Source organism: Avibacterium volantium, assembly GCF_049366555.1.
Taxonomy (GTDB): domain Bacteria; phylum Pseudomonadota; class Gammaproteobacteria; order Enterobacterales; family Pasteurellaceae; genus Avibacterium; species Avibacterium volantium_A.
Window position 1 is genome coordinate 1 of the sequence record NZ_JBMMGT010000012.1, and the last position, 56133, is coordinate 56133.

At 42.9% G+C, this 56133-nt stretch carries 63 protein-coding genes and 1 other RNA gene (1 of these 64 only partly in view); 43 read left to right on the forward strand and 21 right to left on the reverse strand.

The window, feature by feature from the left end:
* Positions 1–13: 13 nt before the first annotated feature.
* Positions 14–1027, reverse strand: a complete 1014-nt coding sequence (locus ACLS0A_RS05190) for a glycosyltransferase family 9 protein (RefSeq protein WP_416082749.1) — start codon at positions 1025–1027, stop codon at positions 14–16.
* A 224-nt stretch (positions 1028–1251) separates the two neighbouring features.
* Here ACLS0A_RS05190 and rpsP point away from each other — a divergent pair, with 224 nt between their 5' ends.
* The 17 genes from rpsP (at position 1252) to ACLS0A_RS05275 (ending at position 15226) form a co-directional block, all read left to right on the forward strand.
* Positions 1252–1503 (forward strand): 30S ribosomal protein S16, encoded by a 252-nt coding sequence (rpsP, locus tag ACLS0A_RS05195; RefSeq protein WP_103853872.1) that lies wholly within the window; start codon positions 1252–1254, stop codon positions 1501–1503.
* A 31-nt stretch (positions 1504–1534) separates the two neighbouring features.
* Positions 1535–2062, forward strand: a complete 528-nt coding sequence (gene rimM / locus ACLS0A_RS05200) for a ribosome maturation factor RimM (RefSeq protein WP_416082712.1) — start codon at positions 1535–1537, stop codon at positions 2060–2062.
* Positions 2063–2124: 62 nt separating this feature from the next.
* The gene (gene trmD / locus ACLS0A_RS05205; RefSeq protein WP_416082713.1) at positions 2125–2877 is read left to right on the forward strand and encodes a tRNA (guanosine(37)-N1)-methyltransferase TrmD; all 753 of its coding nucleotides are present in this window, start codon (positions 2125–2127) and stop codon (positions 2875–2877) included.
* Between the two features lie 65 nt (positions 2878–2942).
* Positions 2943–3293 carry a 50S ribosomal protein L19 gene (gene rplS, locus ACLS0A_RS05210; RefSeq protein ID WP_115250010.1) on the forward strand — a complete coding sequence of 117 codons (351 nt, stop codon included), beginning with the start codon at positions 2943–2945 and terminating at the stop codon, positions 3291–3293.
* Between the two features lie 269 nt (positions 3294–3562).
* Complete coding sequence (fmt, locus tag ACLS0A_RS05215) at positions 3563–4522, forward strand: methionyl-tRNA formyltransferase (protein WP_416082714.1); 960 nt, start codon at positions 3563–3565, stop codon at positions 4520–4522.
* On the forward strand, positions 4522–5877 hold the full coding sequence (gene rsmB, locus ACLS0A_RS05220) for a 16S rRNA (cytosine(967)-C(5))-methyltransferase RsmB (RefSeq protein ID WP_423105271.1): 1356 nt from the start codon (positions 4522–4524) through the stop codon (positions 5875–5877). Before fmt ends, rsmB begins: the two co-directional genes overlap by 1 nt.
* A 79-nt stretch (positions 5878–5956) precedes the next feature.
* Positions 5957–6436 carry a DUF6934 family protein gene (locus ACLS0A_RS05225; protein ID WP_103853864.1) on the forward strand — a complete coding sequence of 160 codons (480 nt, stop codon included), beginning with the start codon at positions 5957–5959 and terminating at the stop codon, positions 6434–6436.
* Positions 6433–6588 (forward strand): hypothetical protein, encoded by a 156-nt coding sequence (locus tag ACLS0A_RS05230; RefSeq protein ID WP_164550708.1) that lies wholly within the window; start codon positions 6433–6435, stop codon positions 6586–6588. Before ACLS0A_RS05225 ends, ACLS0A_RS05230 begins: the two co-directional genes overlap by 4 nt.
* A 492-nt stretch (positions 6589–7080) precedes the next feature.
* Positions 7081–8457 carry a Trk system potassium transporter TrkA gene (trkA, locus tag ACLS0A_RS05235; RefSeq protein WP_416082716.1) on the forward strand — a complete coding sequence of 459 codons (1377 nt, stop codon included), beginning with the start codon at positions 7081–7083 and terminating at the stop codon, positions 8455–8457.
* 88 nt (positions 8458–8545) lie between these two features.
* The gene (gene mscL / locus ACLS0A_RS05240) at positions 8546–8944 is read left to right on the forward strand and encodes a large-conductance mechanosensitive channel protein MscL (protein WP_103853861.1); all 399 of its coding nucleotides are present in this window, start codon (positions 8546–8548) and stop codon (positions 8942–8944) included.
* 114 nt (positions 8945–9058) lie between these two features.
* Positions 9059–9469: a ribonuclease E inhibitor RraB gene (gene rraB, locus ACLS0A_RS05245; RefSeq protein ID WP_416082717.1), complete on the forward strand. Its 411-nt coding sequence runs from the start codon at positions 9059–9061 to the stop codon at positions 9467–9469.
* A 148-nt stretch (positions 9470–9617) separates the two neighbouring features.
* Entirely contained in the window at positions 9618–10313 is a 696-nt protein-coding gene (locus ACLS0A_RS05250; RefSeq protein ID WP_416082718.1) for an SIMPL domain-containing protein, read from the forward strand.
* A 60-nt stretch (positions 10314–10373) separates the two neighbouring features.
* Positions 10374–10985, forward strand: coding sequence for a peptidylprolyl isomerase (slyD, locus tag ACLS0A_RS05255; RefSeq protein ID WP_416082719.1), 612 nt, complete (start codon positions 10374–10376; stop codon positions 10983–10985).
* A gap of 207 nt (positions 10986–11192) precedes the next feature.
* Positions 11193–11912, forward strand: a complete 720-nt coding sequence (pepE, locus tag ACLS0A_RS05260) for a dipeptidase PepE (protein ID WP_416082720.1) — start codon at positions 11193–11195, stop codon at positions 11910–11912.
* Between the two features lie 11 nt (positions 11913–11923).
* Positions 11924–13216 (forward strand): C4-dicarboxylate transporter DcuC, encoded by a 1293-nt coding sequence (gene dcuC, locus ACLS0A_RS05265; RefSeq protein ID WP_416082721.1) that lies wholly within the window; start codon positions 11924–11926, stop codon positions 13214–13216.
* 208 nt (positions 13217–13424) lie between these two features.
* The gene (gene rimO / locus ACLS0A_RS05270; protein ID WP_194751541.1) at positions 13425–14756 is read left to right on the forward strand and encodes a 30S ribosomal protein S12 methylthiotransferase RimO; all 1332 of its coding nucleotides are present in this window, start codon (positions 13425–13427) and stop codon (positions 14754–14756) included.
* A complete protein-coding gene (locus ACLS0A_RS05275; RefSeq protein WP_416082722.1) occupies positions 14756–15226 on the forward strand; it encodes a low molecular weight protein-tyrosine-phosphatase in 471 nt (156 codons plus the stop codon). The genes rimO and ACLS0A_RS05275 overlap by 1 nt, the downstream gene beginning before the upstream one ends.
* Before the next feature lie 3 nt (positions 15227–15229).
* Here ACLS0A_RS05275 and ACLS0A_RS05280 read toward each other — a convergent pair whose 3' ends face one another.
* From ACLS0A_RS05280 to ACLS0A_RS05290, 3 genes are all read right to left on the reverse strand, one after another.
* Positions 15230–15805, reverse strand: coding sequence for a 5-formyltetrahydrofolate cyclo-ligase (locus ACLS0A_RS05280; protein WP_416082723.1), 576 nt, complete (start codon positions 15803–15805; stop codon positions 15230–15232).
* A 9-nt stretch (positions 15806–15814) separates the two neighbouring features.
* Positions 15815–16011, reverse strand: a non-coding RNA gene (ssrS, locus tag ACLS0A_RS05285) — 6S RNA.
* A gap of 85 nt (positions 16012–16096) precedes the next feature.
* Positions 16097–16399, reverse strand: a complete 303-nt coding sequence (locus tag ACLS0A_RS05290) for a cell division protein ZapA (RefSeq protein WP_103853699.1) — start codon at positions 16397–16399, stop codon at positions 16097–16099.
* A gap of 145 nt (positions 16400–16544) precedes the next feature.
* Between ACLS0A_RS05290 and ACLS0A_RS05295 the strand changes: the two genes are divergently transcribed.
* The 7 genes from ACLS0A_RS05295 to ACLS0A_RS05325 all read left to right on the forward strand — a co-directional run bounded on the left by ACLS0A_RS05295 (position 16545) and on the right by ACLS0A_RS05325 (position 26639).
* Entirely contained in the window at positions 16545–17090 is a 546-nt protein-coding gene (locus ACLS0A_RS05295; RefSeq protein WP_416082750.1) for a YecA family protein, read from the forward strand.
* 11 nt (positions 17091–17101) lie between these two features.
* Positions 17102–18415, forward strand: a complete 1314-nt coding sequence (gene pepP, locus ACLS0A_RS05300) for a Xaa-Pro aminopeptidase (RefSeq protein ID WP_416082724.1) — start codon at positions 17102–17104, stop codon at positions 18413–18415.
* A gap of 26 nt (positions 18416–18441) precedes the next feature.
* Complete coding sequence (gene ubiH / locus ACLS0A_RS05305) at positions 18442–19650, forward strand: 2-octaprenyl-6-methoxyphenyl hydroxylase (RefSeq protein ID WP_416082725.1); 1209 nt, start codon at positions 18442–18444, stop codon at positions 19648–19650.
* Positions 19650–20819 carry an FAD-dependent monooxygenase gene (locus tag ACLS0A_RS05310; protein WP_416082726.1) on the forward strand — a complete coding sequence of 390 codons (1170 nt, stop codon included), beginning with the start codon at positions 19650–19652 and terminating at the stop codon, positions 20817–20819. The genes ubiH and ACLS0A_RS05310 overlap by 1 nt, the downstream gene beginning before the upstream one ends.
* Before the next feature lie 314 nt (positions 20820–21133).
* On the forward strand, positions 21134–25027 hold the full coding sequence (purL, locus tag ACLS0A_RS05315; RefSeq protein WP_416082727.1) for a phosphoribosylformylglycinamidine synthase: 3894 nt from the start codon (positions 21134–21136) through the stop codon (positions 25025–25027).
* Positions 25028–25174: 147 nt separating this feature from the next.
* The gene (locus tag ACLS0A_RS05320) at positions 25175–25711 is read left to right on the forward strand and encodes an NADPH-dependent FMN reductase (RefSeq protein WP_416082728.1); all 537 of its coding nucleotides are present in this window, start codon (positions 25175–25177) and stop codon (positions 25709–25711) included.
* Positions 25712–25739: 28 nt separating this feature from the next.
* Positions 25740–26639 (forward strand): pirin family protein, encoded by a 900-nt coding sequence (locus tag ACLS0A_RS05325; protein WP_416082729.1) that lies wholly within the window; start codon positions 25740–25742, stop codon positions 26637–26639.
* 81 nt (positions 26640–26720) lie between these two features.
* On the opposite strand, the gene dusA is transcribed toward ACLS0A_RS05325, so the two are convergent.
* The 5 genes from dusA to ACLS0A_RS05350 all read right to left on the reverse strand — a co-directional run bounded on the left by dusA (position 26721) and on the right by ACLS0A_RS05350 (position 32746).
* Positions 26721–27719: a tRNA dihydrouridine(20/20a) synthase DusA gene (gene dusA, locus ACLS0A_RS05330; RefSeq protein WP_423105270.1), complete on the reverse strand. Its 999-nt coding sequence runs from the start codon at positions 27717–27719 to the stop codon at positions 26721–26723.
* On the reverse strand, positions 27719–29143 hold the full coding sequence (locus ACLS0A_RS05335) for a chloride channel protein (protein ID WP_423105269.1): 1425 nt from the start codon (positions 29141–29143) through the stop codon (positions 27719–27721). The genes dusA and ACLS0A_RS05335 overlap by 1 nt, the downstream gene beginning before the upstream one ends.
* Positions 29144–29296: 153 nt before the next feature.
* The gene (deoD, locus tag ACLS0A_RS05340) at positions 29297–30013 is read right to left on the reverse strand and encodes a purine-nucleoside phosphorylase (protein WP_423105268.1); all 717 of its coding nucleotides are present in this window, start codon (positions 30011–30013) and stop codon (positions 29297–29299) included.
* Positions 30014–30030: 17 nt separating this feature from the next.
* On the reverse strand, positions 30031–31269 hold the full coding sequence (gene deoB, locus ACLS0A_RS05345; RefSeq protein ID WP_103855375.1) for a phosphopentomutase: 1239 nt from the start codon (positions 31267–31269) through the stop codon (positions 30031–30033).
* 214 nt (positions 31270–31483) lie between these two features.
* Complete coding sequence (locus ACLS0A_RS05350) at positions 31484–32746, reverse strand: NupC/NupG family nucleoside CNT transporter (RefSeq protein WP_416082733.1); 1263 nt, start codon at positions 32744–32746, stop codon at positions 31484–31486.
* Positions 32747–32987: 241 nt separating this feature from the next.
* Between ACLS0A_RS05350 and ACLS0A_RS05355 the strand changes: the two genes are divergently transcribed.
* Together ACLS0A_RS05355 and ACLS0A_RS05360 are read left to right on the forward strand one after the other, a co-directional pair.
* Positions 32988–33638 (forward strand): YczE/YyaS/YitT family protein, encoded by a 651-nt coding sequence (locus ACLS0A_RS05355; protein WP_103855377.1) that lies wholly within the window; start codon positions 32988–32990, stop codon positions 33636–33638.
* 85 nt (positions 33639–33723) lie between these two features.
* Positions 33724–34485, forward strand: coding sequence for a glycosyltransferase family 2 protein (locus tag ACLS0A_RS05360; RefSeq protein WP_416082734.1), 762 nt, complete (start codon positions 33724–33726; stop codon positions 34483–34485).
* On the opposite strand, the gene ACLS0A_RS05365 is transcribed toward ACLS0A_RS05360, so the two are convergent.
* The 9 genes from ACLS0A_RS05365 to ACLS0A_RS05405 all read right to left on the reverse strand — a co-directional run bounded on the left by ACLS0A_RS05365 (position 34459) and on the right by ACLS0A_RS05405 (position 43070).
* Positions 34459–34917 (reverse strand): DUF488 domain-containing protein, encoded by a 459-nt coding sequence (locus ACLS0A_RS05365; protein ID WP_416082735.1) that lies wholly within the window; start codon positions 34915–34917, stop codon positions 34459–34461. The genes ACLS0A_RS05360 and ACLS0A_RS05365 overlap by 27 nt on opposite strands.
* Before the next feature lie 55 nt (positions 34918–34972).
* On the reverse strand, positions 34973–35257 hold the full coding sequence (locus ACLS0A_RS05370; RefSeq protein WP_416082736.1) for a YfcZ/YiiS family protein: 285 nt from the start codon (positions 35255–35257) through the stop codon (positions 34973–34975).
* Between the two features lie 104 nt (positions 35258–35361).
* A complete protein-coding gene (gene gnd / locus ACLS0A_RS05375; RefSeq protein ID WP_416082737.1) occupies positions 35362–36816 on the reverse strand; it encodes a decarboxylating NADP(+)-dependent phosphogluconate dehydrogenase in 1455 nt (484 codons plus the stop codon).
* A gap of 49 nt (positions 36817–36865) precedes the next feature.
* Complete coding sequence (locus ACLS0A_RS05380; protein WP_416082738.1) at positions 36866–37177, reverse strand: nucleotidyltransferase family protein; 312 nt, start codon at positions 37175–37177, stop codon at positions 36866–36868.
* The gene (locus tag ACLS0A_RS05385; protein ID WP_416082739.1) at positions 37170–37604 is read right to left on the reverse strand and encodes a nucleotidyltransferase substrate binding protein; all 435 of its coding nucleotides are present in this window, start codon (positions 37602–37604) and stop codon (positions 37170–37172) included. The genes ACLS0A_RS05380 and ACLS0A_RS05385 overlap by 8 nt, the downstream gene beginning before the upstream one ends.
* Positions 37605–37653: 49 nt before the next feature.
* Complete coding sequence (gene pgl, locus ACLS0A_RS05390; protein WP_416082740.1) at positions 37654–38352, reverse strand: 6-phosphogluconolactonase; 699 nt, start codon at positions 38350–38352, stop codon at positions 37654–37656.
* Positions 38353–38400: 48 nt separating this feature from the next.
* Positions 38401–39894, reverse strand: a complete 1494-nt coding sequence (gene zwf, locus ACLS0A_RS05395) for a glucose-6-phosphate dehydrogenase (protein WP_416082741.1) — start codon at positions 39892–39894, stop codon at positions 38401–38403.
* A 70-nt stretch (positions 39895–39964) separates the two neighbouring features.
* On the reverse strand, positions 39965–40771 hold the full coding sequence (gene cysQ, locus ACLS0A_RS05400; protein WP_416082742.1) for a 3'(2'),5'-bisphosphate nucleotidase CysQ: 807 nt from the start codon (positions 40769–40771) through the stop codon (positions 39965–39967).
* A 277-nt stretch (positions 40772–41048) separates the two neighbouring features.
* Complete coding sequence (locus ACLS0A_RS05405) at positions 41049–43070, reverse strand: OPT family oligopeptide transporter (protein WP_416082743.1); 2022 nt, start codon at positions 43068–43070, stop codon at positions 41049–41051.
* Positions 43071–43212: 142 nt separating this feature from the next.
* Here ACLS0A_RS05405 and hslR point away from each other — a divergent pair, with 142 nt between their 5' ends.
* The 15 genes from hslR (at position 43213) to rpsQ (ending at position 52168) form a co-directional block, all read left to right on the forward strand.
* Positions 43213–43632, forward strand: coding sequence for a ribosome-associated heat shock protein Hsp15 (gene hslR, locus ACLS0A_RS05410; protein WP_416082744.1), 420 nt, complete (start codon positions 43213–43215; stop codon positions 43630–43632).
* 146 nt (positions 43633–43778) lie between these two features.
* Positions 43779–44648: an Hsp33 family molecular chaperone HslO gene (gene hslO / locus ACLS0A_RS05415; RefSeq protein WP_416082745.1), complete on the forward strand. Its 870-nt coding sequence runs from the start codon at positions 43779–43781 to the stop codon at positions 44646–44648.
* 200 nt (positions 44649–44848) lie between these two features.
* Positions 44849–46465 (forward strand): phosphoenolpyruvate carboxykinase (ATP), encoded by a 1617-nt coding sequence (gene pckA / locus ACLS0A_RS05420; protein ID WP_416082746.1) that lies wholly within the window; start codon positions 44849–44851, stop codon positions 46463–46465.
* A 184-nt stretch (positions 46466–46649) separates the two neighbouring features.
* Positions 46650–46967, forward strand: coding sequence for a met regulon transcriptional regulator MetJ (gene metJ, locus ACLS0A_RS05425; protein WP_115248600.1), 318 nt, complete (start codon positions 46650–46652; stop codon positions 46965–46967).
* 244 nt (positions 46968–47211) lie between these two features.
* Positions 47212–47523, forward strand: coding sequence for a 30S ribosomal protein S10 (rpsJ, locus tag ACLS0A_RS05430; protein ID WP_001181005.1), 312 nt, complete (start codon positions 47212–47214; stop codon positions 47521–47523).
* Positions 47524–47539: 16 nt separating this feature from the next.
* Positions 47540–48169, forward strand: coding sequence for a 50S ribosomal protein L3 (gene rplC, locus ACLS0A_RS05435; RefSeq protein ID WP_035687403.1), 630 nt, complete (start codon positions 47540–47542; stop codon positions 48167–48169).
* Between the two features lie 15 nt (positions 48170–48184).
* Positions 48185–48787, forward strand: a complete 603-nt coding sequence (gene rplD / locus ACLS0A_RS05440) for a 50S ribosomal protein L4 (protein ID WP_103853555.1) — start codon at positions 48185–48187, stop codon at positions 48785–48787.
* Positions 48784–49086, forward strand: a complete 303-nt coding sequence (rplW, locus tag ACLS0A_RS05445; protein WP_035687397.1) for a 50S ribosomal protein L23 — start codon at positions 48784–48786, stop codon at positions 49084–49086. Before rplD ends, rplW begins: the two co-directional genes overlap by 4 nt.
* Before the next feature lie 21 nt (positions 49087–49107).
* The gene (rplB, locus tag ACLS0A_RS05450) at positions 49108–49929 is read left to right on the forward strand and encodes a 50S ribosomal protein L2 (RefSeq protein ID WP_103853556.1); all 822 of its coding nucleotides are present in this window, start codon (positions 49108–49110) and stop codon (positions 49927–49929) included.
* Positions 49930–49957: 28 nt separating this feature from the next.
* The gene (gene rpsS, locus ACLS0A_RS05455; RefSeq protein ID WP_005539416.1) at positions 49958–50233 is read left to right on the forward strand and encodes a 30S ribosomal protein S19; all 276 of its coding nucleotides are present in this window, start codon (positions 49958–49960) and stop codon (positions 50231–50233) included.
* A 10-nt stretch (positions 50234–50243) separates the two neighbouring features.
* On the forward strand, positions 50244–50576 hold the full coding sequence (gene rplV, locus ACLS0A_RS05460) for a 50S ribosomal protein L22 (RefSeq protein ID WP_017805227.1): 333 nt from the start codon (positions 50244–50246) through the stop codon (positions 50574–50576).
* Positions 50577–50594: 18 nt separating this feature from the next.
* Positions 50595–51299 carry a 30S ribosomal protein S3 gene (gene rpsC, locus ACLS0A_RS05465; protein WP_103853557.1) on the forward strand — a complete coding sequence of 235 codons (705 nt, stop codon included), beginning with the start codon at positions 50595–50597 and terminating at the stop codon, positions 51297–51299.
* 13 nt (positions 51300–51312) lie between these two features.
* Positions 51313–51723 (forward strand): 50S ribosomal protein L16, encoded by a 411-nt coding sequence (rplP, locus tag ACLS0A_RS05470; RefSeq protein ID WP_103853558.1) that lies wholly within the window; start codon positions 51313–51315, stop codon positions 51721–51723.
* Positions 51723–51914 carry a 50S ribosomal protein L29 gene (gene rpmC, locus ACLS0A_RS05475; RefSeq protein ID WP_017805230.1) on the forward strand — a complete coding sequence of 64 codons (192 nt, stop codon included), beginning with the start codon at positions 51723–51725 and terminating at the stop codon, positions 51912–51914. The genes rplP and rpmC overlap by 1 nt, the downstream gene beginning before the upstream one ends.
* Positions 51914–52168, forward strand: coding sequence for a 30S ribosomal protein S17 (rpsQ, locus tag ACLS0A_RS05480; RefSeq protein WP_103853559.1), 255 nt, complete (start codon positions 51914–51916; stop codon positions 52166–52168). The genes rpmC and rpsQ overlap by 1 nt, the downstream gene beginning before the upstream one ends.
* Positions 52169–52244: 76 nt before the next feature.
* On the opposite strand, the gene ACLS0A_RS05485 is transcribed toward rpsQ, so the two are convergent.
* On the reverse strand, positions 52245–52832 hold the full coding sequence (locus ACLS0A_RS05485; protein WP_103853560.1) for a sulfite oxidase heme-binding subunit YedZ: 588 nt from the start codon (positions 52830–52832) through the stop codon (positions 52245–52247).
* Positions 52832–53791 carry a protein-methionine-sulfoxide reductase catalytic subunit MsrP gene (gene msrP, locus ACLS0A_RS05490; protein ID WP_126370735.1) on the reverse strand — a complete coding sequence of 320 codons (960 nt, stop codon included), beginning with the start codon at positions 53789–53791 and terminating at the stop codon, positions 52832–52834. Before msrP ends, ACLS0A_RS05485 begins: the two co-directional genes overlap by 1 nt.
* Positions 53792–54049: 258 nt before the next feature.
* Here msrP and ACLS0A_RS05495 point away from each other — a divergent pair, with 258 nt between their 5' ends.
* On the forward strand, positions 54050–55012 hold the full coding sequence (locus ACLS0A_RS05495) for an asparaginase (protein WP_416082751.1): 963 nt from the start codon (positions 54050–54052) through the stop codon (positions 55010–55012).
* A 79-nt stretch (positions 55013–55091) separates the two neighbouring features.
* Entirely contained in the window at positions 55092–55415 is a 324-nt protein-coding gene (locus tag ACLS0A_RS05500) for a thioredoxin family protein (RefSeq protein WP_416082747.1), read from the forward strand.
* A 45-nt stretch (positions 55416–55460) separates the two neighbouring features.
* Here the strand turns inward: ACLS0A_RS05500 and tal are convergent, their stop codons facing one another.
* Positions 55461–56133, reverse strand: partial view of a transaldolase gene (tal, locus tag ACLS0A_RS05505; RefSeq protein WP_423105267.1) — the 3' portion only. Its footprint extends 281 nt past the window's final position; 673 of the gene's 954 nt are visible here — the last part of the coding sequence; its start codon lies beyond the right edge, outside the window; its stop codon occupies positions 55461–55463.

Here is a 56133-nt window from a genome sequence, read left to right on the forward strand (position 1 = left end):
TTATATTTTACTATTATAACTTTGCAATAAAATGTTTAATTTTAGGAAAAATTTCTTTGATATTTATTAATAAGAGTTCTTTCTCTTCATTTGGCGGACAAAAAGCCAAATGGCGTGCGGGATCATTAATTGGCTGCCAGCGCAATGGGGTTGCGGAACGATGGCTTGGAAAAAAACCAATGGTTGGCACATTTAATGCACCGCAAATGTGTAATGGCCCTGTTGAACCTGCGATAAACAAATCTGCGCAAGCCAAAGAATAAGTGAAATCCACTAGCCCTTCATTCTTATCATAAATCACCACATTGGGATTATTCACTAATTGGGCTAATTGATGCGCCTGTTCGCTTTCATTTGGCCCTGCAGTGAGAACGATATAGGCATCAAATTGTTGCAAAATATCTTGAATTAATTCGGCGTATTGCGCTAAAGAAAGGCTATTTGCCGAACCGCCCGTGCCACTATGTAGGAAAATCCATTTTTTATTTTGTACAATCCCCAACTGCTGTTGGAGCTTACTTTTTTGCGCTTGTAAAATCTCTTGTGGAACGACTAGATAAGGCGCGTGCGGTTCAGTAATCGGCAATTGCTGCGCCTGTAAAAACGTCCTTGCCAGATCCAGATTATATTCAAATTCTGGCTTAAGGGAACGTGAACGGCGTTGAGTTAAACGATGGTTATAAGCCAGTTGCGCCAATTTTGTCGCTGGTGCAAGACGATATTTAATGCCACTTAGCCACACCAATTTTGCATTATGCCAATTTGAGAAAAAGCTGATCACGCCATCAAAATGCGTCGCTTTAATGGCCTGTAAGACTTGTTTAAATTGGGTTTTATCTTTTTTATCTTGCACATCAATAATAATGTCGTCAATGTAAGGACAAAGCTCAGCCATTGGAGCGGTATATTTAGACACAAGTGCGGTGATTTTTAACTGAGAATTTGTCTTTTTTATCAGCGCTAAGGCAGGAAATATCAGCATAAAATCGCCCAGTTTGTCGTTGCGGATTACCAAAAGTTTTTGCATCATTCTAACGTTCACAGGTTATTTTTAAATAGATTGCCACATTGTAGCAAAGGAAGGCTTTTTTATTAAAGAATAATTCACTTCAACGCACTATTTACCTTGCTTTTTTCATAAAAAAGAGTACAATCCACAGGCTTTTTGTCTATATATACAGAGAAAAAAGTAAGCATTCCCACTCCTTCGATGTGGGTTTTCTTTTAGTATTAATTAATTAGAGGAAGGTTATGGTAACCATTCGTTTATCTCGTGGCGGTTCTAAAAAACGCCCATTTTACCAAATTGTAGTAGCTGACAGCCGTTGCCCACGCGATGGTCGTTTTATTGAGCGCGTTGGCTTTTTCAACCCTTTAGCGGCAGGTAAAGCTGAGCGTCTTCGTATCAATCTTGAGCGTGTAAATGCTTGGGTTGAGAAAGGAGCAAGCTTATCAGATCGCGTTAGCTCTTTGGTAAAAGAAGCTCAAAAAGCTGCAGCTTAATTGCAGTTTTTAAGGTTTATAGGTGAATGAAATGACGCAACAAAGCATTGAAGTCGTTGGCAAATTAGGCTCAACATACGGAATTCGTGGTTGGTTACGCATTTATTCATCAACAGAACAAGCCGAAAGTATTTTTGATTATCAACCTTGGTTTTTAAAAATTAAAGGCCAATGGCAACCAACAGAATTAGAAAGTTGGAAACATCATAATCACGAACTTATTGTTAAATTAAAAGGCATTAATGATCGTGAAATCGCACAAACCCTCACTAATGTTGAAATTGGCGTAGATTTATCTGTATTCCCTGAACTTGAAGAGGGGGATTATTATTGGCACGATTTAATTGGCTGCCAAGTGGTGAATCTACAAGGTTACAATATGGGAACGGTGGCTGAAATGATGGAAACTGGCTCAAATGATGTATTAGTTGTACGAGCAAGTCAAAAAGATGCTTTTGGAAAACAAGAACGGTTAATTCCGTTTTTGTATGAACAAGTAGTTAAAAGAGTAGATCTCACCACCAAGACTATTGAAGTGGATTGGGACGCTGGTTTCTAAACTCAGGCATACAGTAAGCTTTAGGCTGTAGCATTTCGAGCCTACAAATTAGGAAAATAACAATGTGGATTGGTCTTGTTTCATTGTTCCCCGAAATGTTTAAAGCGATTACTGAGTATGGGGTAACGGGCAGAGCCGTAAAACAAAACCTCTTGCAAGTACAGTGTTGGAATCCGCGTGATTTCACCACGGATAAACATAAAACCGTTGATGACCGTCCTTATGGCGGTGGGCCTGGAATGTTGATGATGGTGCAACCATTGCGTGATGCAATCCAAGCGGCTAAAACGGCAGCAGGAGAAGGGGCAAAGGTGATTTATCTTTCGCCACAAGGACGTAAACTCGATCAAAATGGCGTAACAGAATTGGCAAAAAATCAAAAATTGATTTTAGTCTGTGGTCGTTACGAAGGTATTGACGAACGAGTGATCCAAACTGAGATTGACGAAGAATGGTCAGTCGGTGATTACGTTCTCACTGGTGGTGAATTACCTGCAATGACATTAATTGATGCCGTTGCACGCTTTATCCCCGGAGTGCTAGGCAAACAGGCCTCCGCAGAAGAAGATTCTTTTGCCGAAGGTTTGCTTGACTGCCCTCACTATACTCGCCCAGAAGTGCTAGACGGAATGTCTGTACCTGCGGTGTTGATGTCGGGCAACCACGAAGAAATTCGTAAATGGCGGTTAAAACAATCGTTATTGCGAACCTGGTTAAGACGCCCTGAGCTATTGGAAAGCCTAGCTCTGACTGACGAACAACGGAAACTGCTGGTGCAAGTCAAACTTGAACAGCAAGCAAATAAAGTTGATTAGTTGATTGCGAGTTTAACCATTCGCAAAATCATCAGTTAATACTAGGATCTTAGAAGGATTACACAATGAGTAACATCATTAAACAAATTGAACAAGAACAATTAAAACAAAATGTACCTAGCTTCCGCCCAGGTGATACTTTAGAAGTTAAAGTATGGGTTGTTGAAGGAAGTAAACGTCGTCTGCAAGCATTCGAAGGCGTGGTTATTGCAATTCGTAACCGCGGCTTGCACAGTGCATTCACTTTACGCAAAGTATCTAACGGTGTAGGCGTTGAGCGTGTATTCCAAACTCACTCACCAGTTGTAGATAGCATCACAGTTAAACGTAAAGGTGCGGTTCGTAAAGCGAAACTTTACTACTTACGTGAGCGTTCAGGTAAATCTGCACGTATTAAAGAACGTCTTGGCGACTAATTTTCCAAGCGAAAATTATAAGGGCTTGAGAGCAATCTCAAGCCTTTTTGTTTATATATTATTTCTAATGAAATCAGATGAATGCAAGGTGCGAAATAATTGCCATTAATTTAATAATAAAGATTAAGGACAAGGTACGATAAAAAATCACAAATTTTCCACCGCACTTTGTTTTTAATCCACCTTTCTTTCAGCATTCTTTTCACCCCAAGTCAAAAATACATTATACTTAACGCCAATTCCAACCTTGCATAATCAAGAGAAATGCGATGACAAAACCTTTAAATATTATTTTTGCGGGGACGCCAGAATTTGCTGCGCAGCACTTAGCGGCGCTGTTGAATTCAGAACATAAGGTGATTGCAGTTTACACACAGCCAGACAAGCCAGCTGGACGAGGCAAGAAACTGCAATCCAGCGCGGTGAAACAATTGGCGGAACAGCATCAGATCCCAGTTTATCAGCCTAAATCCCTGCGCAAAGCGGAAGCGCAGCAAGAATTGGCAGCACTGAATGCCGATGTGATGGTAGTGGTAGCTTATGGCTTAATTTTGCCGAAAGCGGTGCTGGACGCGCCAAGATTAGGCTGCTTGAATGTACATGGTTCGATTTTGCCCCGTTGGCGTGGGGCCGCGCCGATTCAGCGCGCGATTTGGGCGGGCGATGGGCAAACTGGCGTGACCATTATGCAAATGAATGAAGGCTTGGATACGGGCGATATGCTGCATAAAGTGTATTGCGACATCAGTTCAGAAGACACCTCTCTAAGCCTTTATCATAAGTTGGAACAGATTGCGCCAAATGCGTTGCTTGATGTGTTAAATGGCTTGGAAGCAGGGGAGTTTCCGCCCGAAGCGCAAGATGATGCCCTTGCCAACTATGCCGATAAACTTTCTAAACAAGAAGCCAAATTGGATTGGCAGCTTTCAGCGGCACAGCTTGAGCGCTGTATTCGTGCGTTTAATCCTTGGCCGATTAGCTATTTTGTGACCACGGATAAAGAGGGTAACGAGCAGACCTTGAAAGTGTATCAAGCCACGGTGCTGCCACATCAAAATCAGCCAGCAGGCACGATTTTACAAGCGGATAAAAATGGCATTCAAATTGCTACCGCAGATGGCGTGTTAAATCTCACGCAGCTGCAGCCTGCAGGTAAAAAGCCAATGTCGGCACAGGATTTACTCAATGGCCGAGCAGATTGGTTCAGCGTGGGTAAGGTGTTGGCATAATGAAACAAAAAATCAGCAAAAAAAGCACCGCACTTTCTGCAAAATCCCTTTCTGCGCGCGCCGTGGCGGCACAATATCTTTTGCAAGTGTTGGATAAGGGACAATCGCTTTCCACCTTGTTGGCGGAAAAAAATCCTGCGCTGAAAGAGCAAGATCTCCCTTTATTACAAGAAATTTGCTTTGGCGTGTGCCGCGTGTTGCCACGTTTAGAGCAAATTATTCAACACTTGGTGGATAAGCCATTGAAAGGCAAAACGCGTCTTGTGCATTGTTTATTGTTGGTGGGATTGTATCAATTATTATATTTACGCACGCCCGATCACGCGGTGGTAGATGAGATGGTAAAAGCCGCAAGAAGCCTAAAATTGGACAGTTTTAAAGGCTTGGTGAATGCGGTGCTACGCCGTTTCTTACGCGAGCAAGAACACATTTTGGCGAAAGTGGATAAGCATTGGCAAACCTTGCACCCTGAATGGCTCGTGAATAAGCTGAAAAAAGCCTATCCAAATTGGCGTGAGATTGTGGAAGCGAATAACCAACGGCCACCAATGTGGTTGCGGCTGAACCCGCAACACAGCAACATGAATGAGTATTTAACCTTGTTGCAAGAGGCTGATATTGAAGCGGCAAGCGCGGATCATCCACAGGCGATCCGCTTGGCGCAAGCGAAAAATGTCACACAATTACCGCATTTCGCTGAAGGTTGGCTCACGGTGCAAGACTTGCACGCACAATGGTCGGGCTTATTGCTTGAGCCGCAAAATGGCGAATTGATTTTAGATGCCTGCGCTGCACCCGGTGGGAAAACCACGCATATTTTAGAACTTGCGCCACAAGCCAAGGTGGTGGCATTAGACGTTGAACCGCATCGATTGAAACGGGTGGAAGAAAATCTCGCACGAATGGGACAAAACGCCCTTGTGATTTGTGGCGATGCCAGCCAGCCAGAACAATGGTTCGCCCAAATTCAACGGCAGTTTGGCGAAAGTGCGGTGCAATTTGACCGAATTTTGCTTGATGCCCCTTGTTCCGCCACTGGAGTTATCCGCCGCCACCCCGATATAAAATGGCTACGCAAAGAAATCGACATCGCCCCTTTAGTTGCCTTACAAAAAGCTATTTTAACCGCATTATGGCAACGCTTAAAACCAAACGGCGTGTTGCTTTACGCCACTTGCTCATTATTGCCAGAAGAAAACAGCCAACAAATCAGCGACTTTTTACAACAACACCCCGAGGCAGAATTAATGCCCCTGCCATTCCCCGAACAGGAGCAGGTCGGCCACCAATTCTTCCCACAAGAAAATCATGGTGATGGATTTTATTACGCAAAATTGCGGAAAAAAGGCACTTGAACCTGTGTCAATTTAAACTAGTAGATAGATAAATGTCACATTAATACTAAAAATAGTAACTATTATTTGATAATATTTTATGCAAATTAAACCTTATGTTTTAAGTTCAGATAGTGCTAGATTACGCTATCAATTTGTTAGCCAAGGGAAAAATGGAGAGCAGCAAACAAAAATTATTGAGTTTTGCCGATTGGATAATGCCGTATTTCCTGAAGATACTCCCTTATTTAACTTGGGGTTTGGTGATACGATAGATGGCGTAGAGATCGATGATAAGGTGGTCACTAATAATGGTGATATGGAAGTAATTTTAAGAACGGTAGCCTACGCTGCGGAACTATTTTTCCTTGAATATCCTTCCGCATTGATTTTATTTGAAGGAAGTTCGAAAGCCAGGACAAGGCTTTATCGTATGATGTTGAATAAATACTATTCTGAGATCTCAGAAAGATTTATAATTTCAGGAATTAGTGAGGGAAGCATTCATCTTTTTTTACCTAATACCAAGAAAAAATTTGAGGCATTCTTAGTAAAGCAAAGAGTAGAGGTAATATTATGAAGAAATTATTGAAAGTGAAAACAAATAAAAAGCTAGACAAGTTACCAACAGCCCCAATTTTTAAGAAAAAATTTGAGGCGGCAAAGGTGATTTTATCAAGCCTAAAAGTCACAGAACAGAATTTGCGAGAAATGAATATAAAACAATCTTAGCCCAAATAGCGTACTGTTGTACGCTATTTTTACTTTTATTATCAATAAGTAACATTAAAAATGATTGAGCCATCTACAAGGTTTTTCATTACTGACAAGATAAAAATGCGTAAATCCCCTTGTAAATTGCCCGAATGGAAATAAAAATTTTCAAATAAACATCGCACTTTATGCTGTTAAAATGCCTACAAAAGGGCAATAGGATAAATTTTCCCGTCCAAATTGCCCGAATGAAGAGAGAATTTTTAGAAAAGTAACGCCTGAACGCAGCGTAGCGAGTATGGGCTTACTTTTCGTTAAGAAAATTCTGTCGAAATGAGGAAAAGCAATTTGATCGGGGACGCTTTTCTTTGCTTACTTTCTTTTGCGGAAACAAAAGAAAGTAAGTCGCTCAACGAGCGAAACCCGTTATAGCAACAAAGAAAAAGTCAATTAGCCAAATGGCTAAAACCCAAATAAAAATTAAATGCCACAAACAAAGAGAGCACAACAATGAAAATCATCATTCTAGGCGCTGGCCAAGTTGGCACGACCCTTGCGGAAAATTTAGTGAGTGAGGATAACGACATCACCCTTGTGGATAACCAAGCGGATCGCCTGCTTGCTTTGCAAGATAAGCACGATTTGAGGGTGGTGAATGGCGTGGCATCTTCACCGAAAGTGTTGCGTGAGGCTGGTGCGGCGGATGCGGATTTAGTGGTGGCAGTAACCAATTCAGACGAAACCAATATGATCGCTTGCCAAGTGGCTTATACCTTATTTAACACGCCAACTAAAATCGCACGTATTCGTAGTGCGGATTATTTGCGTGAGAAAAATAAACTTTTTCAGCCTGATGTGATCCCCATTGATCATATTATTTCGCCAGAAAAATTGGTTACCGATGAAATTGTTCGCTTGATTGATTACCCTGGGGCGTTGCAGGTTTCGCATTTTGCCAATGGGCGAATTAGTATTGTAGTGGTGAAAGCATATTATGGTGGCCCTTTGGTGGGCTATGCCTTGTCGGCGCTTAAAGAGCATCTACCCCATATTGATTGCCGTGTGGTGTCGATTTTGCGTCAGGATAAAGTGATTCGTCCACAAGGTTCAACCATTATTGAAGCGGGCGATGAAGTCACGTTCATTTGCGATACGATTCATATTAAAGCCATTATGAGCGAATTACAGCGCTTGGAAAAACCTTATAAACGCATAATGATTATTGGTGGCGGAAATATTGGTAGCGGCGTGGCGAAACGTTTGGAAGAGCAATGTTCAGTAAAATTGATTGAACGTAATCCTGAACGTGCCACTGCGTTGGCAGAACGTTTGTCAAAGACGCTGGTTTTTTGTGGTGATGCTTCTGATCAATCCTTGTTGTTTGAAGAACATATTGAAAATATTGATGTTTTTCTTTCGCTCACCAGTGATGATGAGGCAAACATTATGTCCGCCTTGCTCGCTAAACGCTTAGGGGCGAAAAAGGCGATGGTGCTGATCCAACGAATGGCATATATCAATTTATTGCAAGGGGGAACGCTGGATATTGTGGTTTCACCACAGCAGGCGACCATTTCTGCCTTGCTTGGCCATATTCGTAAAGGTGATGTGGGCAGTGTGGTGTCATTACGTCACGGTATCGCCGAAGCCTTAGAAATTGTGGTACACGGTGAGGCGGAATCTTCTAATGTGATTGGACGACAAGTGTCTGAAATTCGACTTCCGCCGGGCGTTATTCTCGGTGCGGTGCTACGTGGTGAAGAGGTGATGGTGGCGAGAAAAAGCTTGGTAATTGAAGAAGATGATCGCATTGTGGTGTATGTGAGTGATAAAAAATATATTCCTGATGTAGAAAAATTATTCCAACCAAGTGCATTTTTTATCTAAAAATGAAAAAAATGCTGTACTTATCCTTTTTAGTACATATAATAGCCGCCGCTGATTAATCCTTTCAGCCTTTTATTTAGGAGCATTTATGAGTTTTATGAAAGAGTTCCGCGAATTTGCAATGCGCGGTAATGTTGTGGATATGGCTGTCGGTGTGGTTATCGGCGGTGCATTTGGTAAAATCGTAAGTTCATTTGTTGCTGATGTGATTATGCCTGTTTTAGGTTTACTCACAGGTGGCGTAGATTTCAAAGATTTACACGTTGTATTGAAAGAAGCGGTGGGTGATGTGCCAGCAGTAACGTTAAACTACGGTGTATTCGTACAAAATATCGTTGACTTCGTGATCATTGCGTTCGCAATTTTCTTAGTCGTTAAAGGTATGAACAAAATGAAGAAACCAGCAGAAGAGCCAGAAGCAGCACCTGCTGAGCCTTCAAATGAAGAAAAATTATTAACTGAAATCCGTGATTTATTAAAAAAATAATTCGCTGATTAGAAAAAATCTTCCTCATAAGTAGGAAGATTTTTTTTATCCTAAATTTGGATAACGTAGTAAAATAATGCCCAATATTCACTTATTTCTAAAAGGAGAACAACAATGGACGCTATTCTAACAGTCGAAGAATCTCAAGCTACAACGCGTGAAATTATTCGTGACCTGCTTAATGACGGCAGTGATCCTGCTGCGCTTTATATTATTGAGCATCATATTTCGCATTATGATTTTGATAAATTGGAAAAAATTGCCGTTGATGTGTTTAAGGCAGGTTATGAAGTGTCTGACGCAGAAGAATGGCAAGATGAAGATGGCAAAACCTTATTTTCCTTTGATGCCATTAGCGAAATTGAATTAAAGGCAGAATTAATTGATGCTCAACAGAAAGAATTATTCCCATTGATTGCTAAATTTAACGGCATTTATGACGGCTGGGGAACCTATTTTGAAGATCCTAATGCACAAGAAGATGAATATGGAGAAGACGGCGAGTTTTTTGATGACGAAGAATAAAACTCAGCAAAATTTGTAAAAATTCCACCGCACTTTATTTTTACCAAAATATTAGTGCGGTGCTTTTTTATGGATTTTTTATTTTCGGAACTATTCGTCTTTTTACCTGTCGATATAGCAACAAATCAATTAACTTATAAGGATTTTTATGCGCTTAAAACAACTGACTTTTGCCTTAATGGCATTACCACTTTCTGCCTTGGCAACCCCTGTGAGCAACAATAATGTGATTAATTTTGATGTGGAAGTTGAAAAAGAAATTGCCCACGATCTACTGCAAGCAACATTATTTATCCAAGCAGAAAATAAAGATCTTGCGTTAGCCAATAAGGAAATTAACGGCAAAATAAATCGTGCTTTTGAGATTTTAAAAGCCTATCCTGACGTGGAATTGCGTGATAATTCTCGCAGCACACGCGTGCGTTATAATGGTGAGGGAAAACAAAATGGTTGGATCGCGCGTGGGCAGTTAATGCTGCAAAGTAAAAATAATGAGGCGTTATCAAAAGCCATCAGTGAGCTGAATGGTCTTTTAGCGATTGAATATGTGAACTCTCAAGTGTCTTCTGACGCAATTAATCGCATTGAAGATGAAATGATGCAACAGGCGCTGACACAATTAAACCGCAAAGCCACATTAATTCAGCAATCACTTGGGGTGAAAGGCTATAAAATTGTGGAATTGAATATCCGAACGCCAATGGAAAGCGGGCGCTTTGTAGCTCGCCCTTATGCAATGGCGAAAATGGCAAGTTCAATGTCGAATGATGAGGTGCAATTAGGCAACGGCAAAGCTAACGTAAGAGCAAGCATTGAGGCGAAAATTCAGCTTGTTCAGGAATAATGACAGCCTGCCCCATTTCCTATACAATGGGGCAATTTTAACAAGCCAACGAGGTTATAAATGAAAGTTGCAAAAAATGTTGTGGTGAGCATTGCTTACCAAGTTCGCACCGAAGACGGTGTATTAGTTGATGAAGCCCCAGTAAATCAGCCTTTAGAATATTTACAAGGGCATAATAATTTAGTGATTGGCTTAGAAAAAGCCTTAGAGGGAAAATCCGTTGGCGATAAATTTGAAGTTCGTGTAAAACCAGAAGAAGGTTATGGCGAATACAATGAAAATTTAGTGCAACGTGTGCCAAAAGATGTGTTTGTTGGTGTTGATGAGCTGGTAGCTGGAATGCGTTTCATTGCAGATACGGATGTCGGCCCATTACCTGTGGTGATTACAGAAGTGGGTGAAAATGATGTGGTAGTGGACGGCAACCATATGCTTGCAGGTCAAGAATTACTTTTCGATGTGGAAGTGGTGGGAACCCGCGAAGCAACTTTAGAGGAAATCGCACACGGTCATATCCACCAAGAGGGCGGTTGCTGTGGCGGACACGGTGATAGCGATGAAGAAGGACACGGCTGTGGTTGTGGCGGTCATCACCATCACCATCATCACGACCACGATCACCACCATCACGATGGCGAAGGTTGCTGCGGAAACGGTGGTTGTAAACACTAATTAAATTCTCGTCAAAAAACGACCGCACTTCAATCCACACCGCATTTAGTCGAAGATTAAATGGGTGTGGATTTTTTTGTGATACACATCAAGAAATTCACCTTTTTATTGTAAATCTAGTGCCTTTTTTGTCATTCCTACGCATAATGTTCCTTGTAATCACTTAACCCTAACAGGTTATTCTTTCGCATTCACAAGGAGGCAAGAATGAAAAATATGCTTTTAATGAGCGGTTCCAAATACCAAAATACCGGTTATCTCGTGCATTGTATGCCGTGGCTGAAAAGCTTTCTTTCTACATACAAAGGAAAAACTATTGGATTTGTGCCTTATGCAGGTGTGAGCCGTAGTTATGATGAATATGAAGCGCTGGTGCAACAAGCCTTGGCAGAGCTAGAAATGGACGTGGTTTCTGTCCATCGTGGCAAGCGCCATTTAGATATTATTGAGCAAGCTGATGTGATTGCCATTGGCGGCGGCAACACCTTCTGCCTGCTTAATGGGTTATATGAACATCATTTATTAGATGCCATTCGCCAAAAAGTGCAACAAGGCACGCCTTATTTCGGCTGGAGCGCAGGAGCCAATGTGGCAGGCAAAACCATTATGACCACCAATGATATGCCAATTCTTTATCCGCCTTCCTTTGACGCCTTAAATCTTTTCCCACATCAAATTAATCCACACTTTATTTCCGGCAAAATTGCAGGGCATAACGGTGAAAGCCGTGAAGAGCGCTTAGCGGAATTTTTGATTGTCAATCCTGAATCGCACGTCTACGCCTTGCCTGAAGGCACAGCATTACAGATTCAAGGCAATCAAGCAAACGTGCTGGACATTAGCGAAGCACAGCAAAGTGCGGTGCTAAAATTCAGTAAAAATGGCCAATGCGAACGCTATGCAAGCGGTGTTACCTTTGATTACTAAGGAGAAGAAAAATGCTTGAACTTAAATCTCTTGTAGCGATTTTGGGCGTTATCGCTGCGGTTTATTTACTGGTAAAAAAATATGAAACGCGCACCGTATTAATTGGCTTAGGGCTGATGATGTCCTTACTAACCCTAAACCCAATGGGCGCATTGGACGCTTTTGCGAAATCAATGACTAGCGGCGGCTTGATTATGGCGATCTGTTCTAGTATGGGTTTTGCTTATGTAATGAAATACACAAAATGCGACACTCATCTGGTGCATTTAATGACGAAACCGCTTTCAGGGCTAAGATTTTTCTTAATCCCTTTTGCCACGATCATCACCTTCTTTATTAATATTGCGATCCCTTCTGCGGCTGGTTGTGCCGCTGCGGTTGGCGCAACCTTAATCCCTGTGCTAAAAAGTGCTGGCGTACGCCCAGCCACCGCGGGGGCAGCGATTTTGGCAGGAACGTTCGGCTCAATGATGAGTCCGGGTTCTTCCCATTCCGCAATGATCGCGGAAATGTCCAATTTAACCATCACGCAAGTGAACTTATCTCACGCGCCTTACACAATGATCGCAGGGGCGATTGCGGCGGTTTCACTAACCTTGGTTGCATTAATGTTGAAAGATTACGGCGAAGAACACCGCCAAGCCTATTTAGCTGAAGCGAAAGAAGCGGAACAATCTTTCCAAAAATCGAACCTCCTTTTTGCCATTGCGCCTTTATTACCGTTGGTAATTTTGGTGATCGGTGGTACATCTTTACAAGAAATCCCAGCGTTGGCGTGGACAAAAATGGGCGTGCCACAAGCAATGTTAATTGGAGCGATTTACGCCATCATTGTAACCCGAGTTTCCCCGGCAAAAATTACCGAAGAATTTTTTAATGGAATGGGCAGTGCTTATGCAAACGTGCTAGGTATCATTATTTCCGCCAGCGTTTTTGTGGCAGGATTAAAATCCACTGGCGCCATTGACAGTGCCATCGAGTTCCTTAAACATTCCAACGAATTCGTACGCTGGGGAGCAACCATTGGGCCATTCTTAATGGGCTTGCTCACTGGTTCTGGCGATGCGGCAGCCATTGCTTTCAACACAGCGGTAACGCCACACGCGGTCGAATTAGGCTATACCCACTTAAATCTTGGTATGGCAGCGGCTATCGCAGGGGCTATCGGACGCACCGCTTCCCCTATTGCTGGCGTAACCATTGTATGCGCGGGCCTAGCAATGGTTAGCCCAGTAGAAATTGTCAAACGTACTGGCTTAGGAATGGTGCTTGCGGTGCTATTTTTAGCATTATTTATGCTCTAATGAAACAGGCACAATAAATAAAAGTGCGGTGAAAAAACTCAACAAATTTTCACCGCACTTGCTTGTTTTACCGTTTTTGTTGAAAACCTAACGAGCTTTCTCGTTATAAAGTGCGGTGCTTTTTTCCGCGAAATTTCCTCGCACTTATCGCCTTTTGCATACGAATTTTGTACAATGCACCGTTTTGAGTGATTATTGAGATTATTGTATGAGTTCAGCGCCAAATATTGGTTTTATTAGCTTAGGTTGTCCTAAGAATTTAGTGGATTCAGAGCGTATTTTAACGGAGTTGCGTTCTGACGGATATAACATTATTCCGAGTTATGAAAATGCCGATTTAGTGATCGTTAATACCTGCGGATTTATTGACAGCGCAGTGCAAGAGTCGCTAGAAGCGATCGGCGAAGCATTGGAAGAAAACGGCAAGGTGATTGTAACGGGCTGTCTGGGAGCGAAAGAAGATCGCATTCGTGAAGTTCACCCAAAAGTGTTGGAAGTGACTGGCCCTCATAGCTATGAAGCGGTGATGGAGCAAGTGCATAAATATGTGCCAAAGCCTGCCCATAATCCTTATATCAGCCTTGTGCCAGCGCAAGGGGTGAAGCTCACGCCAAAACATTATGCTTATTTGAAAATTTCTGAAGGCTGCGATCACCGTTGCACGTTCTGCATTATCCCTTCAATGCGTGGGGATTTAGATAGCCGTCCAATTACGCAAGTGTTAGATGAAGCCAAACGCCTTGCCGATGCGGGTGTGAAAGAGTTGCTTATCGTGTCGCAAGATACCTCTGCTTATTCTTTAGATCAAAGCAAAGAAAATCAAAACAAAACGGTTTTCTGGAACGGCAAGCCGATTAAAAACAATCTCATCAGCCTGTGCGAACAGTTGGCAACCTTAGGCATTTGGGTGCGTTTGCATTATGTGTATCCTTATCCGCACGTGGATAATTTAATTCCACTCATGGCAGAGGGCAAAATCTTGCCTTATTTAGATATTCCATTACAGCACGCTAGCCCGAAAATTTTGAAAGCGATGAAACGCCCCGGTTCAATCGATCGCACCCTTGAACGAATTAAAAAATGGCGTGAAATTTGCCCTGAATTAACCTTGCGTTCTACCTTTATTGTGGGCTTCCCAGGGGAAACGGAAGAAGATTTCCAACAATTATTGGACTTCTTGCAAGAAGCACAACTAGATCGCGTTGGCTGTTTTAAATTTAGCCCGGTAGAGGGGGCAGTTGCCACAGATCTGCCAGATCAAGTGCCTGAAGAGGTAAAAGAAGAACGCTTCCATCGCTTTATGCAAGTGCAACAAGCCATTTCTGCACAGCGTTTACAGCAAAAAATTGGCAAAACCCTGCCTGTTATTGTGGACGAAATTGATGAAGAAGGCATTATCGGACGTTCAATGGCGGATGCGCCAGAAATTGATGGCGTGGTGTATGTGGATAACCTGTCAAACCAAGCGGTTAGCGTGGGGCAAGTGATTAACGTTACTATCACACAAGCGGACGAATATGATTTATGGGGAACTTGCTAATGACAGTGAAGGTGCTTTTTGTCTGCTTGGGGAACATCTGCCGTTCCCCAATGGCAGAATATCTTTTCCGCGAAAAAGTGAAACAAGCAGGGCTAGCCGATAAAATCCTCTGCGACAGTGCGGGGACATCAGGCTGGCACGATGGCGAAGATATGCACTGTGGCACAGCAGAAACCCTTGAATTACATCATATTGATAATAAAGGCTTTACTAGCCGAAAAGTGCGGTTAAAAGATTGGCAAGATTTTGATTATCTGATTGCAATGGACAATCAAAATTTAGCGGATTTGGAAAAATTATTTGGGCATTACCCTGAAAAATTATTTCAAATCACCCAACTTTGTCCAAACCTTGGTATCGATCATATCCCTGATCCTTGGTACACCAAAAACTTCACGCAAACCTATGAATTATTGGATCAATGTTGCGATGCGCTGCTAGAACATATCCGTAAAGAAAAACATTGCTAAAAATCACCCCACCAACACCCCAAACAGCGGAATGTCCCAGCTTTCTACGGGTAATGTCTCCACTTGTTGGCATTGGTGGGCTAAGCCGATGGGGAGGAAATTTTTTTGTTGCCAGTTTTGCAAAGTGCGGTCGTAAAAGCCTCCGCCCATTCCAAGGCGGTTGCCTTGTTTATCAAAGGCGACAAGTGGGGTAAATATGATGTCAAGTTCATTGGTTGGGAGAACATTTCGGACATCTAATTTGGGCTCTAAGATGCCAAATTTGTTTTTTTGCAATGGGCTGTTTGGGTGATAGCGGAGAAAGAGCAAATTATTGGCTGAAAAAGGATGCAGAATGGGTAGATAAACGGAGATGTTTTTTTTCCATAATTGCTGAATGAGCTGTTTTGTTGAGATTTCGCCATCAAAAGAAAGATACAATCCGATATGTTTAGCTTGTTTTTTTTCTATGAGATCAAGGGCTTGTTGAGAGATTTTTTGTTCAGCAAGGTTTTGCTCAGCTGGGCTAAGAGATTGGCGTAATTGACGAATTTGTTGGCGAATAATTTGGCGTTGTTGATTGCGAGTTGTGAGATTCATTGTTTTATGGAAGAACCCGAGATGCCGTTGTGAGTGGTCGGTCCTTGAACCCTACGGTTCAAGGGAATCAGTCGTTATCGTTTTTAGGCTTCTTACATCAGGGCTTGCGCCAAGGTAAGCTTGCACACCAACAATAGGAAACCGATTCATAAGATGTTAAGTATCGGCTCAGGGACGTAACCCACTAGCGAACATCTCAGGTAATCTTTAAATTTGTGGTAATACTAACGCAATTTAACCGTATTGACTAGCTTAATTTTTCCAATTCTTAGCTAAGATCATATTATTTCATCAGACATTCGTTTTTTGCGCCAAAATGCCTTCCAAAGAGTTATCTAGCTGTTTGATTTGTGTGCTAACTGCTTGTTCAATTTTCTGTGTAACTTGCTGCTGTTGGATAAGCTCATAGCTTAGATTTAACGCCACGATAGAAAGGACTTTTTCTAACTGTAATATGCCTGTCCGTTCCTTCATCTCAGATACTCGTTGATCTAATGCGCGAGCAGCTTGGCGTAGGGCATCGTGTTGATCTTCTTGACAATTTAAACGTAAAACCTGTCCTAATACAGACAATTCAATGCTTTGCGATGACATACTTATCCTCAGTGAAAATAAATTTTTTCGCTATTATGCCATAGCAAATATTTTTCGTCATAAAAATCCGCCTGATTGTGGTTAGCTTAATCTAACAGTGCTAAACTACACCTATCTTTAGTAAAAGGAAAAAATTATGTCTGATATTCTCTCTTATGACGAATTAGAACAAAAACTCCGTCAAGCCACCATTCCTGTTACCGCCGCCGAATTACACGGCTTTCTCACTGGTTTAATTTGTGGCGGTGCGAGTGAGCAAAAATGGCCGATTTTTATGAATGAATTTACCAACAATGGCGAAGCCTACCCTACGGCTTTATTAAAAGAAGTGTCCGCGCTCTACCACGATATTCAGCACAGTTTAGAAGATATTGATAGCTTCAACTTTCAACTTTTCTTGCCCGAAAACGGCGATGTGTTTAACGAAATCGATGCCCTTTCAGAATGGACAAGCCACTTTTTGCTCGGTTTAGGCTTAGTGCAAGCGAAAATGGATAAAGAAACAGGCGAAATTGGCGAAGCCTTAGATGATCTACAAAATATTGCCGTATTGGCTTATGAAGAAGATGACGATCCTGAAGAGCTAGCGGAATCCTTAGAGCAAGTGGCGGAATATGTTCGTACCTTGGTGGCGGTGCTTTATTCCCATTATCGCCCTTACCAAACCACGCAGAAAACCGTATTACATTAAGGAGAACGAAGATGGATCTTGCTTATTTAGCCCAAATCCCCGCCGAAGAATTTGTGCAACGCCGTGAAAAATTGTTGGCGCAAATGGCGGAGAATTCCTTGGCGATTATTTTCTCGGCGCAAGAACAAGTGCGCAACAAAGACACGCACTATCCTTTCCGTCAAGACAGCTATTTTTGGTATTTAACGGGCTTTAATGAGCCTGATGCGATCTTAGTATTAGCCAAAAGCACGCAACAATCTCGCACAATATTGTTTTTACGCCCTTCTGATCCGCTAATGGAAACTTGGAACGGTCGCCGTCTGGGCGTGGAAAAAGCAGCCGCTAAATTAAACTTAGACGAAGCTTATTCTATTGAAGATTTTGTGCCACAATGGCAAAAAATCAGCCAAAATTTCACCGCACTTTACCATAACCCTGAGCCGCAGCCTTGGGGCAATAAATTGTTGGAGAAAAGTGCGGTGCAATTTTCGCAAGTTTTTGATTGGGCTGCAATTTTAGATGAAATGCGTTTAATCAAATCCACTAATGAAATTGCGCTTTTACAACAAGCAGGACAAATCACCGCATTGGGGCATTTACGCGCAATGAAACAAACCCGCCCGAACCGCTTAGAATTTGAAATTGAAGGGGAATTGCTACACGAATTTAATCGCTTTGGCGCACGTTTTCCGTCCTTTAATTGCATTGTAGCAGGCGGCGAAAACGCCTGCATTCTGCATTACAACGAAAACGATCAGCCTTTGAAAGACGGCGAATTGGTACTGGTGGACGCAGGCTGTGAATTTGCTTACTACGCTGGCGATATTACCCGTACTTATCCCGTTAATGGCAAATTCAGCCAAGCCCAACGTGAGATTTATGAAATCGTGCTAAATGCACAAAAACACGCCATAAAATCCTTGGTGGCTGGTAATAATATTCAGCAAGTGAATCAAGAAGTGATCCGCATTAAAGTGGAAGGTTTGGTGCGCTTAGGCATTTTGCAAGGGGAAGTGGATCAGTTGATCACCGATGAAGCCTACAAAGCCTTTTATATGCACGGATTAGGCCATTGGCTTGGCATTGATGTTCACGATGTAGGGCTTTATAGTCTTGAAAAAGACAGCAAATTACGCGATCGTCCATTAGAAGTGGGAATGGTGCTGACGGTTGAACCAGGCTTGTATATTCCAAGCAATGCCGATGTGCCAGCGCAATATAAGGGCATTGGCGTGCGTATTGAAGATGATATTGTGATCACTGAATATGGCAACAAAGTGCTAACTAGCGCCGTGCCAAAAGAAATTGATGAAATCGAACAAGTGATGGCTCATAACGCGTAATGACAATGAAGTAAAACGGGGCAAACATGGAACAAATTGAGCATTATGATGTGATTATCCTGGGCGGCGCAATGGCAGGTTGCACCCTTGCTTTAGCGTTAAGCGCACAAACCCAAGGTAAAATGCGCATTGCGGTATTAGAAAAGCAAGCGCCACAACAACATCAGCAAAGCGGTTTTGATGCCCGTTGCATTGCCCTTTCAGCGGGTTCTTGCCAACAGCTTGCACAGCTCAATTTACCCAACCAACAATCATTATGGCAACAAATTTCGCCCCTAGCCTGCCCCATCGAGCATATTCACGTTTCTGATAAAGGTCATAGTGGTTTAGTCGAATTTCACGCTGATGAATTTCAGCTAAAACAACTGGGCGCGGTGGTCGCCTTACAGCCTGTGGGAGAAATCTTGCTGACTGCAATCAAGCAATACGCCAACATTGATTATTTTTCCCCAGTGAAGATTGAGCAGATCCAATTTGATCAAGTGCGGGTTAAAATTTCGCTAAAAAATCACCGCACTTTATCTTGTCAGCTGATTATCGGCGCAGACGGCACGCAATCTTTTGTGGCGAAGTCTGCCAACATTGCGATCAACAAACTGCGCGATTATCAGCAAACCGCCATTATTACCAATATTCAAACACAACAGTCACATCAGCAACGCGCCTTTGAGCGTTTCACTGCGCAAGGCCCACTGGCGCTTCTGCCAATGCAAGAGAATTTAATGTCATTGGTATGGTGCGTGAAATCGCCCGATGAGCTAATGGAATTGTCCGATGAAGAATTTCTCGCTCGTCTGCAACAGCAATTCGGCTGGCGGCTTGGCAAATTGCAACAATGTGGCAAGCGTTTTGCTTATCCTTTGGCGTTATATCAAGCCAGCCAACATATTCATCACCGAACTGCGTTAGTCGGCAATGCCGCACAAACCTTACACCCTATTGCAGGGCAAGGCTTTAATCTTGGTATGCGTGATGTGATTTGCTTGGCTAAATTGTTAAGTCAAGCCTTTAAACAAGGGCAAGATCTCGGCGCTTATTCTTTATTAAGCCAATATGAAAATGCACGTCAAGGGGATCAAAAAACGCTCATTAACTTAACCAACGGCTTGGTTTCTCTCTTTGCCAATGAATTATTAGCGTTACAAATTGGGCGAAATCTGGGGCTAATGGCAATGGCGCAATCTCATTTACTCAAACAACAATTTATCAAACCAGCATTAGGGTGGTTAGAATAGTGAAAAATTTTGATCTGATTATTATCGGTGGTGGAATGGTCGGGCTTGCGCTGACCGCCAAATTAAAAAATACCGCAATGCGTATCGCCCTGCTCGAACCTAATCCGCCACATTTTTCTTTAGCGAATATTGCTTATCGTGTCAGTGCGTTAAATCTTGCTAGCGAGCATTTATTGCAAGAACTCAACGCGTGGCAAACCATTCAAGCTGAACGTGCCACCGCCTACGATAAAATGCTAGTGTGGGAAAAAGACAGTTTCGCCAAAATTGAATTTGACACCAAAGGCTTAGGCATTTCCCACCTTGGGCATATTGTGGAAAACCAGATTATTCAGCATAGCCTATGGCAACAGGTCGCCACGCAAGAAAATGTGGAAATTTTCAATGCAACAGCGCAACACTTGGGCATTAACGAAAGCACCGCCATTCTCACCTTAACAGACGGGCAAATGTTAGCGGGGAAACTGGTTGTGGGTGCAGACGGCGCAAATTCGTGGCTACGTCAAAAAGCCAGCATTCCACTGATTTTCCGTGATTATGGGCAATATGCCTTAGTGTGCAATGTGAAAACCGCAGAACCACATCAACACTGCGCCAGACAAATTTTTGCTCCAGATAGCATTTTGGCGTTCTTGCCATTACATCAAGAAAATCTGTGTTCTATCGTGTGGTCGATTCCGCCAGAACAAGCCAAACAACTTAGCCAATGCCAAGCTGAACAATTCAACAAACAGCTTAGCATTGCTTTTGATAATCAGCTTGGATTATGTGAAGTGCAAAGCGAACGCCAAGCCATTCCGCTTACTGCGCGCTATGCACGCAACTTCGCCCAACCGCGTATCGTCCTAATTGGTGATGCCGCACACACCATTCACCCACTGGCAGGACAAGGGGTAAATCTCGGCTTGCAAGATGCCCTACTACTCGCGCAAGAAATCGAAAAGCATTTTGCTCTGGGCTTAGACATCGGTGAATACCGCAACCTGCGTTATTACGAACGCACGCGCAAAGCCGAAGCGGTAAAAATGCTCATTGCAATGCAAGGCTTAAAAGATCTCTTCGCTGGCAGCAACCCTCTGAAAAAACTTGCCCGCGGCATTGGTCTTAGCGCTACCAATCAATTCAGCTTGTTGAAAGAACAGCTTATTCGGCAGGGATTGGGGATTTGATTTCAAAAAAACGCCCATTTTCGGGCGTTTTTTGTGGCTGTTATATTAAGGTTTCAACTGCGCTGTTTTTTCTTTAGAGAATACATAAACCATTATGTTTAAATTTAGATACAGCAATGAATTACTAACATAATTCACTATGTTGTCTTAAACCAAAAGTGCGGTTGTTTTTTCATTATTTTTTATTTATAAAAAAGATACTACTTTTTAACCGCTCTTTTCTTTATCGTTAGTTTTACGCAAACGTTTTCGTTTTGCGCGAAATTCTTTTATAATAGGCGAGTTTTTTATTCATCTAACCAATGGTAAAGTCTATGTTGCAGATTTTTCGTGGCTCACCAGCCCTTTCCCCATTCCGTTTAAATCAACTCGCTCAACGCTTTCAACAAGCACAACTTCCAGTGAAATCTTGTTATGCAGAATATTTGCATTTTGCAGAACTCAGCGAAGCACTGAATGCTCTTGAAGAGCAAGAATTAACCCAGTTATTGCATTATGGCCCAACCTTGGCACAACACGAACCGCAAGGGGAATGTTTTATTGTGATCCCACGCGTTGGCACTATTTCTTCTTGGTCATCAAAAGCCACTGATATTGCACACAATTGCGGTTTAAATAAAGTGGAGCGTTTAGAGCGTGGGTTGGCGTTTTATTTTGAGTTAGAACGTGCATTAAATGAGCAAGAACAGGCTCAACTCATTAGCCATATTTATGACCGAATGATGGAAACAGTGATCCGCACGCCACAAGAAGCGGAAGTGCTATTCCAACAACAGCCGCCAAAAGCCTTTACTCGAGTGGATATTTTAAACGGCGGTCGCCAAGCCCTAGAAAAAGCCAATGTGGAATTGGGTTTAGCATTGGCAGAAGATGAAATTGATTATTTAGTGGAAAATTTCACCGCACTTGGACGCAATCCAACAGATGTGGAACTTTATATGTTTGCCCAAGCCAATTCAGAGCATTGTCGCCACAAAATTTTTAATGCAGATTGGATCATTGACGGTGAAAAACAAGAAAAATCCCTGTTCAAAATGATCAAAAATACCTTTGAAAAAACGCCTGACTATGTCCTTTCCGCCTATAAAGATAATGCAGCGGTAATGGAAGGCTCAAAAGTCGGGCGTTTTTTCCCTGATCAAGATGGACAATATCGCTATCACCAAGAAGATGCTCACATTTTAATGAAAGTGGAAACCCACAACCACCCAACAGCGATTTCCCCTTTCCCAGGTGCGGCAACAGGATCGGGCGGTGAAATCCGTGATGAAGGGGCAACAGGGCGAGGGGCAAAACCGAAAGCGGGCTTGGTGGGCTTTTCGGTGTCTAACCTTGTCATTCCTAATTTTGAACAACCTTGGGAAGCTCCATTATCAAAACCTAACCGCATTGCCTCCGCACTCGACATTATGCTTGAAGCCCCATTAGGCGGTGCAGCATTTAATAATGAATTTGGTCGCCCTGCGTTATTGGGCTATTTCCGCACTTATGAAGAAAAAGTGAACAGTTTCAATGGTGAAGAAGTGCGTGGCTATCACAAGCCTATTATGCTAGCAGGCGGAATTGGGAATATCCGTGCCGAACACGTGCAAAAAGGGGAAATCCCCGTGGGGGCGAAATTGATCGTGCTTGGCGGCCCTGCGATGAATATCGGTTTAGGTGGTGGGGCTGCTTCATCAATGGCATCAGGCAAATCGAAAGAAGATTTGGATTTTGCTTCCGTGCAACGTGATAATCCTGAAATGGAACGCCGCTGCCAAGAAGTGATCGATCGCTGTTGGCAAATGGGCGATGACAACCCGATTTTATTTATCCACGATGTAGGGGCTGGTGGGCTTTCTAATGCAATGCCTGAACTAGTACACGACGGCGGACGTGGCGGACGCTTTGAATTGCGTGATATTTTATGCGATGAAAAAGGAATGTCGCCGTTGGAAATTTGGTGTAACGAATCGCAAGAACGCTATGTGCTAGCTGTTGCGCCAGATAAATTAGCCTTATTTGAGCAACTTTGTCAGCGTGAACGTGCGCCATTTGCCGTGATTGGTGAAGCCACAGAACAAGAGCATCTTACCTTGCACGATGAGCATTTCCATAATGATCCCATTGATTTGCCGATGAATGTGTTGCTCGGCAAAACGCCAAAAATGACGCGCGATGTGGCGTCTAAACAAGTGCATAACCCACCGCTTGATCAATCAACTATTGAGCTAAAAGAAGCGCTACACCGCGTATTACGCTTGCCTGTGGTAGCAGAGAAAACTTTCCTAATTACCATTGGCGATCGCTCCGTAACGGGTATGGTAGCGCGCGATCAAATGGTTGGCCCGTGGCAAGTGCCAGTGGCTGACTGTGCAGTAACCACCACCGCCTTAGATAGTTACCACGGTGAAGCGATGGCAATGGGCGAACGCGCTCCAGTGGCATTGTTAGATTTCGCTGCTTCTGCCCGATTAGCCGTGGCAGAAAGCCTAACCAACATTGCCGCAACGGATATTGGCGATATTAAACGCATTAAACTTTCTGCTAACTGGATGTCTGCCGCAGGGCATACGGGCGAAGATGCCGGGCTTTATGAAGCCGTGAAAGCCGTGGGGGAAGAACTTTGCCCACAATTAGGCTTGACCATTCCAGTGGGGAAAGACTCAATGTCTATGAAAACCACTTGGCAGGAAAACGGTGAGCAAAAATCCGTTACCGCACCGCTTTCCTTAGTTATCAGTGCCTTTGCGCGCGTGGAAGATGTACGCAAAACCGTTACGCCACAATTACGCACAGATAAAGGCAGCAGCCGTTTATTATTGATTGATTTAGGTGAGGGCAAAAATCGCTTGGGTGCAACGGCATTGGCGCAGGTTTATAAACAATTAGGTGATAAACCCGCAGATGTAGTGAATGTGGAAAGCCTGAAAGGCTTCTTCAATGCAATGCAACAACTGGTGAATGAACAAAAATTGCTGGCTTACCACGATCGTTCAGACGGCGGCTTGATCATCACCCTTGCTGAAATGGCCTTTGCAGGGCATTGTGGTGTTTCTGTGGATATTAGTGCGTTGGGCGATAATGATCTAGCTGTGCTGTTTAATGAAGAATTAGGTGCAGTGATTCAAGTGAAAGATAGTGATCTGGCCGCTGTTCGTCAGGCTTTCGAGCAAAATGGCGTACTGCATTTACTGAAAGAACTTGGCACGGTAACCACAGACAATCAAATTGAAATTACGCGCAGCACGAAAGTGTTACTGAAAGAAACGCGTTCTGAACTGCGTGGTATTTGGGCGGAATTGACCCACAAAATGCAGGCATTGCGTGATAATCCAGAATGTGCCGATCAAGAATTTACTGCGAAGAAAAATCCAAATGATAAAGGCTTCTCCGTGTCTTTAACTTATGATGTCAATGAAGACATTGCCGCCCCTTATATTGCTAAAGGTGTGCGTCCACGCATTGCCATTTTGCGTGAGCAAGGGGTGAACAGCCATTATGAAATGGCTGCCGCCTTTGACCGCGCAGGTTTTGATGCTATTGATGTGCATATGAGCGATTTGCAACAGCAACGTCACCACTTAAAAGACTTCCAAGCCCTTGTTGCTTGTGGTGGTTTCTCTTATGGTGATGTGCTAGGTGCTGGCGGCGGCTGGGCAAAATCTATCCTATTTAACACCGCACTTCGTGATCAATTTGCCACTTTCTTTGAGCGTGAAAACACCCTTGCCTTAGGGGTATGTAATGGTTGTCAAATGTTAGCGAATTTGGCTGAAATTATCCCAGGAACAGAAGCCTGGCCACGTTTTGTGCGTAACCAATCAGAGCGTTTTGAAGCGCGTGCTGCAATGGTTCGCATCAATGATACAGCGTCTTTATGGTTTAACGGAATGGCAGGATCTCATATGCCAATCGCGGTTTCGCACGGTGAAGGACGTGTTGAGTTCAAAAACAATCAACAACTTGCGATGTTGCGCGAGCAAAATCTGATTATCGCGCAATATATTGATAATGATCTCAAGCCAACAACCCAATACCCAGCCAATCCAAATGGCTCAGTGGACGGCATTACCGCACTCACTAACCGCAACGGACGTGTTGCCATTATGATGCCACACCCAGAGCGTGTTTACCGTGCAGTTTCTAACTCCTGGTATCCAGAAGACTGGACAGAAGACGGCGCGTGGATGCGATTATTCAGAAATGCGAGGGTGGCGTTGAAATAATAACGCTTAGAAAAGAGAAAGTGCGGTGATTTTTCACCGCATTTTTTCTGATAGAGAAAAAGATCATTTCTAAAATGCCAATTGTTTGAGGTTTCGTGGGGATTTATAATTGGCTGAAATTTCCCCTAACATTTTGAGGTATAAATAATGAACATTGCACTGATTATCGGCAGTTTAAGCCAAAAATCCATTAACCGTAGCGTAGCCAATTATATCGTTTCACAATTTCCAGTAGACGTAAACGTAACCGAAGTACGCATTGATGATTTGCCTCTTTATACCCAAGATCGCGATCAAATGGACGTGCCAGAATATGATCGCGTGCGTGAGCAAATTAAAAACGCTGATGCGGTGCTAATTGTTAGCCCTGAGCATAACCGTGCAATGCCTGCCGCGACTAAAAATATCATTGATATTGCTTCTCGTCCTTATGGCCAAAATTTATGGCAGGGCAAGAAAGTGGCGATTGTTACGGCTTCACCAGGCGTTTATGGTGGAATTAATTCTGGTTTGCAAATTCGCCAAAGTTTGCAAAGCATTGGTGCGAATGTACTAACCACCGCTGAAGTCTTTTTAAGCAAAGCTAATCAGGCATTGAATGAGCAAGGTGAAGTGGCTGATGAACGCACCGCAGGTTTCTTAAGTAAGTTTACGCAAACTTTTATTCAATGGGCGAAAGCATAAACAATGAACTAAGGCATAAGGAACGAAAATGAGCGTAGATAAATTAAATGCGATTACTAAAGATGTAGGCGGAATTCCTGTCGCGCGTCTGCTACCACAAGCGGGTAAACGTACCATTGGCGCGTGGTGTTTTCTTGATCACGCAGGGCCATCAGAGTTTACTGATGATAATGCAGGCTTACAAGTAGGCGCACACCCACATACTAATTTGCAAACTTTCACTTGGATGCTAGAGGGCGAAGTTTGGCACCAAGACAGCCTTGGTTATCGTCAATTAATTAAGCCAAAACAAGTGAACTTAATGACCGCAGGCACAGGCACTCAGCGTGGCATTAGCCATACTGAACAAACCCCTGAGGGCGTGCATCAGCTTCACGCAGTACAACTTTGGATTGCGCTTCCAATGGATCAAGATATTGAGCCAAATTTTCAACATTATCCTGAATTGCCCGAATGGCAAGAAAATGGCGTGAATTACATTTTAACCACAGGTAGCTATCAAGGCAGAACTGCGCCAACTCAGCAATATAGCCCGTTAGTTGGTGTAGATATTCAATTTCAGCAAGCACAAACTATTACCATAGAACAACAGCCAAACTTTGAATATGGCGTACTTGTGCTGAAAGGTGAAGTAGAAATTGAAGGACAAGTTTACCAACAAGATCAACTGGTTAGCCTAACGGATTGCCAATCTCACGAATTCAAAATTAAAGGTGAAGCAGGCAGCCATATTATGCTGTTAGGCGGAGAACCATTACCACATAAAACCTTAGTGTGGTGGAATTTCGTGGCAGACAGCCAAGAGGCATTACGTCAAGCTGTAGCAGATTGGAACAATGGGCATTCTCGCTTTGGGCATATTGATCTAGAAGGTACGCGATTACGCCGCTTAGTAGCCCCTGAAATTCCTACCCGATTAGCAGAATAATTCATTTTTCGTTTAAGCCCTTTTCAAAAGGGCTTTCTTTTAGGAGAAAATTTGTAAAAAAACACCGCACTTTTTCTCTCCTTATTCCCCTATAAACGCCAAGGCTTGCTCCACAACTTCTATGCCGGCCCCGGCTTTATGGGCGTTTTCGCTGAGGTGTCTGCGCCATTGGCGTGCGCCTTTACAGTTTTGGAATGCACCAAGCATATGGCGTGTGATGTGGTTGAGGTGAACGCCTTGCGTGAGCTGTTGCTCAATATAAGGGAACATTTTTTCCACCGCTTCTCTTGGGCGCACAATGGAGCTTTGCGGATCAAACAAAGCTTGGTCAATGTAACCTAATAAACTTGGGTTCTGATAGGCTTCACGCCCCACCATAACGCCGTCCACATAACGCAAATGCTGTTGCATTTCTTCAAGGGTTTTAATGCCGCCGTTAATGCTAATCAAAAGCTGTGGGAAATCGCGTTTTAGCTGATAAACACGATCGTAATCAAGCGGCGGGATTTCGCGATTTTCTTTTGGGCTTAAACCGCTGAGCCACGCTTTGCGCGCATGAACAATCAATTCTTGGCAGCCTGCTTGACTTACTTTCTGCACGAAATCACAAAGAAATTCATAGCTGTCTAAATCATCAATACCAATACGCGTTTTCACCGTAACGGGAATGTTCACGGCGGATTGCATTTGTTCAACACACTGAGCAACTAAATCCGCTTTCGCCATTAAGCACGCCCCGAACATTCCATTTTGTACGCGATCAGAGGGGCAACCTACATTGAGATTAATTTCTTGATAGCCCCGTTGTTCTGCCAACCTAGCACAATGTTGCAACTGCTCGGGATCGCTACCGCCAAGCTGAAGTGCCACAGGGTTTTCCACCAGATCAAATTCTAAATGATCGTATTTGGCGTGAATGATCGCCCCTATGGTGACCATTTCCGTATAAAGTAAGGCGTGCTGGCTAAACTGACGGTGAAAATAGCGGCAATGGCGGGTTGTCCAATCCAGCATTGGGGCGACAGAAAATCGCCCACGATAAAAGTGCGGTGTTTTTTTTGTTGATTTTTGTTGATTCATTATTTGTTTTCTTCTTGTACGGCTTGCTTTGTTACTTCTTGTTTCACTGCGTCTTGTTTTATGGGCTCTTGTTGCTTCGCTTCCTCTTGGATACGTTGGCGAAAGCGTCCCGCTGCAAAATGATAGAACGGTTTTGCGTTAAATTGGCGTGAAATAATAGAAGCGATTAGGCTACAAATCAAGAGCCAAAATAATACAGGCTCACTCGCAGTCATTTCCATCACGATCACACTTGCCGTAACAGGGGATTGAGTTGCTCCCGCCAAAAATGCTGCCATACAGAGCAAAACTAAAAGGCGTTGATCGACAATTTCTCCCGTAAGCGACCAAACTTGAACACCAATCCCCGCCCCAGTAGTGAGTGCTGGGGTGAAAATTCCGCCTGCTGTGCCAGTCCAATAAGTGGCAACCGTAGCAAATAATTTACTTATCCCAACTTCTGAGGCAACGGTTTGACCATCAAGGGCTTTGGTTACGACTTCGTAACCCGTGCCGTAAGTTTGTCCGTGAGTGAATGTACCAAGTCCTGCAAGGATCAAGCCTAAAATAAACGCCGTGTAAATAGGGTGGCGGCGAATCCAACCACGCATTTTTGCGGGGGCTGTGCCTGCAACACCTTTGGCGAGTAACCACGCAAAAACGCCGCCTAACACCCCGCTCACTACGCCGCAGAGGATCACCCATAGAAACATATAGGGTACGGAAGTTTGCCCGTGATAATTGGGGAAATAAGGATTATTGCCTTCAATAGCAACTAAAATAAATCCAGCAGCCAATACGCCGAGCAATACACGACGTTCCCAGCGTAATAAAATGCCCCGCCCGAGTTCTTCAATGGCAAAAATTACACCGCCTAATGGGGCATTGAACGCCGCAGCCAATCCTCCCGCCGCCCCTGTTGCCATTAGTTCATTGGCGTTTAGTCCTTTGAATGCTAAGCCGTGGCGACGGCAAACATTGCCCCACGCATACATCACCGCTGCCCCCACTTGCACTGAAGGCCCTTCCCGTCCAACGGAAGCCCCAAACAGCATCGCCAAAAAAGTGAGCGGGATTTTCCACAGGGTTTGCCCAAAAGCGATGAGTTTACTTTTATTGGCACTGTAAGGCATATCAATAGAGGCGATAACTTGAGGAATACCACTGCCCGAAACATAAGGAGTATATTTGGCCGTTACCCAAGCCAAAAAGGCTAAGCCTAAGGGCAGCACTAGCCATACGGCATAAGTATATTTTGCACTCCATTGGGCATTCCAATGTAAGGCAAGATCGGCAAATTTCGCAAAGCCTAGTGAGAATAAGGACACCAACGCCGCGCCGATCAATAAGCAGGAAAACTCAATGGTTTTACGCGAAATACGATAACTTTGGCGTAATTTTCGGTGAATAAAATGACGAATTTTTTGGGTGAATCGCTTTAACATTTTAGATGATTGAGATGAAAATAAATTGCGGAAAATTATAGCAATATTTTCGTGCGTGAGATATGGCAAGGATCAAGAAGATGAAAAATAGGCAAAAAAATCACCGCACTTATTTCGCAAATAAAGTAAAGTGCGGTGAGATTTTGTTAAAAATTAAGCCTGCTCACCAAGCAATACGCTTTCTAACGCAATTTCAATCATCTCATTGAACGTAAGTTGGCGTTCTTCTGCGGTGGTTTGCTCGTGTGTGCGAATGTGGTCTGATACGGTACAGATAGTTAAGGCTTTTGCACCAAATTCTGCAGCAACACCATAAATGCCCGCGGCTTCCATTTCTACGCCCAAAATGCCGTATTTTTCCATTACGTCAAACATTTCCACATCTGGCGTATAGAACAGATCAGCAGAATAAAGGTTTCCCACACGCACATTGATGCCTTTGTTTTTTGCCGCTTGCACGGCAGCTTGGGTCATATCAAAATCGGCAATAGCAGCAAAATCGTTATCTTTAAAGCGAATGCGGTTCACTTTGGAATCCGTACAAGCGCCAAGCCCGATGATCACTTCACGCAATTTCACATCTGGACGCACGGCACCGCACGAACCGACGCGGATAATTTTTTTTACGCCGTATTCAGTGATCAGCTCTTTGGCATAAATAGAGCAAGACGGAATACCCATTCCGTGTCCCATTACAGAGATTTTACGACCTTTGTATGTGCCTGTGTAGCCAAGCATATTACGCACGTTGGTTACTTCTTTGGCATCGTCTAAAAAGGTTTCAGCAATATATTTAGCACGCAACGGGTCGCCAGGCATTAATACTACGTCAGCAAAAGCCCCAGCGGGTGCGTTAATATGTGGAGTCATAATCTATCCTCTTAAAGTTAATCTTGATGGTGAAAATCAATGATTGATTTGCCGTAATCCATTGGCGGCAGATCAAAATAATCAGCGACAGTTTGCCCTACGTCAGCGAAAGTGTCGCGTTTGCCTAAGAATTGTTTTGGCACTTGCGAACCGTATAATAGCACAGGGATATGCTCGCGAGTGTGATCCGTGCCGTGCCAAGTTGGGTCGCAACCGTGGTCAGCTGTGAAAATGAGTAAATCATCTTCGTTCATTAAGGCTAATAATTCTGGAATACGGCTGTCGAAGTATTCTAATGCAGCAGCATAACCTGCTACATCACGGCGATGGCCGAAATCAGAGTCAAAGTTTACAAAGTTGGTGAAAACAATGGAATTTTCACCCGCTCTTTTCACTTCCACAAGGGTTTTGTCGAATAATTCTTCCAAGCCCGTGGCTTTCACTTTTTCGGTGATTCCCGTGTGTGCGTAAATATCCGCAATTTTGCCGATAGAAATCACATCGCCTTGTTTTTCTTCCACTAGTTTTTGTAATACGGTTTTGGCAGGTGGCTCAATGGCGTAGTCTTTACGGTTACCTGTGCGAGAAAATTCGCCCGCTTTGTTGCCCACAAATGGGCGAGCGATTACGCGGCCAATGTTGTAATCAGCCAGTTCTTCACGCACGATTTCACATAATTCGTAAAGTTTTTCCAAGCCGTAGGTTTCTTCGTGGCAAGCAATTTGGAAAACGGAATCTGCCGAGGTGTAGAAAATCGGTTTGCCCGTTTTCATATGTTCTTCACCAAGCTGATCTAAGATCACCGTGCCAGAAGAATGACAGTTGCCGAGATAGCCATCAAGCCCCGCACGTTCAACAATACGATCTAAAAGCGCTTGTGGGAAGCTGTTTTCGTGTTCTGGGAAGTAGCCCCAATCAAATAACACGGGAACGCCTGCGATCTCCCAGTGTCCTGATGGAGTGTCTTTACCTGAAGAAATTTCTTTTGCATAAGCATAACCGCCGATTAAATTTGGCGTAGGGTTAAAACCCGCTGGCAATTCACCGCAAGATTCTTTCGCAGCCAAGCCTAAGCCGAGTTTTTCAAAGTTAGGCAGATGAAGTGGGCCTTTGCGGCCATTTTTGTCTTCTAGCCCTTCCGCACAACGTTGTGCAATATGGCCTAAGGTGTTCGCTCCTTTATCGCCAAATTTTTCTGCATCTTCACTTGAACCGATACCGAAAGAGTCTAACATCATTATAAATACGCGTTTCATTTTAAGCTCCTTAATTATTGAACTCTGTTTTTCAGGCAACAGAATGTTTGCGTTATGTTGAAAAATGATTGCTCAAGGAAATCTCTTACCTTGTGTGTGATTACCGTTATTACAATAGCAAACGTTTTCTTTGCCTTAATATGACAACACCACGAACAATGTCGTGGTGTTATCGAAAAAATTCGGTGAAATTTTACCGCACTTTTCTTACATTTTATAGTGCAGCACCACTTAAACCGATAAATAAACCTGCAATGGTTGCACTCATCAGATTTGCTAATGATCCTGCGATCACCGCTTTGATACCAAGACGCGCAATATCACCACGGCGGCTTGGTGCCATTCCACCTAATCCACCGATTAAGATGGCGATAGAGCTGAAGTTGGCGAAACCACAAAGGGCGAAAGTAATAATCGCTTTGGTTTTATCGCTTAATTGTACCGCAGCGTCCGCAGCAAGGTAAGGGGCAAATTCTAAGTAGCCAACAAATTCGTTCACCGCTAATTTAATCCCGATCATTTGACCTGCAACCGCAGCTTCGTCCCAAGGTACACCAATTACCCAAGCCAGAGGGCGGAAAATCCAACCTAAAATTAAGCCAAGAGAAAGTTCAGGCATACCAAACCAGTTGCCGATACCACCTAATAAACCATTGACTAAGGCAATTAATGCTACGAAGGCAATCAACATTGCGCCCACATTCATTGCCAACTGCATACCAGATGAAGCCCCTGCTGCTGCTGCATCTAAAATATTAGAAGGCTGTTCCAAATCTACTTTTTCAATGTCATCATTGAATTTTTCGGTTTGTGGCATAATTAATTTTGCAAATAATAAACCTGCTGGTGCAGCCATAAAAGAAGCAGCAATCAAGTATGGCAATGGCACGCCTAAGCCAGCATAACCTGCCAATACAGAACCTGCGATAGAAGCTAAACCACCACACATTACAGCAAATAATTCGGATTCAGTCATTTTGCTGATATAAGGTTTCACCACTAATGGCGCTTCTGTTTGTCCTACGAAAATGTTTGCCGCTGCCGACATTGATTCGGCTTTCGATGTGCCTAACACTTTTTGCAAGCCGCCACCGATAATGCGGATAATAAATTGCATAATGCCAATGTAATAAAGTAAGGAAATTAACGCAGAGAAGAACACGATGATCGGTAACACACGAATGGCGAAAATAAAACCATCATTACCAAAGGCTTTGAAAGAGGCGTCAGTGGCTAACCCACCAAAGACAAATTGAACCCCTTCGTTACCGTAATTAATCACTTTGCTTACGCCATTGGATAAGGACAGCAAAATATCACGACCAACAGGCACATAAAGAATAAATGCACCGATCAGAATTTGAATTAATAACGCACCTCCTACAGTACGCAAACTAATCGCACGGCGATTGCTGGATAATAGAACGGCAATAGCAAGAAGTACAACAATGCCTAGCACACTTATTAAGCTACTCATATTAGAATTTCCTTAAATGTAAAATTGATATAAAAAAGCGAGCTAATTCTACAGTTTTTTGTAATGAAATGCTTGCAAAAATGTACAAAAATGTGAAGGCAAGCGATTGCTTTGCTGTAAAAAGCAACAATTTCTTAAACGTTTTAGCTATATGTTATAGAGATTAAGAAGTTGGGATTTAGGCAAATTTCCTTTATCATCACAACTAAAAGTGCGGTGCAAATTTACGACAAATTTATTTATGAAAAATCAATTTAAAGTTCTCCCTAAAACGCCTTGGACAGCAAAAAACTTCTGGTCTGTGGAGCTTCAGCCCTTATGCGTACTTATCCTTTCTTTATTGATTTTAGGGCTTGGCGAAGGATTGCTTTTGCTTTCTAACCTCGGCTCAGCCCCTTGGACAGTACTTTCACAAGGCATTGCGTTACAGGCAGGATTTAGCGTAGGCTGGGCATCATTATTGATTAGCGCATTGGTGATGCTAATGTGGCTGCCACTCAAACTCCGTGTCGGCTTAGGGACAATCTTAAATATGCTTTTGGTTGCCTTGGCTTTAGGCATTAGTGTTGCTTTTCTGCCAGCTCCAAGTGGAATTCTATTGCGTATTGGCTATGCCATCATCGGGATTTTGCTCTTTGGGATCGCCTCCGCGTTTTATCTCACCTGCCATCAAGGTGGCGGACCAAGAGATGGACTAATGGTTGGGCTTTGCCACCGCTTTCACTGCAAGGTTGGTATTGTCAGAACCATTATGGAAGTTACCGTTTGTGTATTAGGCTTTATGCTCGGCGGCACAGTGGGCATTGGCACATTATTGTTTGCTTTTTCTATTGGCTGGGTGGTGCAAGCAACATTAAGCATAATGGTTAATTGCTTATCCCCTGAAAAATAAAGTGCGGTGATTTTTTCATTCTTTTTTCTTTTCAGCAAAGATCCGTTACACTAGCGCAAAAGTGATTTTAAAAAAGGGATAAATTATGCCAACCATTAGCGTTGCAATGATTGTAAAAAATGAACAGCAAGATCTTGCACAATGCTTAGCCAGTGTGAAAGATTGGGTGGACGAGATTGTGATTTTAGATTCGGGCAGTACCGATAATACCAAAGAAATCGCCCTACAATATGGCGCGAAATTCTATGAAAATACCGATTGGCAAGGCTTTGGCAAACAACGCCAACTTGCCCAGCAATATGTTACGTCCGATTATGTGCTATGGCTAGACGCTGATGAACGGGTAACCGATGAGTTACGGGAAAATATTCAGCAAGCGGTGGCAAACAATTTGCCGAATGTGGTGTACGATATTCCACGCATTAGCGAAGTGTTCGGGCGCTTAATTCGCCATTCGGGTTGGTATCCTGATTATGTAGTGCGTTTGTATCAAACCCAGTATGCAGGCTATAACGATGCCTTAGTTCACGAAAAAGTGGTGTATCCTGTCAATACAAAAGTGGAAAAATTGGCGGGTAACTTGCTGCATTATCCTTATAAAAATTTACATCATTACTTGGTGAAATCAGCTAACTATGCGCAAGCTTGGGCGGAACAACGCCATAGACAAGGCAAAAAAGCCACGCTGTTTCAAGGGATTACGCACGGCATTGCAACTTTCGCAAAAATGTATCTATTAAAAGCAGGATTTTTAGATGGAAAAGAAGGCTTTTTATTAGCCGTTCTTTCGGGGCATTCTACCTTTGTTAAATATGCCGATTTATGGATTAGAGGTAAAAATAAGTAACTCATTCTCAAGAATATTTAAATAGTTTAAGAATAGAGTAAATGAGAGCCAAACGGCTCTCATTTTTTTATGGGTTAAAGAATATTTTTGTTCTAAAACATTTAATAACACAGGAATATGGCTGTGTTCAATATCTTTCACTGCGGTAACTAATACGACTTCCTTTTGATTAGCGATTTTTTGTAGGAAATCTTGTACTAATGACGTGTTTTGTTGGAGTTCTTGGGCGTATTGTTGGGCAAATTCGGGGTAAGTGATTTCAGCGTGGTGATAGCGAGTTCTTAGCTCGGAAGATGGGGTGATGTCTTTTTCCCAAAGGGCAATGTGGGCTTCTAGTTTAGCAATGCCTCTTGGCCAAAGACGGTCGATCAGGACACGGAAATCATTTGGGGAAAAATCTTTGTCGTAAATGCGTTTTACTGTAAATTTCATTTGATGCTCAGGAATTGAATTTAGGGGCTAAATTTAGCCCCTTGTGTTGGTTTGATTAACGTAAGCCTAATTCAAAAATTAAGGATTCCGCTTGGCAGCTAAATGTGAAATCAGCGTTGAGTAAAAATCCGCCGTCAATGGGGCTGATTGTGGCTTGAATTTGGCAAGGTTCGGTTTCTGCAGCGCTCGCTTTTTGGGTGAATTCTTGTAAGGCAAGATCAGCTTCTGCTTCTGTGGCATAAACACGTTCAACGTGGCTGGTGCAGTTGCTATTGTCGATGATAGTGCCAACGTCAAAGGTGTTGCAGCCTACGCATTCTACGGGATTCTCTTTTTTCATTTTATGACTCCTATTTTTTATGAATGGAAAAAGTACGAAATTTTACACCGCACTTTATTTTATGCAAAAAGAGCGATAGGCAGGCCCATCGCTCGTCATATTAATTATACATCATAAGTGGTTGATGCAGTGTTACCGCCACGTCCTGTCCAGTTTGTGTGGAAGAACTCACCGCGTGGTTTGTCTTTGCGTTCATAAGTGTGCGCACCAAAGTAATCACGCTGCGCTTGTAGTAAGTTAGCTGGTAAGTCAGCGGAAGTATAGCCATCTAAGAACGTGATTGCAGACGCCATACAAGGCATTGGAATTCCCACTTCGATAGATTTTGCGACCACTTTACGCCAGTCGCCTAAGGCGTTTTCTAAGATGTTTTTGAAGTATGGATCTGAGCCTAAGAAAATCAGATCTGGGTTGGATTCATAAGCATCACGAATATTGCCTAAGAAACGGCTACGAATGATACAACCTTCACGCCATAATAAGGCCGTTGCGCCGTAGTTAATGTTCCAACCAAAGTTTTCTGAGGCTTCACGGATCAGCATAAATCCTTGTGCGTATGAAATAATTTTTGACGCGAGCAAGGCTTTGCGTACCGCCTCGATCCAAACTTGTTTATCCCCTTCCACTGGTTGAATGGTTTTGTGGAATAATTTTGCTGCGGCAACACGTTGATCTTTAAATGAAGATACGCAGCGGGCAAACACAGATTCGGTGATTAAGGTTAATGGAATACCGAAATCAAGGGCGTTGATCCCTGTCCATTTACCAGTCCCTTTTTGTCCTGCGGTGTCTAAGATTTTTTCTACCAATGGCTCGCCATCGGCATCTTTATAACCAAGAATATCGGTGGTGATGTCGATTAAATAGCTATCCAGCTCGGTTTTTTTCCATTCAGCGAAGATTTTTTGCATTTCGTCATAGCTTAAACCTAAGCCATCTTTTAAGAATTGATAGGCTTCACAGATAAGTTGCATATCGCCGTATTCAATGCCGTTATGCACCATTTTCACGAAATGCCCTGCACCTTCTTGGCCTACCCAGTCACAGCAAGGTTCGCCTTTGTCCGTTTTGGCAGAGATTGCTTGCAGGATAGGTTTTACATAAGGCCAAGCTTCTGCGTTACCACCTGGCATAATTGATGGCCCGTGACGCGCGCCTTCTTCACCGCCTGATACGCCCGCACCCACAAAGCGAATGCCTTTTTCCGCTAATTCTTTTACGCGGCGGTTGGTGTCTGGATAGTTTGAGTTTCCACCATCAATAATGATGTCGCCTTCTTCTAAATAAGGTAGTAACGCGTTGATGAATTGATCAACCACTTCACCCGCACGCACCATTAACATCACTTTGCGTGGTTTTTCGAGTTTGTTCACCAGATCTTCTAAGGAATAAGCACCGATAATATTTGTGCCTTTCGCTGGCCCTTCTAAGAACTCGTCCACTTTTGAGGTGGTACGGTTATACGCCACCACTTTAAAGCCGTGGTCGTTCATATTTAAAATTAAGTTTTGTCCCATTACCGCTAAACCGATAACGCCGATATCGCCTTTTTGACTCATAACTTTACTTTCTCCTGTTTCGTTATAATCTGTTGCTTGCCTTTTTAGGCTAGGTTGATGAAATCTGTTGTTGAATCACAACGGATTTCTGCAAAATAATCTGCTGAAATTCTGCTGATGTTGTTGCCCAATCCACAATATCCACTTGCCAAGGTAAATCACTTTCTGAAAACGCATTTTCGACTTCGCATAGCGTTCTTAAAGAAAGGGGCTGTGTTGTCATTACCACTAAATCAAGATCTGAAAAAGGGCGAGCCGTGCCTTTTACTCTTGAGCCAAAAGCACGCACTTCATACTCGCTCAAATAAGTGCGGAGGATTTTTGCCACAATTTCAAGATGTTGGGGTTGAATATCAATCATCGTTATTACGCTGTTGTAATTGGCTAAGCAAGTTTCTGGCAGAAGCTAGAAAGCCGATCATTTGCTCATAAATTTCCTGAGCCTTATTTTGATCATAAGTGTGCGAGGTGATGTTTCGCATTTTACGATAGAGCAGCCAATCTTCCACTTGCTCAATCAAGCCTGCTTTGGCACTCAAACGTAAAATATCACGGAAATCTGCACTGTCAATTTTATCGGGAGCTTCGGCAATCAGCTTTAATTGGCGCTTCATCATTTTAATGCTTAGCTCATAAACAAATTCAAATTTTTGAATGCAGCCAGCGATAAGAGTGTCTTGCACAATGTTTTCTTGTGCAGCAAACCATTGTTTATCCGCCAGTTTGGCTAAGGTCATTTCAAGTGAGTGAAACGCTTTTTCTAACGCTGAAAGATCCAGTTGCTCCATTTATTTTCCCAATAAAAATTTCCCAAAAAATCACCGCACTTTCATTTTATTACAACAACTTCGCTGCGTCTTTATCCAAATACCATTCCGTTACGCCATTTTTTGCCTTGATTTTCGCCGCAGGGTAAGGCAGGTTTTCCGCTGGTGTGCTTTGGATTTCTTTTAAGATCTCCGCTTTGCCCGCGCCTGTTACCAAATAGGTAATGCGTTTAGCTTGCTCAAGTAATTTGGAGGTTTTAGAAATTCGCACTTGCCCTGTTTCTGGGTGTTTGGCGATCACCGCTAAATTTTCATCATCAAAATTGGTTTGATGCGGGAATAATGAGGCGGTATGCCCGTCTGCCCCCATTCCTAAAATAATCCAATCAAACTCGCCGTTCGGCACGACTTCTGCCAGTTCATTTTGAAAGCGTGCGAGTTCCTGCTCCACTGGGGCTTCACCACGAATGCGGTGAATGTTTTCTGCTGGAATCTCAATATGATCGAACAATAATTTTTGTACTTCACCATAATTGCTTTCAGGATCAGAAGGGGCAACCATACGATCATCGCCCCACCAGAAATGCAAGTTTTTCCATTGGATAGCTTGGTTGTACGGTGCGGCTGCCAAGGTTTTAAACAAAAGTTTTGGCGTGCTGCCGCCTGAAAGTGAAATATGCACAGGGCGACCTTCAAGGCTGTATTGCTTGAGTTCTTCAGCGATTTTTTCCACTGCACTTTGTGCATTTTCAAAAATAACGTTGTTCATTCTGTTCTCCGAAGATCCCCTCGCTCCCGTAAGAGCGGGGGGATTGGGTTAGACTTTTTTCTTCATTAAACCACTTGGTTTACGCCAAACGCGCCCTGTGCGAGCAATCAATTTATCCGCTTCTGTTGGCCCCCAAGTGCCTGCTTCGTAATCGTAAATACGGCCGCGTGCGGCTTTGTAATCCAAAATCGGTTGTACAAATTTCCAGCAGGCGTGTACGGCATCGGTACGCGCGAATAGGGTGGCATCACCTTTCATTGCATCAAGCAATAAACGGTCGTAAGCGCTTAATAAACTTGGTTGCGCTAGATCCGCATAGCGGAAATCCATTGACACTTCTTTGGCTTCAAAGCCAGCACCCGGTTTTTTCAAGCCGAAACGCATTGAAATGCCTTCATCAGGTTGAATGCGAATGATCAATTTGTTTTCTGGCGCATTTTGGCTAAATACTGGGTGTGGTGTGGTTTTAAAATGAATCACCACTTCTGTTACGCGCGCAGGTAAGCGTTTTCCGGTACGCACATAAAATGGCACACCTGCCCAACGCCAGTTGTCAATTTCGCAACGCAGCGCCATATAGGTTTCCGTATTAGAATCTGGCGGCACGCCTTTTTCTTCAAGATAGCCTTTCACTTCTTTGCCATCAATGAAACCGCGTGTGTATTGCCCGAGTACGAGATTGTTTTTCACGTCTTCTTCGCTCAATGGGTGCAAGCAATGTAGCACTTTCGCCACTTCATCACGCATTGAATCAGCGTTAATAATTGCTGGCGGTTCCATAGCGATCATCGCCAACACTTGCAATAAGTGGTTTTGGAACATATCACGCATTGCGCCAGAACCGTCATAATAGCCACCACGCTCTTCCACACCAAGTTTTTCAGCGCCAGTGATCTCAATATAATCAATGAAGTTGCGGTTCCATAAGGGTTCAAATAAGCCGTTAGAAAAACGCAACACCAACAGGTTTTGCACAGTTTCTTTACCAAGATAATGGTCGATACGGTAAATTTGATGCTCTTCAAAGAAACGGTGAATTTGAATATCTAAGGTTTTGGCAGTTTTAATGTCGTAACCAAACGGTTTTTCCACTATTAAACGCTTCCAGCCATGTTCTTCGGTATTTAAACCGTGTGCGGCAAGGCATTCTGGAATCACGCCATAAAGGCTTGGCGGTGTGGACATATAATAAAGCGTGTTGCCTTCGGTGTGATATTTTTCGTGTAATTCTGCTAAACGAGGCACCAGTTTGCCATAATCTTTCGCATCAGAAGTGTTGATGGTTTGGTAATACAGATGGCTACAAAAATGCTCAAGCATCTCGCCTTCCGCTTTTTCCGTTTTGATCAATGCCTGACGCATTTTTTCACGGAATTGCTCATCGGTCATTTCTGTTCTTGCTACGCCTAGCACGGAAAAATCTTCCGCTAAACGCCCGAGTTTATATAAATTGTACAGTGCGGGGATTAATTTACGGTGGGTCAAATCGCCCGAAGCCCCAAAAATCACGATACAGTTTTTTTCTGCGTTGAGGTTTGTCATATGATTGCTATCCATTTTTAAAAGAGTGGTAATAATATGCCCAAATTTGGCAAATTACCAATAGTTCTCATTAATTAAATTGAAAGATGTTGTGCCAGTTTAACTGCGCGTCTGCCACCATCACAAAATCAGGGTTCACCAAGGTTTCCCGCTGATTATAAGTGAGTGGCTGGAAATGCGGATCAAAAATTTTGCCGCCCATTTCCGCTAAAATAATTTCTGCCGCTGCCGTGTCCCATTCGCCGGTTTCACCCAATCGCACATAACAATCCGCCGAACCCTCCGCCACCAACGCACTTTTAATCCCACTTGAGCCGATGATATGGAAATCATAAGAAAAAACAGGGTTCAAAACAGACCGCACTTTCTTTGCCGCCGAGTGTGAACCGACGGCAATGCGGATCGGCTGTGTAAAATCAAGGGGCTGCGGTAAAAGTGCGGTGGTTTTGTGCGAGGTTTTTTTATACGCTCCGCTACCTTGCATCGCGTAATAAGTGCTTTGCGATTGCGGGGAATGAATCACCCCAAGCACAGGGCGGTTGTGATGTACCAAAGCAATCAATACGGAAAAGTTACCCGTGCGATTAATAAATTGCTGCGTGCCGTCCAACGGATCAACCAGCCAATAAGTCTGCCATTGTTGACGTTCAGCAAAAGGCATCTTGCAACTTTCTTCTGACAACACGGGAAGCCGAGGGGTAAGTGCGGTGAGTTTTTCGATCAAAAATTGGCTCACAAACAAATCCGCTTCCGTTACGGGCGTATTGTCTGCCTTAAGTTCCGACTGAAGATTTTTGTGATAAAACTGATTGAGATGCTCACCCGCCTGCTCCGCGAGTGCCAATACCGATTGCAACAAAGAAGAATGAAGTAACACAACCACGACCTAAACAATGAAACAATAGGGAGAGTATAACAAAGGGGCTAGCAAAGGGCAAAAGTGGGGGGAGGGCAGTCTATAGTGGCTTGACCTTATGATGGCAGCGTATGTGATACGTCCCTGCAGTTGGTTGAATAATTCTTGTTTTATAAAAATAAACAAATAGTGCGGTGCTTTTTAACGCTATTTTTTCTTAATTTTCTCAATACAAAAATAACGGTAAAAAACACCGCACTTTCGTTTTACTTTCAACATTCAAAGTGCGGTGGGATTTTTATGTATTTTTCGCACGTAGGACACGCAGGGCGTAGATGATCACGCCGAGAATGAAAACGGCTAATCCGAGCCATTCTGCGGTGCTGTCCCAGTTTTCTAATGAAAGTGCAAGCGGTGCATCTGAACCGCCAGAAGTAACAGAAGCGGCGATGATAAAGGCGAGAATCACGCCAATTAAGCTTTCCCCCACAATCAAACCTGCGGCGAATAAGGTGCCGTAGCGTTCTGCTTTTTTCTTCACATCATTAAGATTTTTACCGTTGCGTTGTGCATAAGCCGTTAAGTGTCGGTTGATAAACCAAGCTAGCACAGCACCAATGACGATAGGCATATTTACAACTGGAGGTAAATAAATCCCCATTCCCACAGCGAGGGCAGGCAGGGCAAAGCGATGTTGGCTGGCTTTTTTCAATAGCGTATCAATGATGATGAGGGCTAAGCCTAATCCGATCCCCATAAAGATATAACGCCATTCTAAATTACTGGAGAAAATTCCTGTGGCGATGGTGGTCATTAAGGTGGCTTGCGGTGCAGAAAGCGCTTGGCTTGGATCCATATCCGCACGCGGTAATGCCCCTGTGAAGCCATAGGCGTGGTAGAGAATTTCTAGCACGGGGGCGATGACGAACGCACCTACCACACAGCCGATAATTAATGCCACTTGTTGACGCCAAGGGGTAGCTTGCACCAACAACCCAGTTTTGAGATCTTGCAGGTTGTCGTTAGAAATCGCCGCAGTGGTGATGACGATTGAGCCAGTAAAAATGGTCAATGCAGTGAGAAATTTCATTCCCTCTGGCGAGTCGATTAAGCCCGTCATTTTGCCGAGTAAGAATAAGGTGAGGGAGGTGATGACCACGGAAATAATCCCAATACCAGAGATTGGGCTAGATGATGATCCCACAAGCCCTGCCATATAACCACAGGCTGCGGCAACGAAAAAGCCGATAAACACCGCTAAGAAGGTACACACAATAACAAATAACAGGGCATATTCTGTAGCAATCGGTGCTTGTGCGATGAAGTGGTGAAGTGCCACCATAATTAAGGCGATTGCGGCGATTGTGATATAAATCATTGATTTAGGGGATAAATCAAGTTGTGTGCGATCATTGGTTTGTGCTGAAGGATCTTTTAACGCACGGAAAGATTGTGCCATTCCTTGGATCATCGGTTTCATTAACACCAGCAATGTCCAAATTGCCGCAATGCCGATGGTTCCCACACCGATAAAACGCACTTTACTTTTCCAAATACCCATCGCATAGCCCACCATATCCGCGTCCACAGGCACTGGTGAGGCGCTGGTGAAATAAGGTACAGCAACGCCCCAAGTGAGGAAAATTCCCACTAAAATGGCGATACCCCCTACAATTCCCACTAAATAACCTGCCCCTAATAAGGCGAGGGAGAAGCCCATCGGCACTTGGAAAACGGCATTTCCCCCTTTAAACCACAGACTTGCACCATCGGCAATCAGGCGTAATCCATTGGTGGCAAAGCTCACCACGGCGGCAATCACACCACCTGCTGCGATCTCTTTAATGCCGCTATCGCCTTTTCCTTCTTCGTGGTTGCCCGCTTTGAGAATTTCCGCTGCGGCAACGCCTTCTGGATAAGGTAAATCACTTTTTGCCACCATCACTTGGCGTAATGGCACGGTGAAAATCACCCCTAAAATCCCCCCAGCAGCACAAATTAATAAGGTTTGCCAAAAGGAAAAGTCTTGCCAGTATCCCATCATCAACAATCCTGGGATGACGAAAATCACTGAAGAAAGCGTACCCGCGGCTGAGGCTTGGGTTTGCACCATATTATTTTCTAAAATATTTGAGCCTGAAAACATTTTCAGCACCGCCATTGATATTACTGCGGCAGGGATTGATGAGGCGAACGTCAGCCCCACTTTTAGCCCAAGATAAACATTTGATGCGGTGAAAATCACCGTAATTAACGCCCCTAAGAACATTCCGCGAAAGGTCAGCTCTTTCAAACTAGGCGAAGAAGTTGAATGTTGCATCGTTTTTTCCTCGATTTTGTTATAAAAATGCTTCATTCTATCTGAATTTTATTAGTTCGGATCAGATTTTTGTCTAAATCTTGTCTTATGGCATAAAATACGGAAAAAAACACCGCACTTTAAAAATAAGGGGAAAAGCAAAATGGCCAAAAATTCTGCAAAGCAACGGGATAATCAAGAAGATAACGAGGTTCGTTTAGACAAATGGCTATGGGCGGCACGTTTTTATAAAACTCGCACCATTGCGAAAGAAATGATTGACGGCGGTAAGGTGCATTATAACAATCAGCGTACCAAACCTAACAAAACCGTGGAAGTGGGGGCATTGATTAAATTACGCCAAGGCAATGAGGAAAAAGAAGTGCAAGTGCTTGCCCTTTCCAACCAACGCCGCGGTGCACCAGAGACTCAGTTGTTATATCAAGAAACACCCGAGAGCATAGAAAAACGTGAGAAATTCGCTATCGCTCGCAAATATCAGGCGTTAGCAATGCCCAACCCAGAACGCCGCCCAAATAAAAAAGAGCGGAGAGATTTGCTTAAGTTTAAATATCAGGATTGATCTTGTGATCGGCAAAATCGTCCCAATATTAAGCCCATTGCCAAGCTGAGTGTGAGCATCGTGGGGAGCATATTCCTAAAGCGAAATCTATTCTTTTCTTAATGCACTCAGCAAATGGTACAACCTAAAGATTTATTGAGGACAAAATGACATATCAAGCAGACAATGACAAACTTTACCGCTATTTATTCAAAAACCGTGCTGTACGCGGTGAGTGGGTACGCTTAAACCAAAGTTTTAAAGACACCTTAAACACCCATCATTATCCGAAAGTGGTGCAAAATTTATTGGGCGAAATGATGGTGGCGACCAGCCTTTTAACCGCAACGCTAAAATTTAACGGCAGCATTACCGTGCAAATTCAAGGGGACGGCCCGCTCTCTTTGGCTTTAGTGAATGGTTCTGATGATCAAAAAATGCGTGCGCTAGCCCGTTTACAAGGGGAAGTGCGTGATGATATGAGCCTAAGCGAAATGATTGGCAAAGGGGTGTTAGTGATCACCATCACGCCAAATGAAGGCGAGCGTTATCAGGGCGTGATTGGTTTAGATAAACCAACGATTACGGAATGTTTAGAAGATTATTTCGTGCGTTCTGAGCAGTTGCAAACCCAGTTAATTATCCGTACAGGCGAATTTAATGGCGAACCTGTGGCGGCAGGAATGTTATTGCAAGTGATGCCAGATGGCGTGGGCGAAGAAGGGGATTTTGAGCATCTTGCTACTCTTACGGCGACGGTAAAAGATGAAGAAATCTTTGGCCTAAGCGCAGAGGAAATGCTTTACCGTTTATATCACGAAGAAACCGTGGAAATTTACCCTGCACAAAATGTGGAATTTTTCTGTGGTTGCACCCAAGAACGCTCAGGCGGTGCATTGCTATTATTACCAGAAAATGAAATTGACGAAATTCTCGCCGAACACAACGGCAGCATTGATATGCAATGCGAATGTTGCGGCACGCATTATTTCTTTAATAAAGAAGCCATTGAAAAATTGCGTGATTCCGCACAATAATCCAACTAGCACGAACTTTGGTTCGTGCTTTTTTATTTCTCTTTCCTTACCTTTTCCTTGATTTACATCACAAAACTTAACTATTTTGAGTAATGGAATGGTTTTTTTCTGATTTTGAGATCTACCTAACATTTTTTTTTTCGTACTTCACATAGAATACCGCTATCTTTTTTAATATTAACTTAATTGAGGTATATCTTATGACTGATGTAAAAAAACTAGTGGCAGAATTGGGTAACTTGGGTATTTATGATGTAAAAGATGTGGTGTATAACCCAAGTTATGAGCAGCTTTTCGAGGAAGAAACTAAGGAAGGTTTAGAAGGCTTTGAGAAAGGAACGGTTACCCAATCTGGTGCTGTTGCGGTGGATACAGGGATTTTCACAGGTCGTTCACCGAAAGATAAATACATCGTATTAGATGAGAAAACCAAAGACACCGTGTGGTGGACTAGCGATGCGGCGAAAAACGATAACAAGCCTATGAACCAAGCCACTTGGCAAAGTTTAAAAGAGTTAGTAACCAAACAGCTTTCAGGCAAACGCCTATTTGTGGTGGACGCATTCTGTGGTGCAAACCCAGATACTCGCTTAGCCGTGCGTATTATTACAGAAGTGGCGTGGCAAGCGCACTTTGTAACCAATATGTTTATTCGTCCTTCTGCCGAGGAATTAGAAAACTTCAAACCTGATTTTGTGGTAATGAACGGTTCAAAAGTAACCAATCCAAATTGGAAAGAACAAGGTTTAAATTCTGAAAACTTTGTTGCATTCAACATTACTGAGGGCATTCAATTAATCGGCGGTACTTGGTACGGCGGTGAGATGAAGAAAGGAATGTTCTCAATGATGAACTATTTCCTCCCGCTCAAAGGTATCGCTTCAATGCACTGTTCTGCGAACGTGGGTGAAGATGGCGATGTTGCGGTATTCTTCGGTTTATCAGGTACTGGTAAAACCACCCTTTCAACAGATCCAAAACGCCAATTAATTGGTGATGATGAACACGGTTGGGACGATGATGGCGTGTTCAACTATGAGGGCGGTTGTTATGCGAAAACCATTAAACTTTCTGAAGAAAGCGAGCCAGATATTTATCGCGCAATTAAACGTGATGCTTTGTTAGAAAACGTGGTAGTGCGTCCAGATGGTTCAGTGGATTATGATGACGGTTCAAAAACCGAAAATACTCGTGTTTCTTACCCAATCTATCACATTGAAAACATTGTAAAACCAGTTTCTAAAGCAGGTCACGCGAAAAAAGTGATCTTCTTAACCGCTGATGCGTTCGGTGTGTTACCGCCAGTTGCAAAATTAACGCCAGAGCAAACGAAATACTACTTCTTATCTGGTTTCACCGCAAAATTAGCGGGAACAGAACGTGGTATCACTGAACCAACGCCTACTTTCTCAGCCTGTTTTGGTGCCGCATTCTTATCACTTCACCCAACACAATACGCAGAAGTGTTAGTGAAACGTATGGAAGCCGCTGGCGCAGAAGCCTACCTTGTGAATACAGGTTGGAACGGCACAGGCAAACGTATCTCAATTAAAGATACTCGTGGCATTATTGATGCGATCTTAGATGGATCAATTGATAAAGCTGAAATGTCTGAATTACCAATCTTCAACTTAGCCATTCCAAAAGCTTTGCCAGGGGTTGATCCTGCAATTTTAGATCCGCGTGATACTTATGCAGACAAGGCACAATGGCAAGCCAAAGCGGAAGACTTAGCAAACCGCTTTGTGAAAAACTTTGAAAAATATGCGACCAACGAAGAAGGTAAAGCCTTGATCGCAGCAGGGCCAAAAGCTTAATCATATAAAAACTACGAAAATTTACACCGCACTTAGGGTTTGCATAAAACTGAAGTGCGGTGTTTTTTTTGTGGATTTTTCAAGAGTTTCATCTGGCTGTCTAGCAGTCTTAATGTCTAGATTGTTATTTCGGCGATTTTTCTTTAAAATAAACACAATTTTTGTGGAGATTTAAGGTGGCATTATGGCAAATTGGGACGGTAAATATATTAGCCCTTATGCAGAGCACGGTAAGAAGAGTGAGCAAGTAAAGAAGATTACGGTATCTATTCCAATTAAGGTGCTGGAAATTTTAACTAATGAGCGGACAAGACGTCAGCTCAAAAATTTACGCCACGCAACAAATAGTGAGTTGTTGTGTGAGGCGTTTTTGCACGCATTTACAGGGCAGCCATTACCGACCGATGAGGATTTACTAAAAGAACGCCACGATGAGATTCCTGAGCAGGCAAAAGAAATTATGCGTGAACTAGGGATTAATCCTGAGAAGTGGGAATACTAAATTTCAGATTTTGCTGAGAAATTGGTTGCAATTCCTAGCTGAGCTAAGTATAATCCACAAGCTTTCTTAGAAAGCCCTTTGATGTAATCATTTATTAAAGGCGTGTTACAGATTTTGTAATACATAAAATGTTCCCGATTGGGGGACTATAATATTAGGTTACTGCACTTCCCTTTCAATGAAGTTTATGAAAGGTGATGGTGTCAGTTTTATTTTAGCTAAAAATTATTGGAGCTCTGGTCTAATGCAGAACCAAAGAATCCGTATCCGCTTAAAAGCCTTTGATCATCGTTTGATCGATCAATCTACAGCGGAGATCGTAGAAACAGCTAAACGTACTGGCGCACAAGTTCGTGGTCCAATTCCTTTACCAACGCGTAAGGAACGTTTTACCGTGTTGATTTCTCCACACGTTAATAAAGACGCTCGTGACCAATACGAAATTCGTACACACAAACGTTTAGTAGATATCGTAGAACCAACAGAAAAAACTGTTGATGCATTAATGCGTTTAGATTTGGCTGCCGGCGTTGACGTGCAGATCAGCCTAGGTTAATTAAGAGGTTATGACAATGATTGGTTTAGTCGGTCGTAAAGTTGGTATGACTCGTATCTTCAATGAAGATGGTGTGTCTGTACCGGTTACTGTTATCGAAATCCAAGCAAACCGTGTAACTCAAGTTAAAACTCTTGAAAACGATGGCTATACTGCAATTCAAGTTACTACTGGTTCTAAAAAAGCGAGCCGTGTAACTAAGCCTGAAGCAGGCCATTTCGTGAAAGCAGGTGTTGAAGCTGGTCGCGGTTTATGGGAATTTCGTACAACTGAAGGTGAAGAATTCACTTTAGGTCAAGAAATTAATGTTGACATCTTTGCAGATGTTAAGAAAGTTGATGTTACTGGTACATCTAAAGGTAAAGGTTTCCAAGGTGGTGTTAAACGTTGGAATTTCCGTACTCAAGATGCAAGCCACGGTAACTCTTTATCACATCGTGTACTTGGTTCTATTGGTCAAAACCAAACTCCAGGTCGTGTGTTTAAAGGTAAAAAAATGGCTGGACACTTAGGTGCTGAGCGTGTAACCGTTCAATCACTTGAAGTTGTTCGTGTAGATGCTGAGCGTAATTTATTATTAGTTAAAGGTTCTGTACCTGGTGCAACTAATAGTGATGTTATCGTTAAACCAGCAGTTAAAGCATAAGTCTAGGAGATAGAGATGGAATTACAAGTTGTAGGTGCAAACGCACTAACTGTTTCTGAAACTACCTTCGGACGTGAGTTTAATGAAGCGTTAATCCACCAAGTAGTTGTTGCTTATGCAGCAGGTGCTCGTCAAGGTTCTCGCGCACAAAAAACTCGTGCTGAAGTGTCTGGTTCAGGTAAAAAACCTTGGCGTCAAAAAGGTACAGGTCGCGCTCGCGCTGGTGATGTGAAATCACCAATTTGGCGTTCAGGTGGTGTAACTTTCGCAGCGAAACCACAAGATCACAGCCAAAAAGTGAACAAAAAAATGTACCGTGGTGCAATCAAAAGCATTCTATCTGAGCTTGTTCGTCAAGATCGTTTAGTTGTTGTTGAAAAATTCGAAATCGATGCACCAAAAACTAAAGCCTTAGTTCAAAAATTAAAAGATATGGCGTTAACTGACGCTCTTATCATCACTGCAAACTTAGATGAGAATTTATTCTTAGCAGCGCGTAACTTATACAAAGTAGATGTACGTGATGTTCAAGGTATTGATCCAGTAAGTTTAATCGCTTTTGATAAAGTGGTTTTAACTGTTGATGCAGTGAAACAAATTGAGGAGATGTTAGCATGATTCAACAAGAACGTTTGCTAAAAGTGTTAAAAGCACCTCACGTCTCTGAGAAAGCAACAAATAACGCTGAGAAGTCAAACACCATCGTTTTCAAAGTCGCTTTAGATGCCAACAAAGCAGAGATTGCAAAAGCTGTTGCAGAATTATTTGAAGTGAAAGTAGATTCTGTTCGTACTGTTGTAGTTAAAGGTAAAACTAAACGTCGTGGTACGAAGATGGGACATCGCAGTGACTGGAAAAAAGCTTATGTAACTCTTCAAGAAGGTCAATCACTTGACTTCGTTGAAGGTGCAGAGTAATTACGGAGGAGAAAGAAATAAATGGCTATCGTAAAATGTAAGCCGACCTCCGCTGGTCGTCGTCACGTTGTTAAAATCGTAAACCCTGAATTACATAAAGGGAAACCTTACGCACCATTATTAGATAGCAAATCTAAAACTGGTGGTCGTAATAATTTAGGACGTATTACTACTCGCCATATCGGTGGTGGTCATAAACAACATTACCGTTTAATCGATTTCAAACGTAACAAGTTAGATATCCCAGCGGTTGTTGAGCGTCTTGAATATGATCCAAATCGCAGTGCAAATATTGCTTTAGTGCTTTATAAAGATGGTGAACGCCGTTATATCTTAGCACCTAAAGGTTTAAGCGCAGGCGATCAAATCCAAGCAGGCGTAAACGCACCTATTAAAGTTGGTAACTCATTACCAATGCGTAATATCCCTGTTGGTTCAACTGTACATAACGTTGAATTAAAACCTGGTAAAGGCGGACAACTTGCACGTTCTGCTGGTGCTTATGTACAAATTATTGCTCGTGAAGGTAACTATGTAACTTTACGTCTTCGCTCAGGTGAAATGCGTAAAGTATTAGCTGAATGTTCTGCAACCATCGGTGAAGTGGGCAATTCAGAGCATATGCTTCGCGTTCTTGGTAAAGCTGGTGCTAACCGCTGGAGAGGCGTTCGCCCAACAGTTCGTGGTACAGCAATGAACCCTGTTGATCACCCTCACGGTGGTGGTGAAGGTCGTAACTTCGGTAAACACCCAGTTACTCCTTGGGGCGTTCAAACCAAAGGTAAGAAAACTCGCCATAACAAACGTACTGATAAATACATTGTACGTCGTCGTGGTAAATAATTTTTTAATCAATTAAAGAGGATAAGCCATGCCACGTTCTCTCAAGAAAGGTCCTTTCCTTGACCTACACTTGTTGAAGAAGGTAGAGAAGGCGGTGGAAAGCGGGGATAAAAAACCAATTAAAACTTGGTCCCGTCGTTCAATGATCATTCCTTCAATGATCGGATTGACCATCGCAGTCCATAATGGTCGTCAGCACGTTCCAGTTTATGTATCGGACGAAATGATTGGTCATAAACTCGGTGAATTTGCACCGACTCGTACTTACCGCGGACATGCTGCGGATAAGAAAGCTAAGAAGTAAGGGGTAAAAGATGGAAACTATAGCTAAACATCGTTACGCTCGCACTTCAGCGCAAAAAGCTCGCTTAGTTGCGGATTTAATCCGTGGCAAAAAAGTAGATCAAGCGTTAGAAATTTTAACTTTCACTAACAAAAAAGCGGCATCGCTAGTTAAGAAAGTGCTTGAGTCTGCAATCGCTAATGCTGAGCATAATGATGGTGCAGATATCGATGATCTTAAAGTGACTAAGATTTTCGTAGATGAAGGTCCTAGTATGAAACGTGTTATGCCACGTGCTAAAGGTCGTGCAGATCGTATTTTAAAACGTACAAGCCACATCACAGTGGTTGTGTCAGATCGTTAATTTAGTAGAGGAATAGCAATGGGTCAAAAAGTCCATCCAAATGGTATTCGCCTAGGTATTGTTAAGCCTTGGAGCTCTACTTGGTTTGCGAATACACAAGATTTCGCATCTAACTTAGATGGCGATTTCAAAGTGCGTCAATTCTTAAATAAAGAATTAGCGAATGCTTCCGTTTCACGCATCACTATTGAGCGTCCAGCGAAAAGTATTCGTGTAACAATTCACACAGCTCGTCCAGGTATCGTAATCGGTAAAAAAGGCGAAGATGTTGAAAAATTACGTAACGCTGTTGCGGCAATCGCAGGTGTTCCAGCACAAATCAACATCGCTGAAGTGAAAAAACCTGAATTAGATGCAAAATTAGTTGCTGATAGCATCGCTTCACAACTTGAACGCCGTGTAATGTTCCGCCGTGCAATGAAACGTGCAGTACAAAACGCAATGCGTTTAGGTGCTAAAGGTATCAAAGTTGAAGTAAGCGGTCGTTTAGGTGGTGCAGAGATTGCTCGTTCAGAGTGGTATCGTGAAGGTCGTGTACCATTACATACACTGCGTGCGGACATCGATTATAACACTGCAGAAGCTCACACAACATACGGCGTAATCGGCGTTAAAGTGTGGATCTTCAAAGGTGAGATTCTTGGTGGAATGGCTGCAATTGAACAACAACCAGAACAACAACCTACCACGCCTAAAAAACCACGTGGTAAAGGTCGTAAGTAAGGAGAATTGCTAAATGTTGCAACCAAAACGTACAAAATTCCGTAAAGTCCAAAAAGGTCGTAACCGTGGAATTGCAGGTGGTACAGAAGTTAGCTTCGGTACCTTCGGTTTGAAAGCAGTTGGTCGTGGTCGTTTAACCGCTCGCCAAATTGAGGCAGCACGTCGTGCGATGACTCGTGCGATTAAACGTCAAGGTAAAATCTGGATCCGTGTATTCCCAGATAAACCAATTACTGAAAAACCATTAGAAGTCCGTATGGGTAAAGGTAAAGGTAACGTTGAATACTGGGTAGCTTTAATCCAGCCGGGTAAAGTACTTTATGAAATGGATGGTGTGTCTGAAGAATTAGCAAGAAACGCATTTGCACTTGCAGCAGCGAAATTGCCAATCAAGACCACATTCGTAACTAAAACGGTGATGTAATGAAAGCTCAAGAACTACGTACAAAAACTGTTGAAGAGCTGAATGCTGAATTGGTTAACTTGTTAGGTGAGCAATTCAAATTGCGTATGCAAGCAGCCACCGGTCAGCTTCAACAAACCCATCAGTTAAAACAAGTGCGTCGCAGTATTGCACAAGTGAAAACTGTATTAACCGAGAAGGCGGGTGAGTAATGACTGATAATATTCGTACCGTGCAAGGTCGTGTAATTAGCGACAAAATGGATAAATCATTCACAGTTGCGATCGAACGCAAAGTGAAACACCCACTTTATGGTAAGTTTATCCGCCGCACAACAAAATTACACGTGCACGATGAAAACAACGAAGCGAAATTAGGTGATGTAGTAGAAGTTCGCGAATGTCGCCCAATTTCAAAAACTAAGTCTTGGACTTTAGTTCGCGTTGTAGAAAAAGCAGTAATCTAATTTATTAGTTATCGCTTTAAATAAAACAATAGCCAATGGTGTATGCCATTGGCTTTTTTGTTGCATTATGATTTATTCAACGTTTATGGCTTTTTAAATATTTCCACACTTTCAATATCAGAAGCAGGATTGCTGTAAGCAAGTAAATCCATGCCCCTAATTGAAAACTTTTTGATGACCAAACATAATGCACGGAGGCAAAAAATAGGGCGATATAACTGAGTTGATGTAAGGGAAAAACAGTTCTTTGTAAATAACGTTTTATAGCTGGCAGCATGATCACCGAAGTAAAAATGAAGATTAAAAAAGCTAATGCACCGAATAGAAGATAAGGGCGTAAGATTAACTCTTCAATAAATAGAGAAGTGTCTAAGCCTAATTCAAGATAAAAATAGGCAATAATATGTAAACTCGCCCATACCATTGCCCATAGCCCTAAAATAGGGTGATAGGTTTTTAATTTATGCCATTTGAATAGCCCTATCGCCTCTCTGAAGAGAAAAACACCTAGAAATAGGCTAAGTGCCATCCATCCTAAAAAGTGAATTAATTCTTTAATCGGATCGGCCCCAAAATATTGTCCTTGGTTGATAATGAGTTCATGACCTAGCCATATAAAAGGGGCGCCAGCAGTAAAATGCAGTAAGAAACGTGCTGATTTCATTAGTAATTAACCGTTAAATCTAATCCTTGGTACAGTGAGGCAACTTCATCATAACCATTAAACAGCAAGGTGGGTTGTCGCTTCACATTGAATAATCCGCCTGCACCAATAACACGTTCACTGGCTTGTGACCATCGAGGGTGAGGCACATTTGGGTTCACGTTGGCATAAAAGCCATATTCATGCGGCGCAAGTTGTTGCCAAGTATTGAGCGGACGAGTTTCGGTTAAACGAATTTTTACAATCGACTTTATGCTTTTAAATCCATATTTCCAAGGAACGACTAGACGTATTGGAGCACCATTTTGAGGCGTTAGCTTTTTGCCATAAAGTCCAACGGAGAGCAGCGTGAGTGGGTGCATTGCTTCAGCAATCGTTAAACCTTCCCGATAAGGGTAATTAATTCCACCTCCCCAGAAGAAATTTTTTTGCCCCGGCATTTGCTCTGGATCATAGAGCGTTTCAAACTCAACATATTTCGCTCGACTGGTTGGTCTAACTTCGCGTAAGAGAGCATTTAATTCAAAACCAATCCAAGGAATAACCATTGCCCACGCCTCTACACAACGGAAACGATAAATTCTTTCTTGCAAGGGATAACGTGTATAAAGATCCTGTAAATCCAAGATTAATGGTTTTTCAACTTCACCAGAAATTTCTACTTGCCAAGGAGCGGTTTTTAATGTGTGTGCATATTGAGCGGGAGAGCCCTTGTCTATGCCAAATTCATAGAAGTTATTATAACCAGTTACTTTATCTTCTGGCGTTAAGGATAATGCGGTGTTTAAGCTGTCTTTTTTGAAGAGAAGTAAATTCTCTTGAGGCATAGGATCTGCTTGTGAAATTTGCGGTAATAGAGACATTCCACCTATTGCGCCAAGTCCAGCAATCAGTTTGCGTCGATGATAGAAAATTTCTTCCGGCGTAACATCGTTCTCGGTTAATTTGTGTCTGCGCATAATGAACTCCTTGTATAAAAAATATTTCTTTGTTTGAAATATGGACAAGGCGGTAAAACAGAAGTTCCAGCTTCAGAAAAGACTTTTAACAGGTTTAACCTCTCCTCCTACTCTGACTAAACTTCGCAGTGCTTGGCTGATTAACTAAAAATAATGAAAATTTCTACCGCACTTTAGTGTGATTGAAGGCTTGTAACAAATTTTTTGTGAATAGCTATGCTAAAATAGTGCAATTAAAACAGAATAGAAGATCGAAAAATAATGAAAAAACTCCTTGTTCTCCACACGGGTGGAACAATTTCAATGCACGCGGACAGTCAAGGGAAAGTGGCGCCAAATGCCACTAATCCTATGACCAAAGTCGGGTTTGATTTGCATAATGTTGAAGTGGAATCGGTGGATTTTCTCAATCTTCCTAGTCCGCATATTCGCCTTGAGCATATGTTGGCGTTGAGCCAGAAAATTAAACAAGACGGTGCAAATTATGATGGCGTGGTGATTACACACGGTACGGATACATTGGAAGAAACCGCCTATTTTCTAGATACAATGCAGCTGCCGAAAATGCCGATTGTGATCACGGGCGCAATGCGTTCCAATAATGAACTTGGCAGTGATGGCATTTATAATTACCTTTCCGCATTGCGTGTGGCGAGTTTTGAAAAAAGTGCCGATAAAGGCGTATTAGTGGTGATGAATGATGAAATTCACGCCGCAAAATATGTCACCAAAACCCACACCACCAACGTTTCCACTTTCCAAACACCAACGCACGGGCCTTTGGGTGTGATTATGAAAAAAGACATTCTCTTTTTCAAAACTGCTGAGCCGCGTGTGCGTTTTGATTTAGAAACGGTGAGAGGAAATGTGCAAATCATCAAAGCGTATGCAGGAATGGACAGTTGGCTGTTTGAGCAATTAGATCTGCAACAGTTAGACGGCTTGATTATTGAAGCACTCGGCGCAGGGAATATTCCACCGCAAGCAGAAAAAGGATTACAACGGCTGCTTGCGCATAACATTCCTGTTGCCTTGGTTTCTCGTTGTTTTAACGGCATTGCAGAGCCTGTTTATGGTTATGACGGCGGTGGTGCAAGTTTGCAAGAACAAGGCGTGATGTTTGTGAAAGAACTCAATGCGCCAAAAGCACGCTTAAAATTGTTGATTGCTCTTAATGCCGGATTACAAGGCGAGGCACTAAAAAGTTATATGGAAGGATAAAGAAAAAATTCCTAAAATTTGCACCGCACTTTATTGTGAAGAAATTCTTTTTAGGAACTACTTTCATTAGGTTTAAATAATGAAAATCGCAACGACATTAAAGGAAATTGAACAACATATTAATGAAAACCCTTTTGCTTTGTTGCTTATTAAAGCACCAAACTGTGGAGTGTGTACTGCCGTAGCGCAGCAGCTTGAAGCACTTTTGCCGACTTATCCAACACTTTCCGCAATGCAAGCGAGCATCGCGGATATTCCCGAAATGGCGAGTTATTTCCACGCACTCACTGCCCCAGTGGTACTTATTTTTTATCAACAAAAAGAAGTGGAGCGCTTCGCCCGCTTTGTGCCATTGCAAGAATTAAAAGTGCGGTTGGATTTTTGGCAGAATTTGCACGCATAGCAAAAGCCCCATTGATTTTTGGGGCTTTGTTTTATCAGATTTCGATTAGAACTTCGCCAATAGCATCGCTTCTAATTTTTCTTGGTCGATGGCGAATTTGCGAATCCCTTCAGCCAGTTTTTCTACTGCCATTGGATCGCTGTTGTGCTGCCAGTAGAACTCGCTTTCAGTAAGCGGTTGTGGTTTGGCTTTCACTTCACCAGTGTAATCTAATTTACGCACAAGTGCGGTGTTATTTTCTTGCAATTCTTTTAACAACGCTGGGGCGATGGTTAAGCGGTCGCAACCTGCAAGCTCAGTAATTTCGCCTACGTTACGGAAACTTGCGCCCATTACTACGGTTTGATAGCCGTGTTGTTTGTAATAGTTGTAAATTTTCGTCACTGAAATCACGCCCGGATCTTCGGCGGTAGCGTATTCTTTTTTGTCGCTGTTCGCTTTGTACCAGTCAAGAATACGGCCCACGAATGGGGAAATTAAATATACACCCGCTTCCGCACAAGCACGTGCTTGCGCTTCTGAGAATAACAGGGTTAGGTTACAGTTAATGCCTTCTTTTTCAAGGATTTCTGCTGCACGGATACCCTGCCAAGTAGAGGCGATTTTAATTAAAATACGATCGTTAGATACGCCTGCTTCATTATAAAGAGCGATTAATTTACGCGCTTTTTCAACGGTTGCTTGGGTGTCGTAAGAAAGACGTGCGTCCACTTCGGTA

Coding starts and splice junctions, on each gene's coding strand:
- pepP (WP_416082724.1), top strand. CDS start 17,102: ATGGATCTTGCTTATTTAGCCCAAATCCCCGCCGAAGAATTTGTGCAA.
- pgl (WP_416082740.1), bottom strand. CDS start 38,352: ATGAACAACGTTATTTTTGAAAATGCACAAAGTGCAGTGGAAAAAATC.
- trmD (WP_416082713.1), top strand. CDS start 2,125: ATGTGGATTGGTCTTGTTTCATTGTTCCCCGAAATGTTTAAAGCGATT.
- ACLS0A_RS05380 (WP_416082738.1), bottom strand. CDS start 37,177: ATGATTGATATTCAACCCCAACATCTTGAAATTGTGGCAAAAATCCTC.
- rplW (WP_035687397.1), top strand. CDS start 48,784: ATGATTCAACAAGAACGTTTGCTAAAAGTGTTAAAAGCACCTCACGTC.
- deoD (WP_423105268.1), bottom strand. CDS start 30,013: ATGACTCCACATATTAACGCACCCGCTGGGGCTTTTGCTGACGTAGTA.
- ACLS0A_RS05405 (WP_416082743.1), bottom strand. CDS start 43,070: ATGCAACATTCAACTTCTTCGCCTAGTTTGAAAGAGCTGACCTTTCGC.
- rpsS (WP_005539416.1), top strand. CDS start 49,958: ATGCCACGTTCTCTCAAGAAAGGTCCTTTCCTTGACCTACACTTGTTG.
- rplD (WP_103853555.1), top strand. CDS start 48,185: ATGGAATTACAAGTTGTAGGTGCAAACGCACTAACTGTTTCTGAAACT.
- ACLS0A_RS05365 (WP_416082735.1), bottom strand. CDS start 34,917: ATGAAATTTACAGTAAAACGCATTTACGACAAAGATTTTTCCCCAAAT.
- rimO (WP_194751541.1), top strand. CDS start 13,425: ATGAGTTCAGCGCCAAATATTGGTTTTATTAGCTTAGGTTGTCCTAAG.
- dusA (WP_423105270.1), bottom strand. CDS start 27,719: ATGAATCAACAAAAATCAACAAAAAAAACACCGCACTTTTATCGTGGG.
- rraB (WP_416082717.1), top strand. CDS start 9,059: ATGGACGCTATTCTAACAGTCGAAGAATCTCAAGCTACAACGCGTGAA.
- ACLS0A_RS05350 (WP_416082733.1), bottom strand. CDS start 32,746: ATGAGTAGCTTAATAAGTGTGCTAGGCATTGTTGTACTTCTTGCTATT.
- ACLS0A_RS05250 (WP_416082718.1), top strand. CDS start 9,618: ATGCGCTTAAAACAACTGACTTTTGCCTTAATGGCATTACCACTTTCT.
- rpsP (WP_103853872.1), top strand. CDS start 1,252: ATGGTAACCATTCGTTTATCTCGTGGCGGTTCTAAAAAACGCCCATTT.
- purL (WP_416082727.1), top strand. CDS start 21,134: ATGTTGCAGATTTTTCGTGGCTCACCAGCCCTTTCCCCATTCCGTTTA.
- rpsC (WP_103853557.1), top strand. CDS start 50,595: ATGGGTCAAAAAGTCCATCCAAATGGTATTCGCCTAGGTATTGTTAAG.
- rimM (WP_416082712.1), top strand. CDS start 1,535: ATGACGCAACAAAGCATTGAAGTCGTTGGCAAATTAGGCTCAACATAC.
- ACLS0A_RS05485 (WP_103853560.1), bottom strand. CDS start 52,832: ATGAAATCAGCACGTTTCTTACTGCATTTTACTGCTGGCGCCCCTTTT.
- ACLS0A_RS05335 (WP_423105269.1), bottom strand. CDS start 29,143: ATGTTAAAGCGATTCACCCAAAAAATTCGTCATTTTATTCACCGAAAA.
- metJ (WP_115248600.1), top strand. CDS start 46,650: ATGGCAAATTGGGACGGTAAATATATTAGCCCTTATGCAGAGCACGGT.
- fmt (WP_416082714.1), top strand. CDS start 3,563: ATGACAAAACCTTTAAATATTATTTTTGCGGGGACGCCAGAATTTGCT.
- ACLS0A_RS05190 (WP_416082749.1), bottom strand. CDS start 1,027: ATGCAAAAACTTTTGGTAATCCGCAACGACAAACTGGGCGATTTTATG.
- trkA (WP_416082716.1), top strand. CDS start 7,081: ATGAAAATCATCATTCTAGGCGCTGGCCAAGTTGGCACGACCCTTGCG.
- ACLS0A_RS05280 (WP_416082723.1), bottom strand. CDS start 15,805: ATGAATCTCACAACTCGCAATCAACAACGCCAAATTATTCGCCAACAA.
- rplS (WP_115250010.1), top strand. CDS start 2,943: ATGAGTAACATCATTAAACAAATTGAACAAGAACAATTAAAACAAAAT.
- ACLS0A_RS05500 (WP_416082747.1), top strand. CDS start 55,092: ATGAAAATCGCAACGACATTAAAGGAAATTGAACAACATATTAATGAA.
- ACLS0A_RS05275 (WP_416082722.1), top strand. CDS start 14,756: ATGACAGTGAAGGTGCTTTTTGTCTGCTTGGGGAACATCTGCCGTTCC.
- ACLS0A_RS05290 (WP_103853699.1), bottom strand. CDS start 16,399: ATGTCATCGCAAAGCATTGAATTGTCTGTATTAGGACAGGTTTTACGT.
- hslO (WP_416082745.1), top strand. CDS start 43,779: ATGACATATCAAGCAGACAATGACAAACTTTACCGCTATTTATTCAAA.
- msrP (WP_126370735.1), bottom strand. CDS start 53,791: ATGCGCAGACACAAATTAACCGAGAACGATGTTACGCCGGAAGAAATT.
- rplB (WP_103853556.1), top strand. CDS start 49,108: ATGGCTATCGTAAAATGTAAGCCGACCTCCGCTGGTCGTCGTCACGTT.
- ACLS0A_RS05320 (WP_416082728.1), top strand. CDS start 25,175: ATGAACATTGCACTGATTATCGGCAGTTTAAGCCAAAAATCCATTAAC.
- mscL (WP_103853861.1), top strand. CDS start 8,546: ATGAGTTTTATGAAAGAGTTCCGCGAATTTGCAATGCGCGGTAATGTT.
- rplV (WP_017805227.1), top strand. CDS start 50,244: ATGGAAACTATAGCTAAACATCGTTACGCTCGCACTTCAGCGCAAAAA.
- rplC (WP_035687403.1), top strand. CDS start 47,540: ATGATTGGTTTAGTCGGTCGTAAAGTTGGTATGACTCGTATCTTCAAT.
- rpsQ (WP_103853559.1), top strand. CDS start 51,914: ATGACTGATAATATTCGTACCGTGCAAGGTCGTGTAATTAGCGACAAA.
- gnd (WP_416082737.1), bottom strand. CDS start 36,816: ATGAGTCAAAAAGGCGATATCGGCGTTATCGGTTTAGCGGTAATGGGA.
- pepE (WP_416082720.1), top strand. CDS start 11,193: ATGAAAAATATGCTTTTAATGAGCGGTTCCAAATACCAAAATACCGGT.
- dcuC (WP_416082721.1), top strand. CDS start 11,924: ATGCTTGAACTTAAATCTCTTGTAGCGATTTTGGGCGTTATCGCTGCG.
- deoB (WP_103855375.1), bottom strand. CDS start 31,269: ATGAAACGCGTATTTATAATGATGTTAGACTCTTTCGGTATCGGTTCA.
- pckA (WP_416082746.1), top strand. CDS start 44,849: ATGACTGATGTAAAAAAACTAGTGGCAGAATTGGGTAACTTGGGTATT.
- rsmB (WP_423105271.1), top strand. CDS start 4,522: ATGAAACAAAAAATCAGCAAAAAAAGCACCGCACTTTCTGCAAAATCC.
- ACLS0A_RS05230 (WP_164550708.1), top strand. CDS start 6,433: ATGAAGAAATTATTGAAAGTGAAAACAAATAAAAAGCTAGACAAGTTA.
- ACLS0A_RS05385 (WP_416082739.1), bottom strand. CDS start 37,604: ATGGAGCAACTGGATCTTTCAGCGTTAGAAAAAGCGTTTCACTCACTT.
- slyD (WP_416082719.1), top strand. CDS start 10,374: ATGAAAGTTGCAAAAAATGTTGTGGTGAGCATTGCTTACCAAGTTCGC.
- hslR (WP_416082744.1), top strand. CDS start 43,213: ATGGCCAAAAATTCTGCAAAGCAACGGGATAATCAAGAAGATAACGAG.
- zwf (WP_416082741.1), bottom strand. CDS start 39,894: ATGACAAACCTCAACGCAGAAAAAAACTGTATCGTGATTTTTGGGGCT.
- ACLS0A_RS05225 (WP_103853864.1), top strand. CDS start 5,957: ATGCAAATTAAACCTTATGTTTTAAGTTCAGATAGTGCTAGATTACGC.
- ACLS0A_RS05355 (WP_103855377.1), top strand. CDS start 32,988: ATGAAAAATCAATTTAAAGTTCTCCCTAAAACGCCTTGGACAGCAAAA.
- ACLS0A_RS05325 (WP_416082729.1), top strand. CDS start 25,740: ATGAGCGTAGATAAATTAAATGCGATTACTAAAGATGTAGGCGGAATT.
- ACLS0A_RS05370 (WP_416082736.1), bottom strand. CDS start 35,257: ATGAAAAAAGAGAATCCCGTAGAATGCGTAGGCTGCAACACCTTTGAC.
- rpsJ (WP_001181005.1), top strand. CDS start 47,212: ATGCAGAACCAAAGAATCCGTATCCGCTTAAAAGCCTTTGATCATCGT.
- ubiH (WP_416082725.1), top strand. CDS start 18,442: ATGGAACAAATTGAGCATTATGATGTGATTATCCTGGGCGGCGCAATG.
- rplP (WP_103853558.1), top strand. CDS start 51,313: ATGTTGCAACCAAAACGTACAAAATTCCGTAAAGTCCAAAAAGGTCGT.
- rpmC (WP_017805230.1), top strand. CDS start 51,723: ATGAAAGCTCAAGAACTACGTACAAAAACTGTTGAAGAGCTGAATGCT.
- ACLS0A_RS05360 (WP_416082734.1), top strand. CDS start 33,724: ATGCCAACCATTAGCGTTGCAATGATTGTAAAAAATGAACAGCAAGAT.